We start from the raw sequence: 57,671 nt of genomic DNA on the forward strand, positions 1-57,671 counted from the left end.
GCGCCGGCCCGGCCCATGCCGAGTCCAACGGCGGGGTGAAGGTCATGCCGCTGGGCGACTCGATCACCGACGGGTTCAACGTCCCGGGGGGCTACCGCGTCGGCCTGTGGCAGAAACTCACGGCGGGCCGTTACAAAGTCGACTTCGTCGGCTCGCTCTTCAACGGCCCGTCCGGCCTCGGCGATCACGACCACGAGGGCCACTCCGGCTGGACGATCCAGCAGATCGACGACAACGTCGTGAACTGGCTGCGCACCCAGAACCCGCACACGATCCTGCTGCACATCGGGACCAACGACATCTACGGCAGCAACCCCGCCGGGGCGCCGGCCAGGCTCTCCACCCTGATCGACCACATCACCGCCCAGGCGCCGAACGCGGAGCTCTTCGTCGCCACCATCACCCCGCTGGGCTTCATGGACTCGACGGTACGGGCGTACAACGCGGCGATCCCCGGCATCGTGCAGAGCAAGGTCAACGCGGGCAAGCGCGTCCATCTGGTTGACATGTACAGCGCATTGACGCCCGCGGACCTGGCCGACGGGGTGCACCCCAACGCCGGTGGCTACGACAAGATGGCCGACGTCTGGTGGCGGGCGCTGCGGTCGGTGCCGGGCAGCATCGGCAACCCCACGTTCGCCACCACCGGGTCCGGGGCGCACGGTAACGGGTCGGCCGCACGGGCGGCATGACCGCCCCTTCACCGTCACAGCCCAGGAAGGACCGTCATATGAACCACACCCCCGCCTCCGCGGAAACCACCCACACGCCCAGGCGCCGCCCAAGGACACCGAGGTCGATGGCCGCGGCGTTACTCGGCGGCGTACTGCCGCTGCTCGCCACACTGTTCCTGCTGGCACCGCCACCCGCGGCGGCCGCCTCGCTCACCGAGGTCACGGGCTTCGGCAACAACCCGAGCAACCTCCGCATGTACGAGTACGTGCCGAACAACGTCGCGGCACGGCCCGCCGTCCTCGTGGCGGTGCACTACTGCACGGGCTCGGGGCCCGCGTTCTACTCCGGCACCGAGTTCGCCTCCCTGGCCGACCGGTACGGCTTCATCGTCATCTATCCCTCCGCCACCAGAAGCGGCGCCTGCTTCGACGTTTCCTCCCCGCAGGCGCTGCGGCACGACGGCGGCAGCGACCCGGTGGGCATCGTCTCGATGGTCCGCTACGCCCAGCAGCGCCACAACGCCGACCCCAACCGGGTGTACGTCACCGGCGCCTCGTCGGGCGCCATGATGACCAACGTCCTGCTGGGCGACTACCCGGATGTGTTCAAGGCGGGCGCGGCCTTCGCGGGCGTGCCCTTCGGCTGCTTCGCCACCACCGACGGATCCGGCTGGAACACCGCCTGCGCCAACGGCACCATCACCAAGACACCGCAGGCGTGGGGCGATCTCGCGCGCGGGGCCTACCCCGGATACCAGGGCGCCAGGCCGAGGATGCAGCTGTGGCACGGCACCGCGGACAACACCCTGCGCTATCCGAACTTCGGCGAGGAGATCAAGCAGTGGACCAATGTGCTCGGGGTGAGCCAGACCCCCGCCTTCACGGACCATCCGCAGTCCTCCTGGACCCGTACCCGCTACGGCGCCACGGGCAACCAGGCCCCCGTTGAGGCGATCAGCGTGCAGGGCACCGGACACTCCCTCCCGGCCGCCGGGATGGCCGCACGGGCCATCACCTTCTTCGGCCTGGACGCCGGATGACCCGCTGACGGGCCGGAAACACGAAGGACGAGCCGACGAAGGACGAGCCGACACGAGGAACCGGTCGGCACCTTGCTGAGAAAGGCGCCTCGGGGCCGCCGAAACCGGCCCCTTGGCGGCCTTCCGCGGGCATGTGGGCGGCCGGTGCCCACGGCCGTGGACAACTCCTCCGCCGCCTCGTCCCCGGCCCCGCCGACGCCCCTCCGTGCCCTTGCCGCATCCCCTCTGAGCTGGTCTTTCGCCGGACCCGTGGCTATGTTTCACCCCTCGGGAAAGGGGAGCGCGTGGACCGGAACATACGCACGGTGGACGACGTGTTGAGGCTCCTGGACGGCCTCTTCGCACCGGAGGCCGACCGCTGGACGGCCGGCGGCGCCTCGTGGTGGGACGGTTTCTACGCGGACCGCGCCAAGTCCGTGCCGTTCTTCGTGGCGAAGCCCGATGAGCATCTGGTGTCATACCTCGACCGTGGCCTGATCGCCCCGGGCCGGGCCCTCGATCTGGGGTGCGGCCCCGGCCGTAACGCCCTCCGCCTCGCCTCCCGGGGGTTCACGGTGGACGCCGTCGACCTCTCGCCCACGGCCATCTCCTGGGCCGAGGAACGCGCCCATGAGGCCGGGGCCGAGGTCCGGTTCCACCGCGGCGACGCCTTCGCCCTCACCGCCGGCGAGTTGGCCGGGCCGTACGACCTGATCTGCGACTCCGGCTGCTTCCACCATCTGCCACCGCACCGCCGGATCAGCTACCTCGCGCTCCTCGAACGCGCCCTGGCCCCCGGCGGCCATCTCGCCCTCACCTGCTTCGCGGCGGGCGCGATGGGTTCCGAACTGCCCGACGCGGCCTTCTACCGTCAATCCGGGCTTCACGGTGGCCTCGCCTACACACCGGATTCCCTGCGCTGGATCTTCGCCGAGCTGACCGAGATCGAGCTGCGCCGGATGCGGGACGAGCCGTCCGGCTCCCCGCTCTTCGGGGAGCCGTTCCTGTGGACGGCCCTCTTCCGCCGCCCGAGGGAGGCGGGGAGCACCGCGCCCTGAGGTGCCGCTGAGGATCAGTGTGCCGGAGCGGGGTCCGACACCGACACATCGGCCGAGGCATCCCCGAGACCGGCGTTCCACCGCTGATCGTTCCGGTCATCGGCCGAGCGCAGCCCGACCTCGCTGTCGGGGTCGTCGCCGTCCGGGGTGACCGCGAAGTCGGGCGCGATATGAGGGCGGATCACCCCGTCGCGGTCGACCGCGAACCGCAGGTTCTCGCCGTTGTCGCCGTCGGCGGACGAGCACGGCCAGATGCCCACACCCCGGTCGGTGTCCCCGCGCGAGTCCAGACAGAAGTCGGGATCGGCCTCGGTGTGCAGCAGCCCCTCCGAGTCCAGCCGCCACCGCTGGGTGTCGCTCCCGCTGCACTGGGCCAGGACGGCGTCCGTGCGCTTCTCCACCTGCTGGTCGCGGATGTCCAGACAGAGCCCGGAGGCGGCGTTGACCACCACGGTGAAGCTGTCGTCCGGAATCGGGGCGGAGGGCGCGGGGGCGGTGCTCGGGGGAGTGGTGGCCGGGGCGGTCGTGGGCGGTTGGGTCATGCCACCGGGGTTCGGCGGGCGCTGTGGCCTCTTCGTCGGAGCCGGGGAATCCGTCGTAGGGTCCGACGAAGGAGCCGCCGGGGTGGCCGTGGGCGCGGGGGTGTTCGCGCGGCCGGCCGGGGCCATGTCGTCCCCGTCGGACACCAGGAGGGCGACGGTGAGGGCCACCGCCGCCACGGCTGCCACCGCGACCAGCGCGGCCGTCGCGGGCGGCCGGGAGCCGATCCTGGTCCGCAGGCGCCGTCCCGTGGATCCACCCTCCATCGGCACATGCGCCGCGACTCCGGCGGGCCCCAACGGTGGATACGGCGGCGGGGGAGCGGGGACCAGGGGAGGCTCCAGCCGTGGCGGCTCCGCGGGCGACACCGCCGCCGACCCCACCGAGGGCACACCGGCGACCGGTTCCGCCGTGACGTAGGACGCCCCGCCCCACCCCAGGAGCCCATCGGCGATCACGGGCCGGGGATCCTCGTCCATCCGCAGCAGTTCGCCGTACACCCCGGCACACGAAAGGCAGCCGGACAGATGGCGGTCCAGGTCATCACAGCGCCGGGGGTTCTCCGGCCGTACCGCCGCCTCGATGAGGCCGCGGAACCTCTGACACGTCTGCTCGCCGCCACGCTCCAGATGGGTCCGCAGCCATGCCTCGCGCAGCGCGCCCCGTGCCGTCTCCCGGAGCGTGGGGACGGTGTGCGGCGCCACGCCCGCGAAGGTGGCCACCACCGTGTCGGGCTCCTCCTCCACCACGCTGTACCACAGGACATCGCGGGTGCGCGCCGAGAGGGTGAGGAAGCCGCCGAGCATGGCCGAACGCCCCCTCGGCCCCGGGAGTCCGGCCGCACCGCCCGTGGCGGTACCGGAGTGCCCGAGCCACTCGGCGAACGCGGGATCCAGCCGCTCCTCCCGGCTGCCCTCCGCCCAGGTGGCGGCCACCCGCTGGACGAGCAGCAGCAGATGGTGGCGCCACGGCCCCCAGGGATCGATACCCCGGCAGGTCTCCTGTGCGGCGAGGCCGAAGGAGAGGTCGGCGAGCTGGTCGGCGTCGGCCTGGGTCCTGCCGCAGAGCCGGGCGTAGGACAGCACGGCCGGAAGGTGGCGCTCCCTCAGTTCCTGGGTGGCGGGGAGGGCGGTGGGCGCACCGGAGCGGATCCGTTCGGTGAGCTCCGTGTCGGACAGCTGGGCATACGACCGTTGCCCGGTGGTGGCATCGGGTTCGGTTCCGTGCGGGTCGGTCACCCTCACCACTCCTCGCGTCACCGACAGTGAGACGAGTGCCCATAGTGGTGGAGGGCGCGGGTGCGGGTAAAGGTATCCGCCAGGAACTCCCCTGAGGCGACAATTCTTTACCGGTCGGTTGGCTATCGGACGGTTGGCTCCGGGCCGGTTGGCTACCGACCGGTGGTGAAGCGACCGACGAGTTCGCGTTTGAGCACCTTGCCGCTGGGGCCCAGGGGGAAGGCGTCGATGAACTCCACCCGGCGGGGGTACTTGTGCCCGGCGAGCCGTTCCCTCGCCCACGCCACGATCCCGGAGCCGAGCGCCGCGTCCGGAGCCGTCCCGGGGCGTGGCCGCACCACGGCGCACACCTCCTCGCCGTACACCTCGTCGGGCAGTCCGATGACCGCCACCTGGGCGATGGCCGGGTGGCGCATCAGCACGTCCTCCACCTCGCGCGGGTAGACGTTGTAACCGCCGCGCACCACCAGGTCCTTCTTGCGGTCCACGAGGGTGAGATAGCCCTCCGCGTCCTTGGTGCCGAGGTCACCCGAGCGGAACCACCCGTCGACCAGCACCTCGGCCGTGGCCTCCGGGCGGTTGAGGTAACCGGCCATCACATTGTGGCCACGGATGACGATCTCACCGACCGCGCCCGTGGGCAGCAGCTCGACGCGGTCCTCCACATCGGCCGCGGCGATCTCCGCCTCGACGCCCCAGATCGGGCGCCCCACCGTCCCGGGTTTACGCGGCCACGCCCTCTGGTTGTAGGCGACCACCGGTGATGCCTCGGTCAGCCCGTACCCCTCGTAGATCGGGCAGCCGAAGACCTCCTGGAAGTCCTCGAGCACCTTCACCGGAAGCGCCGATCCCCCGGAGAAGGCGCGGTCGAGGGCTGGGCGGCGGGGGTCCTCGGCGGCGGCGTCGAGCAGGGCCAGATACATGGTGGGCACGCCCATGAAGACGGTGCACCTCTCGGTGACCATCAGGTCCAGCGCCCGGGGGCCGTCGAACCGGTTCATCAGCACCATCGTGCCGCCCGCCAGGAAGGTGGTGCTCATCCCGCAGGTCTGCCCGAAGGTGTGGAACAGGGGCAGACAGCCCAGCAGCACATCGTCGGGGCCGAGGTCGAACGGCGAGCGCATCGTGGTGCTCACGTTCATCACCAGATTGAAGTGGGTGATCATCGCGCCCTTGGGGTGGCCGGTGGTGCCCGAGGTGTACAGGACCACGGCGAGGTCGCCGGGCTCGCGCGGAACACACCGCTCGATGGGCTCGGCGCCTTCGGCGAGGGCGTCCAGCCGCGGACGGCCGCCGCCGTGCTCCTCCAGCACGGTGACCACCGGAACCCCGGCCACCTCCGCTCCCTTGGCGCCCTCGGTGAGCATCGGCGCCCCGCACACCAGCACCTTCGACTCCGAGTCGCGGAGCACATGGACGATCTCGTCGGCGCGCAGCAGACCGTGCACCGGGACGGCCACGGCGCCGAGCGCCAGCACCCCGTAGTACACCATCGGGAAGTGCGGGGTGTTCGGCAGCAGCAGGGCCACCCGATCGCCGGGGCCGATGCCCTGGTCGCGCAGTACGGCGGCGTACCGCCGGGTGGCGTCCCACAGCTCGCGGTAGGTGATGCGCCGCGAGCCGAAGACGAGCGCGGGGTGGTCCGGGCGCCGCAGCGCGGACTCGGCGAGCACCGCCGCCGCGGTGAGCGTCATACCCCGGCCCGCTGGGCGGCCAGCCGCTGCTTGTCCGGCTTGCCCGCGCCGGTCAGCGGAAGGTCGTCATGGAAGGTGATGGCGGCCGGCACGTGCTTGGGCGAGAGCTCACCGGACACATGGTCGAGCAGCGAGGTGAAGTCCGCGACGCCACCGGTCCTGAGCACCACGGCGGCGTGGATGTGCTCCACCCGGTCCCCGTCGGCCACGCCGTACACCGCGGCCTGGGCCACATCGGGGTGGGTCAGCAGCGCGTTCTCGACGGCGGTGGGATGAACCTTGATCCCGTTGGTCTTCATCACCTCGCCCACCCGGCCGTGCAGCCGCACATAGCCGCGCTCGTCGAGGGCGCCGAGGTCACCGGTGTACACCCAGCCGTCGCGTACGGTCTCCGCGGTCAGCTCCGGCTCGCGCCAGTAGCCGAGCATGTTGAACGGCGACCGTACGCAGATCTCGCCGATCTCACCCGCCGGCAGATCGCGCTGGTCGTCCACGTCACGGACGCGCACCTCGGCGGTCAGCCGGCCGGCGGTGAACCGCAGTTCGGGGTCGAAGTGGTCCGGCGGGGCGAGCACGCTGATCCCGCTGGTCTCGGTGGTGCCGTAGAACTGGAGCAGCACCGGGCCGAACACCTCGACCGCCTCGGCCAGCCGGGCCGGGGCGGCGGGGCAGCCGCCGTAGGAGATGATCTGGATGCTCGACAGATCGGTGTCCTTGATGGCCGGGTGGTCCACCAGCATGTACAGCTGCGGAGGGGTGAGGGTGAGCGCGGACACCCGGTGGCGCTCCACCGCGTCGAGCACCGCGCTCGCGTCGAAGCCCTCGTGCAGCACCACCGTGCCACCGGAGGCGAGGGCGAGGTCGGCGCCGGAGCCGTTGGAGTGGCTCACCGGCAGCGTGGACAGATAGGTGATCGGGCCGGGCGCGTCAAGTCCCGCCCGCAGATAGAGAGTTCGGACGCGGAAGGGGAGTGTCACACCCTTCGGGCTGCCGCTGGTGCCACTGGTGAACAGGACCACGGCCGGGCGCTCGGGGTCGGTCTCCACGACCGTCAGATCGAAGGCGTCCGCGTCGCCCGTGGTCAGGTCCAGCACATCGGGGCCGAGCGAGCCCAGTGCGGCGAGCCGGGGCGGCTCCGGCAGACGCTCGCACAGCTCCCGGGCCAGGCCCAGGTTCTCCTCGTCCACGGCGAGGAACGTGGCGCCGGTCTTCTTCAGGATCTCGTGCCGCTCGCGGGTGGCCAGCTGATCGGTGGGGTCCACCGCGTTGGTGGAGTGCAGATGGACCACCGTGGCACCGATGAGGTTCGCCGCATAGCGCAGCATGATGGTGGCCGGGGTGTTGGCGACCGTCAGTACGGCCACGACCGGAATTTCTTCCTCCGCTGTCTGGCGGCGCAGCAATTCCGCCGCCGCGACCACGGTGCGGGTGAACTCACCGGCGGTGAACCGCTCATCGTCGCGGAGCAGGGCAACCCGCTCCGAATCGGCCGACAGAGCCTCGAGGACCCGTCGGACGTAATTGTCGGTCGGAGACATCGAAACTCCAGTTCGCCGTGTGCCGATGAGTTCAAGGTGCCGTTTCCCGCTGAAGGATGACACCCTGCCTCCGGCGTGGCAACCTTCTTCCATCCACCCGTCAGTTTCCTGCCGTGAAACCGGGTCGGGTGTGCGGAGGTTGCCTTTCGGCATACCGATTGACGGCCGACCGCATGTAGATTGGCGTCGGCGGGGGGTCGCTACGGCTCATCCCGCTTTCTGCGCGATCCCCAAGTAGCCTAAAAGCGAAGTGAGTGGACGTGACGACCCAATATCTGGACCTGTTTTCGCGCCTCACCGAAGGTTCTGACGGTGGAAAGCGGGAGTTCCTGGAGATCGGACGGCTCGCCGGTCAGTTCCCCGCCGCCAGCGTCAGCGGCCTCGAGGACACCTCCCGGATCAGCGTCTGGTGCAGCAACGACTACCTCGGCATGGGCCAGCACCCCGCCGTCCTGGAGGCCATGAAGGAAGCCGTCGACGAGTACGGGGCGGGCGCCGGCGGCTCACGCAACATCGGCGGCACCAACCACTGCCACGTATTGCTGGAGAAGGAGCTCAGCGCGCTCCACGGCAAGGACGACGCGCTGCTGTTCACCTCCGGCTACACCGCCAACGACGGCGCGCTGTCCGTCATCGCGGGCCGCATGGAGGGCTGCGTCGTCTTCTCCGACGCGCTGAACCACGCCTCCATCATCGACGGCCTGCGCCACAGCGGCGCCCAGAAGCGGATCTTCCGGCACAACGACACCGCGCACCTCGAGGAGCTGCTCGCGGCCGCCGACCCCGATGCGCCCAAGCTCATCGTCACCGAGTCGGTCTACTCGATGAACGGCGACATCGCGCCACTCGCGGAGATCGCCGACATCGCCGAGCGCCATGGTGCCATGACCTTCCTCGACGAGGTGCACGCGGTGGGCATGTACGGCCCGCAGGGCGCGGGCATCGCGGCACGCGAGGGGCTGGCAGACCGGTTCACCGTCATCATGGGCACGCTGGCCAAGGGCTTTGGCACCAACGGCGGATACATCGTGGGCCCGGCGGAGGTGATCGAGGCGGTGCGGATGTTCTCCCGCTCCTTCATCTTCACCACCGCGATGCCGCCCGCCGTGGCCGCCGCCGCCCTCGCCGCCGTCCGCCATCTGCGCTCCTCGGAGGCCGAAAGGGAACGGCTGTGGGCAAACGCACAGTTGATGCACCGGCTGCTGAAGGAGCGCCGGATCCCCTTCATCTCCGACCTCACCCACATCGTGTCCGTGCTGGTGCGGAACGAGGCCCTGTGCAAGCGCATGTCCACGGCCCTGCTGGAGCGGCACGGCATCTATGTGCAGGCGATCAACGCGCCCAGCGTACGGGCCGGTGAGGAGATCCTGCGGGTAGCCCCCGGAGCCGTCCATTCCACCTCCGAGGTGGAGATGTTCGTCAAGGCCCTTGACCAGGTCTGGGAGGAGCTCGGCGGCCCCCGTGAGGATGTCGAAATACGGTTGCGCAATGGGACCGGCCGGGGTTAGGCAAAGGTGGCGCAAGGCGTGTGGATCTTGCTTGACACGCCTTGGCAGCGAGAGGTTTGATGAGCGAACGCGAACAGCTGGGTGATTCTTGAGACCCGCTAGCGGAACGGGGATCTCGGGGGAGCAGTTCATGGGGTGCCGCGGTGATGCGGCATGCTTTGGCCCGGCGCGAACGGGTGGAAACGGGGGTTTCGGGGTGACGCTTGCGTATGTCCTCGACGGTGGTATGAACGATCAGCCGGGAGCCGGCGCGGAGCTGTATGAACTCTTTCCGAGTGTGCAGCACACCTATCAACGCATCGCCGAGTGGACGGGTATCGACGTCCAGCGGATATTCGAAGAGGAACGGCAACCCGGACAGGAGCACCGACAAGGCATCGGTGCCATTCGTCAGGCCGCGGCCGTATTAGGAATTGCGGATGTTCTCGCCGAGGAATACGGCATAACGCCGGCCGCCGTATGCGGGCTGAGTTTCGGCGCACTGGTCGGCGCGACTCTCGCCGGAGCCGTCGAGCGTCAGGATCTCTTCACCCTTCTGATGCGATTGCGGGAAGTGCCACCACCGGCCGCGGACAACGGCCCGCAGGCCGTCGCCATGCTGCGGATCCCCTACGACACCGCCACCGACGACCTGCTCGCCGACGTCCCCGGTGTGTATCTCTCCGCCGACCTCGGGAAGGTCGGCACGGGCCAGGAGCGCATGGTGCTGCTGGGCGGCTACCGCTCGGCGCTCCAGGAGTTCGGGGCGGGGTTCCCGGCCGGCGCGCTGCATGTGTCCGACGACCACGGCGCGGCGTTCCACTCGCCGCTCCAGCAGCACATCAGCGACTTCCTCGAGCCCACGCTGGAGGCCATGACCTTCCATGACCCACGGGTGCCCGTGCACTCGTGCATGGAGCGCAAGGCCCTCACCACCGCCGAGGAGATCCGCGATCTCTTCCGCCGCAACCCCACCGCCCCCGTGAGTGTCCCGCACATGATCGGCGGACTGGAGGACGGCGGCACCGAACTGGGTCTGGTGCTCGGCCCCGCCGCCTTCGGCACCTTCCAGAGCGCGGCGTTCCCCGTGGTCCACGTGGAATCCCCGGACCATGTCTTCGAGGCGATGACGGCGGTCTACGACTTCGGTATCGAACTCCCTTCCACGGAAGCCGGGGTGGCCCAGTGAAGGACGTGACCGAGCAGATCGACCAGTGGCTGTCGCAGGACATCGACGCCTGGACCCGCCGGGTCGTCCGCCGCCACTTCGACCCCGACACCGGCACCCCGTACTGGCTCAAGCGCGCCGCCGAACTCGCCATCGACCCACGGGACATCACCCGCCACGACGAGCTGTCCGCGTTCGGCCCGATGCCGCTGGGCGACCTGCGCACCCTGGACCCCGCCGAGCTCGTGCCCCAGGCCGTGCCCCGGCCCCTGACCGGCCGGGTCTGGGACTCCGGAGGCACCACCGGCAACCCCTGCCGGGTGTTCTACACCGAGCCGATGCTCGAGCACCGCGCCGCCTGGCGGCGCTGGGTGATCGAGCGCGAGGGATTCGAACCGGGCCGCACCTGGCTCCAGGCCACCCCCACCGGACCGCATCTCATCGGACACGGCGCGGTGGACCTGGCCGACCTGTACGACGGCCGGGTGTACGGCATCGACTTCGACCCCCGCTGGGTCAAGCGGCTGCTCCGCGACGGCAGACTGAAGGACGCGCAGGAGTACACGGCCCACATCACCGAGCAGATCGCCGCGGTCCTGGAGCACCAGCCGGTCGACTACCTCGTCACCACCCCGGCCCTGCTACAGGCCCTGATCAAGGCGAGGCCCGAGCTGGTGGCGCGGCTGAAGGGCGTACGGCTCAGCGGGACACACGCGACCCCCGCCATGCGCAGATCCTTCCACAAGGCCCTGGACGGCGGACTGGTCGTCGTCACGTACGCCAACACCTTCGGCAACACCGTGGGCCTGCCCGCGGAGGACGACGGCGCCGTCATGCCGTACCTGCCGAACTACCCGCAGGTGACCATGGCGGTCGTCGACAAGGACGACTGGTCCAAGGTGGTCGGATACGGCGAACAGGGCCAGGTCCGGCTGACCGTCCTGCACGACGACCTCTTCCTGCCCAATGTGCTCGAGCGCGACCTCGCGGTGCGGTACGACACGGGCCCGGAGTGGCCGTGTGACGGCGTCGCCAACGTCAAGCCACTTCAGGTCGTGCGATCGGCGCCGGAAGGCATCTACTAGGCCCCGCCCAGACCCACAAGACATCCACGAAGCCCGGGGAACACGGTCCACGCATCACGGACCACGGGCCACCGGCCGCAGCGCATGAGCGCCCGCGTGGCATCCGCCACGCGGGAGGGGTCCGCCCGCCCATGTCCCGTCCGTTCCCCGCCCGCTTCGCCATCTCGTTCTCCTGTCCCGCTGTCCTGTCCGGACGCGGCGCAGACCTTCGCGTTGCGCTGGTGTGCGCCCGGCGTCCTACGTTCCTGGATCCAGGGAGTCACGCTCATGAAGAGTTCCGACGGCACCTCGCCGAGCACGACGGACGCGCCGATCGCGGTCGTCGGACTGTCCTGCCGCCTCCCCGGAGCACCCGACCCCGCCACCTTCCGGCAACTGCTCCGCGACGGCGCCGACGCCATCACGGAGGCCCCGGAAGGACGGTGGGACGCGGACACTGGCGCCCCTCGGCGGGCCGGGGTCACTGATACCCCTCGGCGGGGCGGATTCCTGGACCGGGCCCGGATCGACCACTTCGACGCCGCCTTCTTCGGCATCTCGCCACGCGAGGCCGCGGCCATGGACCCCCAGCAGCGACTGACCCTGGAACTGACGTGGGAGGCCCTCGAAGACGCCGGAATCGTTCCGGACCGGCTCCGCGACAGCCGTACCGGCGTGTACATCGGTGTGATCGCGGACGACTACGCCACGCTGATCCGGCGGGGCGGCCCGGAGGCCATCGACCGGCACAGCTTCACCGGACTCCACCGCGGCATCATCGCCAACCGCGTCTCCTACCACCTCGGCCTGCGTGGCCCCAGCCTCACCCTCGACGCCGGACAGGCGTCCTCGCTGGCCGCCATCCACCTGGCCTGCGAAAGCATCCGCCGCGGCGAGACGTCCATCGCCATCGCCGGCGGCGTCCACCTCAACCTCGCCCCCGAGAGCGGCATCAGCGCCGCCCGGTTCGGCGGGCTGTCACCGGACGGTGTCACCTACGCCTTCGACGCCCGCGCCAACGGCTTCGTACGCGGCGAGGGCGGCGGCGCCGTCGTCCTCAAGCCCCTCGCGGACGCCCTCGCCGACGGTGACCCCGTGTACTGCGTCATCCGGGGCAGCGCACTCAACAACGACGGTGGCGGCGACCACCTCACCACCCCCCACCAGGAGGCCCAGGAGGACCTCCTGCGCCGTGCCTACCGGCAGGCCGGAGTGGACCCCGCCCGTGTCCAGTACGTGGAACTCCACGGCACCGGTACGAAGGTCGGCGACCCGATCGAGGCCGCGGCACTGGGCGCGGTCCTGGGCGCGCCACGGCGACCCAACGACGCCCCGCTGCTGGTGGGGTCGGCCAAGACCAACGTGGGCCACTTGGAGGGCGCGGCGGGTGTCGTCGGCTTCATCAAGACGGCCCTGGGGCTCAAGTATGGCGAACTCTTCCCCAGCCTCAACTTCCGGACACCCAACCCTGACATTCCCCTGGACCGGCTGAAGCTGCGGGTGCAGACGACCTCCGAGGCGTGGCTCGCGGACGCGGCGGGGACGCGGGAGGCGTTGACCGCCGGGGTGAGCTCGTTCGGAGTGGGCGGGACGAACTGCCATGTGGTGCTGTCCGGGGCACCGGAGCTCGCGGTGGCTCGGGACGTGGCGGGAGCTGAGCGGAAGGACGCTCCTGCCCGGATCCCGTGGGTGGTGTCGGGGCGCTCCGAGGCGGCGTTGCGGGCGCAGGCGGGTCGGTTGGCGTCGTACGTGGGGGAGCGGGCGGAGCTGTCGGCCGGGGATGTCGGGTTCTCTCTGGCGACGACGCGTAGTGCGTTTGAGCATCGTGCGGTGGTGTTGGGGTCGGACCGTGGGGCTTTGACTGAGGGTTTGGGTGCGGTGGCGGAAGGTCGGGATGCCGCGGGTGTGGTGCGGGGTGTGGTGGTGGGTGGTGATGGTCGTGCGGTGTTGGTCTTCCCTGGTCAGGGGTCGCAGTGGGTGGGTATGGCTGCGGGGTTGTTGGAGTCGTCGCCGGTGTTTGCGGAGCGGTTGGGTGAGTGTGCGGCGGCGTTGGGGCCGTTTGTGGAGTGGTCGTTGGTGGATGTGCTCAGCGACCCTGCGGCCCTGGAGCGGGTTGATGTGGTGCAGCCGGTGTTGTGGGCGGTGATGGTGTCGTTGGCGGAGCTGTGGCGTTCGTATGGTGTGGAGCCCGCGGCGGTCATTGGTCATTCCCAGGGTGAGATTGCGGCGGCGTGTGTGGCGGGTGCGTTGTCGTTGGAGGATGCGGCACGCGTGGTGGCGCTGCGAAGCAAGGCGCTGCGGGCGCTTTCGGGGCTCGGCGGGATGGCCTCGGTGTCGTTGCCGGTGGACTCGGTGCGGGAGCGGTTGGGTCGGTGGGGTGAGCGGTTGTCGGTGGCGGCGGTGAACGGGCCTTCGGCAGTCGTCGTCTCCGGCGATGGCGATGCGTTGGACGAGCTGCTGGCCGTGTGTGAGGCGGAGGGGGTCCGGGCGCGGCGTGTTCCGGTGGATTACGCCTCGCATTGCGCTCATGTGGAGGCCATTGAGGGCGAGCTTCGGCAGGCCCTCGCGGGGATCAGCCCTCGGTCGTCGTCGGTGCCGTTCTATTCGACGGTGACCGGTGGAGTGCTCGATACGGCCGCTCTGGACGCCGGGTACTGGTACCGCAATCTGCGCCAGACCGTGCGCTTTGAGGAGGCCGTGCGCGCGTTGCTGGCCGACGGTTTCCAGGTGTTCATCGAGGCCAGTGCCCACCCCGTACTCACGGTGGGGGTGGAGCAGACCGCAGAGCAGCATGGCTCCGACGTGGCGGCCATCGGTTCGCTGCGTCGTGACGAAGGCGGTCTGGATCGCTTCCTGACTTCCGTGGCCGAGGCGTATGTGGGCGGTGCCTCCGTCGACTGGACGGGGATGTTCGCGGGGACGGGTGCGCGTCGCGTTGAGCTGCCCACGTACGCGTTCCAGCGCAAGCGGTACTGGCTGGACGTCCAGGCGCTGCCACAGCCGAGCGCGCTCACCGAGGCCGCTGCGACCGACCTGGATGACGGCGCGGGCCACACATCGGCGACCGACGCGGCGTCGCTGCTGCGCGCGCGTCTCGCCCCGCTGGATGACGCCCAGCGAGGCGAACTGCTGGCGGACCTGGTACGTGATCAGGTCGCCACCGCGCTGGGGTACGAAGGGCCGGAGGCCGTCGATCTGGGCCGGACCTTCAAAGAACTGGGCTTCGATTCGCTCGGCGCCGTCGACTTCCGCAACCGACTGAACACCACGACCGGACTGCGACTGTCGACCGCGCTGCTGTTCGACCACCCCACGCCCCGGGCCCTCGTACGCCATCTGCGGGACAGGCTTCTGGGCGACGACGGGCGAGAGGAGACCGCGTCGGCACCGGCCGGCGTGGCCCCGGACGAGCCGATCGCGATCGTGGGCATGAGCTGCCGCTACCCCGGTGGTGTGCGGTCGCCCGAGGAGCTGTGGCAGCTGATCGCCTCCGGCGGGGACGCCATCGGGGGGTTCCCGGCGGACCGGGGCTGGGATCTGTCCGGGCTGTATGACACCGACCCCGGACGAGCCGGGACCACGTACACCCGCGAAGGCGGATTCCTCTACGACGCCGGGGACTTCGATGCCTCCTTCTTCGGCATCTCGCCGCGCGAGGCGCTGGCGATGGACCCGCAGCAGCGGCTCTTGCTGGAGACCTCCTGGGAGGTCTTCGAACGCGCGGGGATCGACCCGGCCGGGCGGGACAGGAGCCGGACCGGTGTCTTCGTGGGAGCGATGTCCCAGGACTACGGCCCGCGGATGCACGACGCCTCGGATGAGCTCCAGGGATACCTGCTGACCGGCAACACCGTCAGCGCCGCTTCCGGCCGCATCTCCTACACCATGGGCTTCGAGGGCCCGGCGATGACGGTGGACACCGCCTGTTCGTCCTCCTTGGTGGCCCTGCATCTGGCGGTCCAGTCGCTGCGCCAGGGCGAGTGCGCGCTCGCACTCGCCGGTGGTGTGACGGTGATGCCGACGCCGGGGCTGTTCGTGGAGTTCAGCAGGCAGCAGGGGCTGGCCCCGGACGGCCGGTGCAAGCCGTTCGCGTCGGCGGCGGACGGCACGGGCTGGGCCGAGGGCGCCGGGATGCTGCTGCTGGAGCGGCTGTCGGATGCGCGGCGGAACGGCCACCAGGTGCTCGCGGTGGTGCGGGGCAGCGCCATCAACCAGGACGGTGCGTCAAACGGCCTGACCGCGCCGAACGGACCCTCCCAACAGCGCGTGATCCGGGCGGCGTTGGCGAACGCCGGACTTTCCCCCGCCGACGTGGACGCGGTCGAAGCGCATGGCACGGGCACGGCCCTGGGCGATCCGATCGAGGCCGAGGCGCTGCTCGCGACCTATGGGCGGGAGCGGAGCGCCGAGGACCGGCCGCTGTGGCTGGGCTCGGTGAAGTCCAACATCGGTCATACGCAGGCCGCCGCGGGTGTGGCGGGTGTGATGAAGATGGTGCTCGCGATGCGGCACGGGGTGCTGCCCAAGTCGCTGCACGTCGATGAGCCGTCGCCGCATGTGGATTGGTCCGCGGGTGCGGTGGAGCTGCTGACGGATGCCGTGGAGTGGCCGCAGACGGGCCGGTCGTGGCGCGCGGGGGTGTCGTCGTTCGGCATCAGCGGGACGAACGCCCACGTCATCGTGGAGCAGGCTCCCGCAGAGGCGGGCGTTGCCCAGCCGGTGGACGAGGGGCGGGAGGCCCCGGCGTCGGTGCCGTGGGTGGTGTCGGCGAAGTCCGAGGGTGCGTTGCGGGCGCAGGCGGAGCGGTTGCTGTCGGCGGTGCGTGGGGAACTGGGCGCTGAGGCGTCGGTCGTGGATGTGGCCTCGGCATTGGTGACCACGCGGTCGATGTTCGAGCACCGGGCAGTGGTGCTGGCCGGTGACCGTGAGGGGTTTGCCGCTGGGCTGGAAGCGCTGGTGGATGGTGTACCGGCGGCGGGTGTGGTGCGGGGTTCTGTGGTGCCGGGGAAGCTGGCGGTGTTGTTCTCGGGGCAGGGCAGTCAGCGGGTCGGGATGGGCCAGGGGCTGTATGAGGCGTTTCCGGTGTTCGCCGATGCCTTCGATGAGGTGTGTGGGCAGTTTGACGGGGTGTTGGAGCGTCCGCTGCGGGAGGTGGTCGGCGGGGGCGCGAATGGCCTGGATGAGACCGCGTATACCCAGTGTGGGTTGTTTGCGGTGGAGGTGGCGCTGTTCCGGTTGGTGGAGTCGTGGGGTGTGCGGCCCGACTTCGTGGCCGGGCATTCGATTGGTGAGTTGGTGGCGGCGCATGTGGCGGGTGTGTTGTCGCTTGCGGATGCGTGTGTGTTGGTGGCGGCTCGTGGGCGGTTGATGCAGGGGTTGCCGTCGGGTGGGGTGATGGTGTCGGTACAGGCCGCCGAGGCCGATGTGCTGCCGTTGCTGGCCGGTCGCGAAGCCGAGGTGAGCGTGGCGGCGGTCAATGGTCCGCGTTCGACGGTGATTTCCGGTGTTGAGGCGGCGGTGGCGGAGGTCGCCGGGCTGCTGGAGGCCGGGGGTGTCAAGACGAAGCGGCTGCGCGTCTCGCATGCGTTCCATTCGCCGTTGATGGAGCCGATGCTGGCGGAGTTCCGGCGGGTGGCCGAGGGGTTGTCGTACGCGCCTCCGCGCATTCCCGTCGTGTCGAACGTGACGGGCCTGGTGGCGGATGCCGAGGCGCTGTGCTCCGCCGAGTACTGGGTGCGGCATGTGCGTGAGGCCGTCCGGTTCGCGGACGGGGTACGGAGTCTGGCGGGCGCGGGAGTCACCACCTGCCTGGAGCTGGGGCCGGACGGCGTGCTGTCCGGGATGGGGCAGGAGTGCGCGCCGGACGCCGCCTTCGCATCGGTGCTGCGCGCCGGTCGGGATGAGATCCCTTCCCTGCAAGAAGCACTCGCCGAGATCTATGTACGGGGGCGGCAGGTCGACTGGTCAGCCCTGTTGGCGCCGGCCCGCCCCCGTCGTGTGGAGCTGCCGACGTATGCGTTCCAGCGGGAGCGCTTCTGGTTGGAGCCGGTCCGCAGCGGCACGGCCCCGGCACTGTCGCAGGTGGCTGGTGGCTGGCGGTATCAGGTGTCGTGGGTGCCCGTTGCGGACGTGGTGGGCGCTGCTCTGACGGGCACGTGGCTGGTGGCGGTCCCGGCGGGGCTGGCCGGGGACGAGTGGGTTGCGGAGTGTGTGGCCGCGTTGGCTGGGCGCGGTGCCCTGCCTGTCGTGGTCGAGCTTGGTCAGGACGACGCCGACCGTGCGGTGATGGCGGACCGGCTGCGCCGGGCCATGGAAGGGGCCGAAGTCTCCGACGCCTCGGGTGTGGTGTCGCTGCTGGCACTGGCGGAGGGGCGGCACGGTGAGTACGGGTCGGTGCCGTTGGGGCTGGCCCTGACCTTGTCCCTGCTCCAGGGGGTCGGGGATGCGGGCGTGGGTGGCCGTGTGTGGTGTGTGACGCGGGGTGCGGTGGCGGTGGGCGGTTCGGAGAGCCCATCGGGTGTGGAGCAGGCGGCGGTGTGGGGGCTGGGCCGGGTGGCCGGGCTGGAGGCGCCGGAGCGCTGGGGTGGCCTGCTCGACCTGCCCGAGGTGTGGGATACGCGGGTGGCGGACCGGCTGGTGGGCGTGGTGAGTGGCCGTGCCGACGAGACCGAGGTGGCGGTGTGGTCGTCGGGCGTGTTCGGTCGCCGTGTGGTGCGTGCGGTCGAGGGTGCACATGGCGTCGGGGGCTGGGTGCCGTCGGGCACGGTGTTGGTGACGGGTGGGACGGGTGCGTTGGGTGCCCATGTGGCGCGGTGGCTGGCGCGGGCGGGTGCGGAGCATCTGTTGCTGGTGTCGCGGCGTGGCCCTGAGGCTGAGGGTGCGGATGAGCTGTGTGCCGAGCTGCGTGAGACGGGCGTTCGGGTGACGGTTGTGGCGTGTGATGCGGGCGACCGGGATGCGCTGGCCGGGGTGTTGGCCGGGGTGCCGGAGGAGTTTCCGCTGACGGCTGTCGTACACACGGCGGGTGTGCTGGATGACGGGGTGCTGGACGGGCTGTCGGTGGAGCGGTTCGAGGGTGTGTTGCGGGCGAAGTCCGAGGCGGCGTGGCATCTGCACGAGCTGACGCGGGAGCTGGACCTTGCGGCGTTTGTGCTGTTCTCGTCGTTCTCGGGGACGGTGGGTGCCGCGGGTCAGGCCAACTACGCTGCGGCGAACGCGATGTTGGACGCTTTGGCGGAGTGGCGGCGCGGTGCGGGGCTCCCTGCCACCTCCGTGGCCTGGGGTCCCTGGGCCGCTCACGGCATGGCAGAGGCCGTCGCGGACCGGTGGCGGCGCCATGGCCTTCCCGCGATGGACCCCGAGTCGGCCGTCGCCACCCTGGAGCAAAGTGTCAACCACCCGGCGGCAGCGGCTCTGATCGTCGCCGACGTTGAGTGGGACACCCTGGCCGGGACGATGGCGGACACCCGTTCGCGCCGACTCCTCCACGACCTCATGGCCTATGGCTCACCCGACACCCCCAACGAGGTCACGACCACCGAGGGGTCGCTTCGGCGCCGACTCGCCGGGCTGGGGACGGCGGAACAAGACCGCATCCTCCTGGAGTTCGTGCGGTCCCATGTGGCGGCCGTCCTGGGACACCGCCGTCCCGGGGCCATCGACGCCGACCGTGCCTTCAAGGAACTGGGTTTCGACTCCCTTGCCGCGGTGACCCTGCGCAACCGGCTGAACGCGGCCACCGGGCTGAGCCTGCCGAGCACTCTGCTCTTCGACCACCCCACCGTGACGGCGCTGGTCAAACTGTTGCGCACCGAGGCGTTGGGGCTGCGGAACGGCGCGGACGCCGCGTTGCCCGTCGCCGTGGCCGCCGCCGACGAGCCCATCGCCATCGTGGCCATGAGCTGCCGTTTCCCCGGCGAGGTGCGAACGCCGGAAGACCTGTGGCAGCTGCTGATCGCCGGGCGCGAGGTGCTGACCGAGTTCCCCGCCGACCGCGGCTGGGACCTGGACACGCTCTACGGGCCGGACCCGGACGAACGCGGCAAGAGCTATGTCCGCGAGGGCGGTTTCCTCGAGGGAGCGGGCGACTTCGACCCGAAGTTCTTCGGGATCTCGCCGCGTGAGGCGGTGGCGATGGACCCCCAGCAGCGGCTCCTGCTGGAGACATCGTGGGAGGCGTTCGAGCGGGCCGGGATCGATCCCACGCTGCTCCGGGGCAGTCGGACCGGTGTCTTCGTGGGCAGCAACGGCCAGGACTACGCAACCAGCCTGCGGCAGGCGGCGGCGGAGCACATCGAGGGCCACCTGGTCACCAGCAGCGCCGCCAGCGTCGTCTCCGGCCGTATCTCCTACACCTTCGGCTTCGAGGGCCCGGCGGTCACGGTGGACACCGCCTGTTCGTCGTCGCTGGTCGCGCTGCATCTGGCGGCGCAGTCCCTGCGTCAAGGCGAGTGCTCGCTGGCGCTCGCCGGCGGTGTCACCGTGATGTCCACGCCCGAGCTTTTCGTGGAGTTCAGCCGTCAGCGCGGTCTGGCGGCCGACGGTCGGTGCAAGGCGTTCGCGGCGGCCGCGGACGGCACCGGCTGGGGCGAGGGGGTGGGCTTGCTGCTGCTGGAGCGCGTCTCGGATGCGCGGCGCAACGGCCACCAGGTGCTGGCGGTGGTACGCGGCTCCGCCGTCAACCAGGACGGTGCGAGCAACGGCCTCACCGCACCGAGCGGCCCTTCACAGCAGCGGGTGATCCGCGCCGCCCTGGCGAACGCCCGGCTGTCGGCCACCGACGTCGATACGGTCGAGGCGCACGGCACGGGTACGACGCTGGGCGATCCGATCGAGGCGCAGGCCCTGCTGGCCACGTACGGGCAGGAGCGGCCCGGCGAGCGGCCGCTGTGGCTCGGCTCCATCAAGTCCAACATCGGCCATACCCAGGCAGCGGCCGGTGTGGCCGGGGTCATCAAGTCGGTGCTGGCCATGCGCCACGGCCTGCTTCCGCAGACCCTGCACATCGATGAACCGTCACCGCACGTGGACTGGTCGACGGGTGCGGTGGAGCTTCTGACCGCCCCGACGCCATGGCCCGAAACCGGTCGGCCCCGTCGGGCGGGCGTCTCCTCCTTCGGCGTGAGCGGCACCAACGCCCATGTGATCCTGGAGCAGGGGCCGATGGTGTCCGATGCCGCTACGGACGCCACCTCGGAACCGAGCAGCGTGGTGCCGTGGGTGGTATCGGCACGGTCCGATGCGGGGCTCCGGGACCAGGCCGCGCGCTTGCTGTCGACGGTGGGCGACGAGGCCGGTCCGGCGTCCGCGGATGTCGGTCTGTCGCTGGTCACCACGCGCGCGGCCCTCGAGCGGCGGGCGGTGGTGCTGGGCGGTGACCGTACCGCGCTCGTCAGTGGTCTGACCGCGCTGGCCGAGGGGCGCGAGGCCGCGGGTGTGGTGCGCGGGGCGGCCACTGGCTCCTCGGACCGCGTCGCCTTTGTCTTCCCTGGTCAGGGATGGCAGTGGGTGGGGATGGCGGCGGGGTTGTTGGAGTCGTCGCCGGTGTTCGCGGAGCGGTTGGGTGAGTGTGCGGCGGCGTTGGCGCCGCTCGTGGACTGGTCGCTGGTGGACGTACTCAGCGACCCCGCGGCCCTGGAGCGGGTGGATGTGGTGCAGCCCGTGTTGTGGGCGGTGATGGTGTCGTTGGCGGAGCTGTGGCGTTCGTACGGTGTCGAGCCCGCGGCCGTCATTGGTCACTCCCAGGGTGAGATCGCTGCGGGCTGTGTGGCGGGTGCGCTGTCGCTGGAGGACGGGGCGAAGGTGGTGGCCCTGCGGAGCAAGGCGTTGCGCGCGCTGTCGGGGCTCGGCGGGATGGTGTCGGTATCGCTGCCCGTGCGTGAAGTGCGGGAGCGGCTGGGCCGTTGGAGTGAGCGGTTGTCGGTGGCGGCGGTGAACGGGCCGTCGGCGGTCGTGGTCTCCGGCGACGCCGACGCGCTGGACGAGCTGCTGGCGGCGTGCGAGGCGGACGAGGTCCGGGCGCGTCGCATCCCCGTCGATTACGCTTCCCACTGCGCTCATGTCGAGGCCATCGAGGACGAGCTTCAGCAGACCCTCGCGGAGATCACTCCACGCCCGTCGTCGGTGCCGTTCTACTCCACGGTCACGGCAGATGTGCTGGACACCCAGGAACTCGACGCCGGGTACTGGTACCGCAATCTGCGTCAGACGGTGCGCTTCGACGAGGCCGTCCGCGCCCTGCTCGCCGACGGCTTCGATACCTTCATCGAGGCCAGCGCCCACCCCGTCCTGACGATGGGCGTGGAGCAGACGGCCCAGGACCACGGCACGCACATCACCGCCGTCGGATCACTGCGCCGCGACGAAGGCGGGCTCGACAGGTTCGCCACTTCCCTCGCCGAGGCATACGTGGGTGGCGCCGCTGTCGACTGGGCGGCCATGTTCGCGGGCACGGGCGCCCGATGCGTCGACTTGCCGACGTACGCCTTCCAGCACCAGCGCTACTGGGTCGAGCCCTCAGCCGTGGCGGGCGATGTGTCCTCGGTCGGACTGACCTCCGCCGACCACCCCCTCCTCGGCGCGGCGACCGCCCTGCCCGACTCGGACGGGTGGTTGCTGACGGGCCGCCTTTCGCTCCGTACGCATCCCTGGCTCGCCGAACACACCGTACTCGGCCGGGCCCTGCTGCCCGCGTCCGCATTCGCCGAGTTGGCGCTGCGAGCCGGTGACGCGGCCGGATGCGACCGCGTGGCGGAGCTGACGCTGGAGGCGCCTCTGGTGCTTCCCGAACGGGGGGCCGTACAGCTCCAGTTGACCGTAGGCGGGCCCGAGGAGGACGGCGGACGTCCCGTACGGGTGTACGCGCGGCCGGAAGACACTACGGACCGGCCGTGGACCCGGTACGCCTCGGGAACGCTGGTCCACAGCGAAGCCCACGGCGAGGCCCAGAGCCACGCCACTGACCTCAGCATATGGCCGCCGACCGGTGCGGAGGCCGTCGACATCGCCGACTTCTACGAGCGGTTGGCCCATACCGGCGTGGCGTACGGGCCCGTCTTCCGTGGCGTTCGCGCGGTATGGCGCCGCGGTGACGAGCTCTTCGCCGAGGTGGTGCTGCCCGAGGAAGCCCATGGCGAGGTGCCCCGGTTCGGCATCCACCCGGCTCTGCTGGACACCGCCTTGCAGCCGGGCCTGGCACCCCTCTCGGGCGATGCGGACGGCATCCGCCTGCCGTTTCTCTGGAGCGGTGTGTCGTTGCACGCGACCGGGGCGTCGACGCTCCGCGTACGGCTGACCCACAAGGGCACCGACACCCTGTCCGCAGTGGTCGCCGACCCGGCCGGAACGCCGGTGGCCACGGTGGACGCGCTGGTGGCACGGCCGGTGACGGAGGAGCAGCTCGCGGCCGCGACAGCGGAGCCCGGCGACGGCCGACCGGAACGGGCCACCGTGGTCCGCCGCGCACTGGCCCGGACGGCGCCCGCAGCGGAGGAGGCGTCACTACGGCGGCGCCTGCGCAGAGTGGGCGACGCGGAGCGCGAGCGGATGGTGCTGCGCACGGTCCAGGACCAGGCCGCCACCGTCCTCGGCCACAGCACACCGGACGCGGTCGAGCCGGAGATCTCCTTCAAGGAACACGGTTTCGACTCCCTCACGGCGGTGGAGCTGCGGAACCGGCTGAACGCGGCCACCGGCGAGCGGCTGCCCGCCACGGTCGTCTTCGACTACCCGACCCCCCGCGCGCTCGCGGAATACCTCCGCACGGAACTGCTCGGCTCGCGGGAGAGCGACGCCCCCTCGGCACCCGCGCCCGCCACCCGGGCCGAGCCGGACGACGATCCGATCGCCATCGTCGCCATGGGGTGCCGTCTGCCCGGTGGCGTCCGATCCCCGGAAGAGCTGTGGGACCTGCTGACCGAGGACCGTGACGCGATATCCGGCTTCCCCGAAGACCGTGGCTGGGAGCTCGACGGACTCTACGACGCCGACCCCGACGTCCCCGGGAAGACCTACACGCGCCACGGTGGCTTCGTCGACGGCGCGGGCGAATTCGACGCGGCGTTCTTCGGCATCTCACCGCGTGAGGCGGTGGCGATGGACCCGCAGCACCGGCTGCTGCTGGAGACGTCCTGGGAGACCTTCGAGCGCGCGGGCATCGACCCGGCCTCCCTGCGCGGCAGCCAGACCGGTGTCTTCGTGGGCGCCGGATCACATGGCTACGGCGCGGGCCCGATCCGGCCGTCGAGCGGTGTCGAGGGCTATCTGCTCACCGGTAACGCCCTCAGTGTCACCTCCGGTCGGCTCGCCTATGCGTTCGGCTTCGAAGGGCCGGCCGTCGCCGTCGACACGGCGTGCTCGTCGTCGCTGGTGGCGCTGCACCTGGCCGCGCAGTCGCTGCGGCAGGGCGAGTGCTCCCTGGCCCTGGCCGGTGGCACCGCCATCATGTCCACCCCCTGGACCTTCGTCGGCTTCAGCCGCCAGCGGGGGCTGGCCCCGGACGGGCGCTGCAAGCCCTTCTCCGCCGCCGCCGATGGCTTCGGCCCGGCGGAGGGCGTCGGTGTGCTGCTGCTGGAGCGCCTGTCGGACGCCCGCCGGAACGGACACCGTGTGCTCGCCCTCGTACGGGGCACCGCCATCAACCAGGACGGTGCGAGCAACGGCCTCACCGCGCCCAACGGCCCCTCGCAACAGCGGGTGATCCGCGCCGCGTTGGAGAACGCGCGGCTGTCGGCGGCCGAGGTGGACGCGGTCGAGGCCCATGGCACCGGCACCAAGCTGGGCGACCCCATCGAGGCACAGGCCCTGCTCGCCACGTACGGCAGGGGCCGCCCCGAAGAACGGCCGCTGCTGCTGGGCTCGTTGAAGTCGAACATCGGGCACACGCAGGCGGCGGCGGGTGTGGCCGGTGTGATCAAGATGGTGCTCGGCATGCGGCACGGCGTGCTGCCGCGCACCCTGCACCTGGATGAGCCATCGCCGCATGTGGACTGGTCCGCGGGTGGGTTGCGCCTGCTGACGGACGAAATGCCCTGGCCGGAGACGGGACGGCCGCGCCGCGCGGCGGTCTCCTCCTTCGGGATGAGCGGAACCAACGCCCACGCCGTGCTGGAAGCGGCCCCGCTCGACGAGGTCCCCGGCCATGGTGTCGATGACGACGCCCCGGCCGAGGGACTGCCGGAGATCACGCCATGGGTGATCTCCGGACGGTCGGACACCGCGGTCGAGGCGCAGGCGGGACGGCTGCTGACGCATGTGCGCGGGCACGGAGAGGTTTCGCCCGCCGATGTCGGGCTGTCGTTGGCGACCACACGCAGTGTCTTCGAACACCGCGCGGTGGTGCTGGCGGGGGACGGGGACGGTCTCGTCAACGGCCTGAGCGCGTTGGCCGAGGGGAACACAGCCCCCGGTGTGGTGCGCGGGATGGCGACCGCCCGGGACCACGCGGTGTTGGTCTTCCCTGGTCAGGGGTCGCAGTGGGTGGGTATGGCTGCGGGGTTGTTGGAGTCGTCTCCGGTGTTTGCGGAGCGGTTGGGTGAGTGTGCGGCGGCGTTGGGGCCGTTTGTGGAGTGGTCGTTGGTGGATGTGCTCAGCGACCCTGCGGCCCTGGAGCGGGTTGATGTGGTGCAGCCGGTGTTGTGGGCGGTGATGGTGTCGTTGGCGGAGCTGTGGCGTTCGTATGGTGTGGAGCCCGCGGCGGTCATTGGTCACTCGCAGGGTGAGATTGCGGCGGCGTGTGTGGCGGGTGCGTTGTCGTTGGAGGACGCCGCGCGGGTGGTGGCGTTGCGGAGTAAGGCGTTGCGGGCGCTTTCGGGGCTCGGCGGGATGGTGTCGGTGTCGCTGCCGGTGGACTCGGTGCGGGAGCGGTTGGGTCGGTGGGGTGAGCGGTTGTCGGTGGCGGCGGTGAACGGGCCCTCGGCGGTCGTGGTCTCCGGCGATGCGGATGCGTTGGAGGAGTTGCTGGCCGGGTGCGAGGGCGAGGGGGTCCGGGCGCGTCGTATCCCCGTGGACTACGCCTCACACTGCGCTCATGTTGAGGCGATCGAGGACGAGCTTCGGCAGGCCCTCGCGGGGATCGACCCTCGGCCTTCGTCGGTGCCGTTCTATTCGACGGTGACCGGCGGTGCGTTGGACACCGGGGAACTGGACGCCGGGTATTGGTACCGCAATCTGCGCCAGACCGTGCGCTTCGACGAGACCGTGCGTGCCCTGCTGGCCGACGGCTTCCAGGTGTTCATCGAGGCCAGTGCCCACCCCGTCCTGACGATAGGTGTGGAGCAGACCGCCGAGGACCACGGCACCCGTGCCACCGCGGTCGGTTCGCTGCGTCGCGACGAAGGTGGTCTGGAGCGCTTCACGACCTCCCTGGCCGAGGCGTACGTGGGCGGCGCGTCCGTCGACTGGGCACGGCTCTTCGCGGGAACGGGCGCGAAGCGCGTCGATCTGCCGACGTATGCCTTCCAGCGCACCCACTTCTGGCTGGAGTCCGAGGCCATCGATGCCGCAGGCGATGTGGCGTCGGTGGGGCTGGAGTCGGCAGAGCACCCGTTGCTGGGGGCCGCCGTGCCGCTGCCCGGCTCGGACGGATTCCTGCTCACCGGTCGGCTCTCGCTCCGTACCCACCCCTGGCTCGCCGACCACGCGGTGCTGGGCCGGGCCATCCTGCCCGGTACGGCGTTTGTCGAGCTGGCGTCGAGGGCCGGTGACGCGGTCGGTTGTGACCGGCTCGAGGAGCTGACGCTGGAGGCGCCCCTGGTGCTGCCCGACGAGGGGGCGGTCCAGGTGCAGCTGGTCGTGGGCGGCCCCCGGCAGGACGGGCAGCGCGAGTTCAGCGTGCATGCCCGCCGTGACGACGCCCCGAACGCCCCGTGGACGTGCCACGCGAAGGGCGTGCTGGCCCTGAACTCCTCGGCCGTCGACGGGACGACGGGTCCGGCGGATCTGAAGGCATGGCCACCGGCGGGCGCGGAAGCGGTCGAGACCGCGGGCTTCTACGAGGACGTGGCGGCCACCGGACTGGCGTACGGACCGGTGTTCCGAGGGCTGCGCGCCGTCTGGCGCAAGGGCGACGAGGTCTTCGCCGAGGTGGCACTCGCCGAGGAATCGCGCGCCGACGCGGCCCGGTTCGGGCTGCATCCCGCGCTGCTCGACACGGCGCTGCACGCGTGGCTGGTGTGCGCCGCCTCGCGTCCGGAGAAGGACGGGATCCGGCTGCCGTTCGTGTGGCGTGGTGTGTCGTTGCACGCCACCGGCGCGAGCTCCCTGCGGGTACGGCTGGCCCCTGCGGGCACCGATGGGATGTCCGTCCTGGTGGCCGACGCCGCCGGTACGCCGGTGGCGACGGCGGAGGCGCTGGTCACCCGGCCGGTCTCGGAGGCACAGCTCGTGTCGTCCACCGACGGTGGCGAGTCGCTGTACCGAGTGGAGTGGATCGCGGGGCCCACAACCGCCTCGGTTCCCGCCACCGACCGGTGCGCCGTGGCCGGACCGGACCCCTTCGGCCTGTCCAGGGCGTTGAAGGTGGCCGATGGGTCGGTGGAGGAACACGCCGACCTGGCCGCTCTCGCGGCACATGTACGATCGGGCGCTCCCATGCCGGACCTGGTGTTCGTGACCGTGCCCTCCACCTCCGGCGAGGACGTCGTCCCGGCGGCACACGCCGTGGCCCGCCGGACCCTGGACATGGTGCGGTCGTGGCTGGCGGAGGACGGGTTCGCCGCGGCCCGGCTGGTGTTCATCACCCGGGGCGCGCTGGCCACCGAGGACGGTGAGGACCCGCGCGACCTGGCCGCGGCCCCGGTCTGGGGGCTGGTGCGATCTGCGCAGGCCGAGCATCCCGACCGTTTCGTCCTGCTGGACGTGGACGGTGCCGAGTCATCGTTCACCGTGGTGCACCAGGCGGTGTCCACCGGGGAGCCGCAGCTCGCGGTGCGCGGTGCCGAGGTGCTGGTGCCACGTCTGGCCCCCGGCGTCGCGAAGGGTGTGCTGACGCCACCGGATGGCACGGCGGCGTGGCGGTTGGAGCCGTCCGGGGCGGGCACGCTGGAGGGACTGACGCCGGCCACGGCCACGGACGCCACCCGCGAACTCGGTGCGCACGAGGTGCGGGTCGCCGTGCGCGCCACGGGCCTGAACTTCCGCGATGTCCTCATCTCCCTGGACATGTATCCGGACGAGGCCGTGATGGGCGGCGAGGGCGCCGGTGTGGTCGTGGCCACCGGCCCCGGTGTGACGTCCCTCGCCGTCGGCGACCGGGTGATGGGGCTGTGGTCCGGTGGTTTCGGACCGCTGGCCGTCGTGGACCACCGCACCCTGGTGCGGATCCCGGACGGCTGGTCCTTCACCGAGGCCGCGTCCGTTCCCGTGGTGTTCGTGACGGCCTTGTACGCGCTGCGGGAGTTGGCGGGCCTGCGGCGCGGTGAGTCGCTCCTGGTCCATTCCGCCGCCGGTGGTGTGGGAATGGCGGCGGTGCGGCTGGCGCGGGCCTGGGGCGTCGAGGTGTTCGCGACCGCGAGCGAGACCAAGTGGGACGTCCTGCGCGGCCTCGGGCTGGACGAGGCGCGTATCGCGTCGTCGCGCACGCTGGAGTTCGAGGAGCGGTTCAGGGACTCCTCGTCCGGTCGCGGTGTGGACGTGGTCCTGGACTCCCTGTCCGGTGAGTTCGTGGACGCGTCGCTGCGGCTGCTCGGCGAGGGCGGGCGGTTCATCGAGATGGGCAAGACGGATGTGCGGTCCGCCGACGCGGTGGCCGCGGCCCATCCGGGCGTGCTGTACCGGGCGTTCGACCTGGGGGAGGCGGGCCCCGAGCGCATCGGGGAGATGCTCGCCGAGATCGTGGATCTCTTCGAGCGTGGTGTGCTGGAGCCGCTGCCCGCACGGGTGTGGGATGTGCGCAGGGCTCCCGAGGCGTTCCGGTTCATGAGCCAGGCGCGCCATGTGGGCAAGCTGGTGCTGAGCGTTCCGGCCGCACCGGACCCGGAGGGGACCGTACTGATCACCGGCGCCGGTGGCGTCCTGGGCGGACTGATCGCCCGGCATCTGGTGGCGGAGCGCGGCATGCGCCGGCTGCTGCTGGTCAGCCGCCGTGGCCGCGCGGCCGAGAGTATGGCGACGCTCGAGGCGGAGCTGACGGCCCTGGGAGCCTCGGTCACCGTCGCCGCCTGCGATGTCGCCGACCGTGACGCGCTGGCCGACCTGCTGGCGGACCTCCCCGACGGACACGGCCTGACCGGTGTGGTCCACGCCGCGGGCATCCTGGACGACGGAACGGTGGCCTCGCTGACACCGGAGCGGCTCGACGCGGTGTTGCGCGCCAAGGTGGACGGGGCATGGCATCTGCACGAGCTGACGCGCCGTTTCGATATGGCCATGTTCACCCTGTTCTCGTCGACCGCCGGGGTCCTGGGGTCCGCGGGCCAGGCCAACTACGCCGCCGCCAACACGTTCCTTGACGGACTGGCCCAGCGGCGCCGGGCGATGGGCCTGCCCGGAGTGTCGCTCGCCTGGGGCCTGTGGGCCGAGCGCACCGGAATGACCGGACACCTCGGCCAGGCGGACCTCTCGCGGATGACACGGGCCGGGCTGGTGCCGTTCCCCTCCGAGGAGGGGCTGCGGCTGTTCGACGCGGCCGGCCGGCTGGCCGAGGGCCTGGTGGTGCCCGCCCGGCTCGACCTCGGCCACCTGGCGGCCGCCGCCGACACCACGCCCGTACCCCCGTTGCTCAACGGACTCGTACGACGGCCCATCACACCCCGGCGCGCCTCGGCCCAGGAAGACCCCGGAACCCAGGAGGCCCCGCTGGCGCGGCGGCTGGCCGGGCTCGGTCAGGGGGAGCGGCAGCGGACGCTGCTGCGTCTGGTCCAGGAACACGCCGCCACGGTCCTCGGCCATGGGACGGCAGCCGCGGTGGTCACCGATCGCGGCTTCCTGGAGCTCGGCTTCGACTCGCTCACCGCGGTCGAGCTGCGCAACCGGCTGAACGCGGCCACCGGGCTGCGGCTGCCCGCCACCCTCATCTTCGACTACTCGACCCCCGCCGCGCTGGCCGGACACCTGGGGGAGGAGATCGCCCCCGCGGCGGCGGACGACCCGTCGGACGTGGCCGCCGAACTCGACCGGCTGGAAGCCGCGTTGCTCGGCACCGACACGGCAACCGACGACGCGACTCGCGCGATGGTGGCCGACCGGCTGAAGCGCCTGCTGCCCCAATGGGACGGGGACCGTGGCGGCCCGCCGCCGGACGGCCCGGCCGGTGGCCCCGCCGCGGCCCGCGAGCCGATCGCGATCGTCGGGATGAGCTGCCGCTTCCCCGGCGGGGTGCGCTCGCCCGAGGAGTTCTGGCGGCTGCTGAACGGGGCCGAGGACGCCATCACACCGTTCCCCGACGACCGCGGCTGGGACCTCGGCTCGCTCTACGACGCGGACCCCGACCGGCCCGGCACCTCCTACGCGCGCGAGGGCGGATTCCTGCACGACGTCGGCGACTTCGATGCCGACTTCTTCGGGATCTCACCACGTGAGGCGCTGGCGATGGACCCGCAGCAGCGGCTGCTGCTGGAGACCTCGTGGGAGGCCGTCGAACGGGCGGGCCTCGACCCGGCCTCGCTCAGGGGCAGCCGGTCCGGAGTGTTCGTCGGCGCGGTGGCCCCCGACTACGGGCCGCGGGTGCACGAGGCCACCGACGGTGTCGAGGGCCATCTGGTGACCGGCAGCGCCATCAGCGTCGTGTCCGGGCGGGTGGCCTACACCCTGGGCCTGGAGGGCCCGGCCGTGACGGTGGACACCGCGTGTTCCTCGTCGCTGGTCGCCCTGCACCTGGCCGTACAGGCGCTGCGCCAGGGGGAGTGCTCCTTCGCGCTGGCCGGTGGCGTCACCGTCATGGCCACGCCCGGCACGTTCATCGGCTTCAGCCGGCAGCGCGGACTGGCGGCGGACGGGCGGTGCAAGCCGTTCTCGGCGGCGGCTGACGGGTTCGGGCCCGCCGAGGGCGTGGGCATGCTGTTCCTGGAGCGGCTCTCCGACGCGCAGCGCAACGGCCACCCCGTGCTGGCGGTTGTCCGGGGTACGGCGACCAACCAGGACGGTGCGAGCAGTGCGTTGTCCGCTCCCAACGGCCCGTCGCAGCAGCGGGTGATCCGCCAGGCGCTGGCCAATGCCGGGCTCACGGCCGGGCAGGTCGACGCCGTCGAGGCACACGGCACGGGAACGAAGCTGGGCGATCCGATCGAGGCACAGGCGCTGCTGGCCACCTACGGCCGTGAGCGCGCCACGGACCACCCGCTGCTGCTGGGATCGGTCAAGTCGAACATCGGACATACGCAGGCGGCCGCCGGTGTGGCCGGTGTGATGAAGATGGTGCTGGCGATGCGCCACGGCGTGCTGCCCCGCACCTTGCACATCGACGAGCCGTCCCCACACGTGGACTGGTCGGCGGCTACGGTCGAACTCCTCACCGAGGCCACCGCATGGCCCGAGGGTGAGGAGCCGCGCCGGGCCGGCGTGTCCTCGTTCGGCATCAGCGGCACCAACGCCCACGCCATCATCGAGCAGGCGCCACCACTGGCCGCTACCGACACCGCTTCTGGGGCCGCTTCCGACACCGCTTCTGAGGCCGCTTCCGAGGCCGCTTCCGGCGCGGACGTGGCGGGGGAGACAGAGGAGGCGGAGGCGCCCCGGACGGCGCTGCCGCTCATCCCCTGGCCGCTGTCCAGCAAGTCCGAGGCGGCGCTGCGCGCCCAGGCCACGCGGCTGCTGGACCATGTGGAGCGGCACCCGGAAGCCGCGGCCGAGGGCATCGGACTGTCCCTCGCCACCACGCGGACCGCCTTCGACCACCGCGCCGTCGTGCTGGCCCCGGACCGCGCGGACGCGGTACGGATCCTGGCCGATCACCTCGCCGGCCGAGGCACCTCCGGGCTGGTCGAAGGCGTCGCCAAGCGCAGCGCCGGGGTCGCCTTCGTCTTCCCCGGCCAGGGGTCGCAGTGGGTGGGCATGGCGGCCGGGCTGCTGGATTCCTCGCCGGTGTTCGCCCGGCGGATCGACGAGTGCGCGACGGCCCTGGCACCGTATGTGGACTGGTCGCTGGTGGATGTGCTCAGCGACCCCGCGGCGCTGGAGCGGGTGGATGTCGTACAGCCCGTCCTGTTCGCGGTGATGGTGTCGCTGGCGGAGCTGTGGCGCTCGTACGGCGTGGAGCCGTCGGCTGTCATCGGCCACTCCCAGGGTGAGATCGCGGCGGCGTGTGTGGCGGGTGCGCTGTCGCTGGAGGACGCCGCGAAGGTGGTGGCCCTGCGCAGCCAAGCACTGCGGGCGCTGTCCGGGCGTGGTGGCATGGCGTCGGTGTCGCTGCCCGTGGAGGCGTTGCGGGAGCGGCTCGCGGCGTGGGGTGAGCGGCTGTCGGTGGCGGCGGTGAACGGCCCCTCGGCGGTCGTGGTCTCCGGCGACGCCGACGCGCTGGAGGAGCTGCTGGCGGCGTGCGAGGCGGAGGAGATCCGGGCGCGCCGCGTCCCCGTGGACTACGCCTCGCACTCCGCCCACGTCGAGAGCCTCGAGGACGAGATCCGGCGCACCCTCGCCGGGATCGCTCCGCGCTCCTCCTCGGTGCCGTTCCACTCCACGGTCACCGGCGGCGTACTGGACACCACCGAGCTGGACGCCGGCTACTGGTACCGCAATCTGCGCGCGACCGTGCGTTTCGACGAGGCCGTACGGGTGCTCCTCGACGAGGGCTTCCAGACGTTCGTGGAGGCCAGCGCCCATCCGGTGCTCACCATGGGCATCGAGCAGACGGCCGACGACCACGGCACCCCCGTGGCGGCGATCGGCTCGCTGCGCCGTGACGAAGGCGGCCTGGGCCGGTTCCTGACCTCCCTGGCCGAGGCCCACGTCGGCGGCATCGCCATCGACTGGCGGACGGTGTTCGCCGGAACCGGTGCGCACCCCGTCGACCTGCCCACCTACGCCTTCCAGCACCAGCGCTACTGGCTCACCTCGGCCACCACCGCGCGCTCCACCGACGCCACGTCGGGCGAAGACAGCGCGGACACGCACTTCTGGCAGGCCGTGGAGCGCGGGGACGCCGAGGCGCTGGCCGCCACGCTCCAGGTCCAATCCACCGAGCAGCACGCCTCGTTGGGCACCGTCCTGCCCGCCCTCGCGCAGTGGCGTCGGCAGCGGCGCTCCGAATCGACCGTGGACGAGTGGCGCTACCGCGTGATCTGGCGCCCCAAGAGCGGCATCCCGGCGGCCTCGCTTCCGGGGCCATGGCTGCTGCTGGCTCCCAGCTCCCGCCCCGACGACCCGCTGGTCACGGCCTCCCGCGAGGCACTCGCGGCACACGGCGCCGAGGTCGTCCTCGTCGAACTGGGCGCGGATGCCGCACACCGCGCCACCATGGCCGAGCGGCTGCGCGCCGCCACCGCCGACCACCCGCTGGACACGCTGTCCGGCGTGCTGTCACTGCTGCCGCTCGACGAACACCCGTACCCCGACCACCCCGTGGCCACCACCGGCCTGACCCTGACCCTCGCCCTGATCCAGGCCCTGGACGACCTCGGCATCCGCGCCCCGCTGTGGTGCGCCACCCAGGGCGCGGTGTCCATCGGCAGCTCCGATCCGCTCACCAGCCCCGACCAGGCGGCGGTGTGGGGCCTGGGCCGGGTGGCCGGAGTGGAGTACCCGGACAGCTGGGGCGGGCTGATCGACCTTCCGCGCACCATGGACGCCCGGGCCGGGGCCCGGCTCGCCGGGGTGTTCGCGGACGGCGGCCCCGAGGACCAGGTCGCGATCCGCGCCTCGGGCGTGATGCTGCGGCGGCTCGAGCCCGCACCCCTCGGGAACACCCCTGCGCGGCGCATCTGGAAGCCCCGTGGCACGGTCCTCATCACCGGTGGCACCGGCGCCCTCGGCACTCATCTGGCCCGGTGGCTGGCGGACAACGGCGCCGAACACCTGGTGCTGACCAGCCGCCGTGGGCTCGCGGCCCCCGGCGCCGAAGACCTGGTCGCCGAACTGGCCGAACAGGGCACCCGGGTCACCGTCGCCGCCTGTGACGTGGCGGATCGCGCCGCGCTCCAGCGCGTCCTGGACTCCGTACCCGACGACCGGCCGCTCACCGCCGTCATCCACGCCGCGGCATATATCGACCTGGCCGGGCTGGGCGCCACGACCTCGGCGGAGTTCGCCGAGGTCATGGACGCAAAAGTGGCGGGCGCGGCCCATCTGGACGAGTTGCTGGGCGACACCCCGCTGGACGCGTTCGTGTTGTTCTCCTCGGTGTCCGGGCTGTGGGGCGTGGGCGACCACGGCGCGTACGCCGCCGCCAACGCCTACCTGGACGCGCTCGCCGAGCGGCGGCGGGCGAACGGCCTGACGGCCACCTCGGTGGCCTGGGGGGTGTGGGACGCCACCGGCGACAACATGCCCGAGGCCCTGGACCTGGACCAGTTGCGGCGGCGTGGACTGCGGTTCATGGACCCGGCGCTCGGCATCGCCGCGCTGCGGCAGACCCTCGACCACGACCAGACCCACCTGGCCATCGCCGATATCGACTGGGAGAACTTCATCCCGGTCTTCACCTCCGCCCGCCCCAGCCCACTGCTGGACGAACTGCCCGCGATGCGACGCATCCAGGAGGGGGTCGACACCGTCGGGTCGGTCGCGAACGCGTCGGCCGACACCTCCTCGGATCTGCGGCAGCGGCTGACCGGACTGACTCCCACCGAGCGTGAGCACACCGTCCTGGAGCTGGTGCGCGCGCAGGTGGTGGCCGTTCTCGGACACACCACATCGGACGCGGTGGATTCCGAACGCGCGTTCAAGGACCTCGGCTTCGACTCGCTGACGGCCGTCGAACTGCGCAACCGGCTCAACGCGGCCACCGGACTGCGCCTGCCCGCCACACTGGCCTTCGACTACCCCAGCACCGCCGTCCTGAGCGAGCACATCCTCACCGAGTTGACGGGAGCGACGGCCGACGAGGCGGACGTTCCCGCCCTCCCGCGGACGGTGTCAGGGGCGGAGATGGCCCGGGCCGTGCCCGTGGACTCCGACGACGACCCCATCGCCATCGTGGCGATGAGCTGCCGCTATCCGGGTGGGGTGTCCTCCCCCGAGGAGCTGTGGCAGCTCATCATGTCCGGCGGTGACGCGATCGGCGGGCTGCCCACCGACCGTGGCTGGGACATCGAGGGCATCTACGACCCGGACCCGGACGCGCCCGGCAAGACGTATGTGCGGGAGGGCGGTTTCCTCTACGACGCGGGCCATTTCGACCCGGCGTTCTTCGGGATCTCGCCACGCGAGGCGCTGGCGATGGACCCCCAGCAGCGACTGCTGCTGGAGACCTCATGGGAAGCCTTCGAGCGCGCCGGTGTGCCCGCGCTCGCGCTGCGCGGCAGCCGCACGGGCGTCTTCATCGGCTCCAACTACCAGGAGTACGGGCCGCGGGTGCATGAGGCACCCGAGGGCTCCGAAGGCCACCTGATGACGGGGAGCGCGGCCAGCGTCGTGTCCGGACGCGTCGCGTACGCCTTCGGCTTCGAGGGCCCCGCGGTGACCGTGGACACCGCGTGCTCCTCGTCCCTGGTGGCCATGCACCTGGCGGCGCAGGCGCTGCGGAACGGGGAATGCTCGCTGGCACTCGCCGGTGGCGTCGCCGTCATGCCGAACCCCGGTGCCCTCATCGGCTTCAGCCGCCAGCGCGGCCTGGCGCTCGACGGCCGCTGCAAGGCGTTCGCGGGGGCAGCGGACGGCATGGGCCTCGCCGAGGGCGTCGGTGTGCTGCTGCTGGAGCGGCTGTCCGACGCCCGGCGGAACGGGCATCGGGTGCTGGCCGTGGTGCGGGGCAGCGCGGTCAACCAGGACGGTGCGTCGAACGGTTTGACGGCGCCGAACGGTCCGTCCCAGCAGCGGGTGATCCGGGCGGCGCTGGAGAGTGCTCGGCTGTCGGCCGCCGAGGTGGACGCGGTGGAGGCGCACGGTACGGGAACGAAGCTGGGCGATCCGATCGAGGCGCAGGCGCTGCTCGCGACCTATGGGCGGGAGCGCAGCGCCGAGGACCGGCCGCTGTGGCTGGGCTCGGTGAAGTCCAACATCGGTCATACGCAGGCCGCCGCGGGTGTGGCGGGTGTGATGAAGATGGTGCTGGCGATGCGGCACGGTGTGCTGCCGAGGACACTGCATGTTGATGAGCCGTCGCCGCATGTGGATTGGTCGGCGGGTGCGGTGGAGTTGTTGACGGATGCGGTGGCGTGGCCGGAGACCGATCGTCCGCGGCGTGCGGGTGTGTCGTCGTTCGGGATCAGTGGCACCAATGCACACGTCATCCTGGAACACGCCCCCGAGGAGCTGCCCGTCGCCGGGCAGGTGACCGACGCGCCTGATGAGTCCGATGAGTCGATGCTGGTGCCGTGGGTGGTGTCGGCGAAGTCCGAGGGCGCGCTGCGGGCCCAGGCGGAGCAGCTGCTGCCCTATGCCCGGGGTGAGGCCGGGGCGGAGGCATCGCTGGCCGATACGGCGTTGTCGCTGGTCACGACTCGGTCGGCCCTCGATGAGCGGGCGGTGGTGCTGGCGGGCGATGGCGAGGGGTTTGCCGCTGGGTTGCGGGCGCTGGTGGATGGTGTACCGGCGGCGGGTGTGGTGCGGGGTTCTGTGGTGCCGGGGAAGCTGGCGGTGTTGTTCTCGGGTCAGGGCAGTCAGCGGGTCGGGATGGGCCGGGAGCTGTATGAGGCGTTCCCGGTGTTCGCGGACGCGTTTGACCAGGTGTGTGCCCTGTTCGACGTGGAGTTGGAGCGTCCGCTGCGGGATGTGGTGTTCGTGGATGCGGAGGGGCTGGATGAGACCGTCTTCACGCAGTGTGGGTTGTTTGCGGTGGAGGTGGCGCTGTTCCGGTTGGTGGAGTCGTGGGGTGTGCGGCCGGACTTTGTGGCGGGGCATTCGATCGGTGAGTTGGTGGCGGCGCATGTGGCGGGTGTGTTGTCGCTTGCGGATGCGTGTGTGTTGGTGGCGGCTCGTGGGCGGTTGATGCAGGCGCTGCCGTCGGGCGGGGTGATGGTGTCGGTGCAGGCCGCCGAGGCCGACGTACTGCCGCTGTTGGCCGGTCGCGAAGCCGAGGTGAGTGTGGCGGCGGTCAACGGTCCGCGTTCGACGGTGATTTCCGGTGTTGAGGCGGCGGTGGCGGAGGTCGCCGGGCTGCTGGAGGCCGGGGGTGTCAAGACGAAGCGGCTGCGCGTCTCGCATGCGTTCCATTCGCCCCTGATGGAGCCGATGCTGGCGGAGTTCCGGCGGGTGGCCGAGGGGTTGTCGTACGCGCCTCCGCGCATCCCCGTCGTGTCGAACGTGACGGGCCTGGTCGCGGATGCCGAGGCGCTGTGCTCCGCCGAGTACTGGGTGCGGCACGTCCGCGAGACCGTGCGGTTCGCGGATGGTGTGGCGTGTCTGGCCGGGCAAGGCGTGGTCAGCTACTTGGAGTTGGGCCCCGACGGAGTCCTCTCCGGGATGGGGCAGGAGTGCGCGCCGGACGCCGCCTTCGCCCCTGTTCTTCGCAGCGGCTGGGAAGAGACGGCCTCGGTCATGGAGGGGCTGGCGCAGATCCATGTGCGGGGTCGCTCGGTGGACTGGGCCGCCCTGCTCGCACCGGCGCGCCCCCGGCCCGTCGAGCTGCCCACGTACCCCTTCCAGCGAGAGCACTTCTGGCTGGAGTCGTCCGTCGCCACGGCTGAAACGGGCCCCACGGGTGCGGCGGACGCCGACTTCTGGGACGCGGTGGAGCGTGAGGACCTGCCCGCGCTCACGGACACCCTGGCGGTCGCGGACGAGAACGGCGCCGGCGAATCGCTGGCGGCGGTGCTACCGGTGCTGTCGTCGTGGCGTCGCCGCGGACGTGAGCGCGCCACGGTGGACGGGTGGCGCTACCGCGTGTCGTGGTCGCCGGTGCCCGACGGAGCCGGGACGGTGTCGGGGCCGTGGCTGGTGGCGGTCCCCGCGGGAATGGCCACCGACCCCTGGGTGTCGGCGTGCGCGGACGCTCTCGCCGGGCGGGGCGCACGGCCGGTGATGGTCGAGCTGGGGCCCGATGACGCCGACCGTGAGGCGGTGGCGGCACGGCTCCGAGAGGCTCTGGCCGGGCTCGAAGCGGCCGATGCCACAGGTGTGTTGTCCCTGCTGGCGTTGGCGGAGGGGCGACACGGTCGGTATCGGTCGGTGCCGCTGGGCGTGGCATTGACGTTGCCGCTGGTGCAGGCGGTGGGCGATGCGGGCGTTGCCGCTCCGGTGTGGTGTGCGACGCGTGGCGCGGTCGCGGTCGCTGGTTCCGAGGGCGTGCGCGCGGTGGAGCAGGCGGCGGTGTGGGGCCTGGGCCGCGTGGCCGGTCTGGAGGTGCCCGAGCGGTGGGGCGGTCTGCTGGATCTTCCCGAGGTGTGGGATGCGCGGGCGGCGGATCGGCTGGTGGATGTGGTGAGCGGCCGTACGGGCGAGAACGAGGTCGCCGTGCGCGGCTCGGGGGTCTTCGCACGCCGTATCGTCCGGGCGTCGGCCGGCGGGCATGGCGTCGGGGGCTGGGTGCCGTCGGGCACGGTGTTGGTGACGGGTGGTACGGGTGCGTTGGGTGCCCATGTGGCGCGGTGGCTGGCGCGGGCGGGTGCGGAGCATCTGTTGCTGGTGTCGCGGCGTGGCCCTGAGGCTGAGGGTGCGGATGAGCTGTGTGCCGAGCTGCGTGAGACGGGCGTTCGGGTGACGGTTGTGGCGTGTGATGCGGGCGACCGGGATGCGCTGGCCGGGGTGTTGGCCGGGGTGCCGGAGGAGTTTCCGCTGACGGCTGTCGTACACACGGCGGGTGTGCTGGATGACGGGGTGCTGGACGGGCTGGCGGTGGAGCGGTTCGAGGGTGTGTTGCGGGCGAAGTCCGAGGCGGCGTGGCATCTGCATGAGCTGACGCGGGAGCTGGATCTTGCGGCGTTTGTGCTGTTCTCGTCGTTCTCGGGGACGGTGGGTGCCGCGGGTCAGGCAAACTACGCTGCGGCGAACGCGATGTTGGACGCTTTGGCGGAGTGGCGGCGCGGTGCGGGGCTCCCTGCCACCTCCGTGGCCTGGGGTCCCTGGGCCGACGACGGCATGGCCGTCAGCAGCGCCGAGGTCAGCCGCACCATCAGGCGCAATGGCATGACCGCGATGGATCCACGGCTGGCCCTGGCGGCGCTGGAGCGCGCCGTCACCCACCCGGACGCCGCTCTCGCCGTCGTCGACGCCGACTGGGGGCGTTTCGCCGACACCTTCGAGGCCCGGCGGCTGTCCCGGCTGCTCAGCGGAGTCCCGGAAGTCCGGGAGCTGACCGCGACCGCCCGGCCGGGCGACACCGACCCCGCGCACACCGAGGAGTCCTCGGCGCTCGTCCGTCGTCTGGAGATCCTGTCCGAGGCCGAACGGCAGCGCACTCTGCTGGAGCTCGTGCGTGCCCATGTGGCCGCCGTACTCGGCCACAGCGGGGTGGACGCCATCGGCCCCGGCCGCGCCTTCATGGAGATCGGCTTCGACTCCCTGACCGCGGTGGGCCTGCGCAACCGGCTCAGCGAGGCCATGGGCGTCCAACTCCCGGCCACCCTGGTCTTCGACTACCCCACACCGGCCGCGCTGGCCGGATATCTGCTCACCGAACTGCTCGGCAGCCACGAACAGACGGACGGCGCGACCGCGGACGTGGCCACGACCGCGTCCGCCGCGGCGGACGAGCCGATCGCGATCGTCTCGATGAGCTGCCGCTTCCCCGGTGACGTACGCTCCGCCGACGACCTGTGGCGGCTGCTGGCCGCCGGAGAGGACGCCGTCTCGGCCTTCCCCACGGACCGTGGCTGGGACCTCGAGGGGCTGTACGACACTGACCCCGACGCGATCGGAAAGAGCTACGTACGCGAGGGTGCGTTCCTCTCCGATGTGAGCGGCTTCGACGCGTCCTTCTTCGGCGTCTCCCCGCGTGAGGCGCTGGCGATGGATCCGCAGCAGCGGCTGCTGCTGGAAACGTCATGGGAGCTGTGGGAACGGGCCGGAATCGACCCGGAGGCGGTGCGCGGCAGCCGTACCGGTGTGTTCATGGGCACCAATGGGCAGGAGTACGTGTCCCTGGTCGACCGGGCCCCGGAGACCACCGAAGGCTATGTGGCCACCGGCAACGCGGCCAGCGTCGTCTCCGGCCGCATCTCGTACACCTTCGGCTTCGAGGGGCCCGCGGTGACGGTGGACACCGCCTGTTCGTCGTCCCTGGTGGCGCTGCACCTCGCGGCACAGGCGCTACGGCAGGGCGAGTGCTCCCTGGCGCTCGCCGGTGGCGTCTCGGTGATGGTGTCACCGCGTGGCTTCGTGGAGTTCAGCCGTCAGCGCGGACTGGCGCCGGACGGCCGGTGCAAGCCGTTCGCGGCGGCCGCCGACGGCACCGCCTGGGGCGAGGGTGTGGGCATGCTGCTGCTGGAGCGGCTGTCGGACGCGCGGCGCAACGGCCATCAGGTGCTGGCGGTGGTACGTGGCTCCGCCGTCAACCAGGACGGTGCCAGCAACGGCCTCACCGCGCCCAACGGCCCGTCCCAGCAGCGGGTGATCCGCCAGGCGCTGGCCAACGCCGGGCTCCCGGCCGGGCAGGTCGATGTCGTGGAAGCCCACGGTACGGGTACGACGCTGGGCGATCCGATCGAAGCCCAGGCGCTGCTGGCCACCTACGGCCGGGAGCACACCGATGAACAGCCCCTGTGGCTCGGCTCGATCAAGTCCAACATCGGGCATACGCAGGCGGCCGCCGGTGTGGCGGGCCTGATCAAGATGGTGCTGGCCATGCGGCACGGTCTGCTGCCCGGGATGCCGAACGTGGAGGAGCCCTCCCGGTACGTGGACTGGTCGCCCGGCACCGTTCAGCTGCTGACCGACGCCACCCCGTGGCCCGAGACCGGTCGGCCCCGTCGGGCGGGCGTGTCCTCCTTCGGCGTCAGCGGCACCAACGCGCACGTCATCCTCGAACAGCCTTCGCCGCAGCCGGTGGCCGAGCGGCCCGCCGTGGACGAGCCCGCAGGCGGCGTGGGGCGGCTGCCCGTCACTCCCTGGCTCGTCTCGGGCAAGTCCGAGGCCGCGCTGCGCACACAGGCGGACCGGCTGCTGGCCCATGTGCGCGAGCGGGCGGAGCTGTCGGCCGAGGACATCGGCCTGTCGTTGGCGACCACGCGGAGTGCGTTCGAGCACCGTGCGGTGGTGCTGGCCGGGGACCGGGACGGTCTGGCCGATGGCGTGGCGGCGCTCGCGGAGGGCCGGGACGCCTCGGGGCTGATCCGGGGGGTGGCCGCTGCTGACGGTCGTGCGGTGTTGGTCTTCCCTGGTCAGGGGGCGCAGTGGGTGGGGATGGCTGCGGCGTTGTTGGAGTATTCGCCGGTGTTCGCGGAGCGGTTCGGGGAGTGTGCGGCGGCGTTGGCGCCGTTCGTGGACTGGTCGCTTGCCGATGTTCTCAGCGACTCCGTGGCGTTGGAGCGGGTGGATGTGGTGCAGCCTGCTCTGTTCGCGGTGATGGTGTCGCTGGCGGAGCTGTGGCGTTCGTACGGTGTCGAGCCCGCGGCCGTCATTGGCCATTCCCAGGGTGAGATTGCGGCGGCGTGTGTGGCGGGTGCGTTGTCGTTGGAGGACGCGGCTCGCGTGGTGGCGTTGCGGAGCAAGGCGTTGCGCGCGTTGTCGGGGCTGGGCGGCATGGTGTCGGTGTCGCTGCCCGTGGACTCGGTGCGAGAGCGGCTGGGCCGGTGGGGTGAGCGGTTGTCGGTGGCGGCGGTGAACGGGCCCTCGGCGGTCGTGGTCTCCGGCGACGCCGACGCGCTGGACGAGCTGCTGGCGGCGTGCGAGGCGGACGAGGTCCGGGCACGGCGTATCCCCGTGGACTACGCCTCCCACTGCGCCCATGTCGAGGCCATCGAGGGCGAGTTGCTACGGGAACTCGCGGGGATCAGTCCTCGGTCGGCGTCGATTCCCTTCTATTCGACGGTAACTGGCGGAGTGCTCGATACGGCCGATTTGGACGCCGCGTACTGGTACCGCAATCTGCGCCAGACCGTGCGTTTCGACGAGACCGTACGCGCCCTGCTGGCCGACGGCTTCGATACGTTCATCGAGGCCAGTGCCCATCCGGTGCTGACGATGGGTGTGGAGCAGACCGCCGAGGACCACGGCACCCGCGTCACCGCCGTCGGGTCCCTGCGCCGCGATGAAGGCGGTCTCGACCGGTTCGCCATCTCCCTGGCCGAGGCGTACGTGGGCGGCGCGTCCGTCGACTGGGCGGGGATGTTCGCGGGCGCGGGCGCGCGGCGGGTCGATCTGCCGACGTACGCCTTCCAGCACCAGCGCTTCTGGGTCGAGCCCGCAGCCGTGGCGGGCGATGTGTCGTCGGCCGGGCTGGTCTCCGCCGACCATCCCCTGCTCGGCGCGGCGGTCGCGCTGCCCGAGTCCGGTGGGCGGCTGTTCACCGGTCGGCTCTCGCTCCGTACGCACCCGTGGCTGGCCGACCACACCATTCACGGCACCGCGCTGCTCCCCGGGTCCGCCTTGGTCGAGATGGCGCTGCGAGCCGGTGACGCGGTCGGCTGCGGCCACCTGGAGGAGCTGACGCAGGAAACGCCCCTCGCCCTTCCCGAGAGTGGCGCCGTCCAGCTGCAACTGACGGTGGGTGGCCCGGACGACTCCGGACGACGCACCGTGAACCTCTACTCGCGCTTCGAGGACGGGCCCGCCGACCTCCCGTGGACCCACCATGTCACCGGTGTGCTGACCACGGAGGGGCCCACGGCGCCGGCGGAGACCGGGCTCGGCCAGTGGCCACCGGCGGATGCCTCGCCGATCGACCTCGCCGACCGGTATGCGAGCGCGGCCGCGCACAGCGGTATCGAGTACGGTTCGGCGTTCCAGGCCCTGCGCCATGCGTGGCGTCGCGGTGCGGAGATCTTCGCCGAGGTGGCGCTGGTGGAGGACATGCGCCCGGAGGCCGGCCGCTTCGGCCTGCATCCCGTGCTGCTTGACGCGGCCCTGCACGCTGTGGCCGATCTGACGGCCGACGACGACGGCCGCGTCCGGCTCCCGTACCGGTGGACCGGGATGTCCCTGTACGCCACCGGCGCGACGACCCTGCGCGTACGGCTCTCCACGGAGCGGCCGGACGGCATGGCGATCCTGCTGACCGACGAATCAGGCCACGCGGTGGCCGAAGTGGACGCGGTGGCGACCCGCACCTTCACATCGGAGCAACTCACCGGGGGCCGGAGGCCCCATGAGTCGCTGTTCCGGGTGGAGTGGATGAGCATCCCGGCAGGCTCTGCCGGTGTCGGGCCGGACCACGCCCACTGGACGATCGTCGGCCCTGGCGGCGCCGAACTGCGCACCGCGCTCGAAACGAGCGGTGGCCGGATCGACGACTACGACGGCATGGGCGCGCTGCTCCGGCCCGACGCATCGGCCGCAGACGTACCCGACCTCGTACTCCTGCCGTTCCTCACCGAGTCGGCAACCGACTCCGTCGCGGCGGCAGACGACTTGGTGTCCGCGACCCGCCAGGCGACACATCGCGCCCTGGACGCGCTCCAGGTGTGGCTGGCCGAGGAGCGGTGCGCCGACTCGCGACTGGTGGTGGTGACGCGGGGCGCGGTGGCGGCCGTGGCGGGTGAGGACGTGCCGGACGCGGCAGCCGCCGCGGTCTGGGGTCTGGTGCGCTCGGCACAGGCCGAGCATCCGGACCGATTCGTCCTGGTGGATCTGGAGAACCTGGAGTGGGCCGCCGAGGCGATCGGCGCGGCGGTGGCCACCGGAGAACCTCAGCTCGCCGTGCGGGGCGGCGGTGCGTACGCCCCCAGGCTGACCCGGGCCCTGGTACCCGTGGCGCCCCCACGAGACGTGGTGTGGGAGCCCGACGGTTCGGTGCTGATCACCGGCGCCAGTGGTGTGCTGGGCGGCTTGGTGGCGCGTCATGTGGTCGCCCGCCACGGGGTGCGCAGCGTGGTGCTGGTGTCGCGTCGCGGCCGCGACGCGGCGGGTGCGGCGGAGCTGGAAGCCGAACTCGCCGACATCGGCGCACGCGTGGTGTTCGAGGTGTGCGATGTCGCCGACCGTGAGGCACTGGCTGGGGTGTTGGCGCGTATTCCGGCGGATCGTCCGTTGTGTGGTGTGGTGCATGCGGCCGGTGTGCTGGACGACGGGCTGGTGGAGGCGTTGACGCCGGAGCGTGTTGATGCGGTGTTGCGGCCGAAGGTGGATGGGGCGGTGTATCTGGATGAGTTGACGCGGGATCTGGATCTGTCGGCGTTTGTGATGTTCTCGTCGGCGGCCGCCACTTTTGGTGCGGCGGGTCAGGGGAACTATGCGGCGGCGAATATGTTCCTGGACGCTCTGGCGGCGCGGCGTCGGGCGCGTGGGCTCGCCGGGGTGTCGTTGGCCTGGGGTTTCTGGGCCGAACGCAGCGATATGACCGGCCACCTGGGCGAGGTCGACATGGCCCGGATGGCCCGGTTCGGGATGACCCCGCTGACCGCCGACGAGGGGCTCGCGCTCTTCGACGCGGCACACACGACCGATGACGCCCTGCTCGTGCCGACGCGTATGGACGTCGCGGTGCTCCGCGCACACGCTCGGCCCGGAACCACCCCCGCTCTGCTGCGCCACCTCATCGGCGCCCCGGCCCGACGGGTGATCGACGCCGCTGCCGACGACCAGGGCGGCGCCACCGCCCTCGTACGCCGTCTCATGGATCTGTCCCGGTCCGAGCGGGAGGACGTCCTGCTGGCGTTGGTGACCGATCATGCGGGAGCCGTGCTCGGCCATACGGAGTCGGACGCGATCGCTCCCGACCGTGCGTTCAGCGACATCGGCTTCGACTCGCTCACCGCGGTCGAGCTGCGCAACCGCCTCAACGCCGCCACCGGTCTTCGGCTTCCGGCCACGCTGGTCTTCGACTATCCGACACCGACCGCGGTCGCCCGCCACATCCTCGGCGAGGTGATGGGCTCCGTACAGGCCGCAGCCGAAACCCCCGCTCTCGACCGGACCCGGGCCACTCCGCCGGTGCGCAAGGCCACGACCGACGACGAGCCGATCGCCATCGTCGGAATGGGCTGCCGCTTCCCGGGTGGTGTGCGTACCCCCGAAGAGCTGTGGCAACTGCTCATCAGCGGTGGAGACGCGATCTCGGGGCTGCCCGACGATCGTGGCTGGGATCTGGAGGGGCTGTATCACCCGGATCCGGATCACCGGGGCACGGCGTATGCGCGTGAGGGTGGTTTCCTGTATGACGCGGGTGATTTTGATCCGGAGTTCTTCGGGATTTCGCCGCGTGAGGCGTTGGCGATGGATCCGCAGCAGCGGTTGTTGCTGGAGACGTCGTGGGAGGCGCTGGAGCGGGCCGGTATCGACCCGGCGTCGGTGCGCGGCAGCCAGACCGGTGTGTTCTGCGGGCTGACCTACCACGATTACACCGATGCGGTGCAGCAGGCCGGCGAGGCCACCGAGGGCTACCTCATGACGGGCAACGCCGGAAGCGTCGCCTCGGGACGCATCTCCTACACCTTCGGCTTCGAGGGACCCGCGGTGACCGTGGACACCGCCTGTTCATCGTCACTGGTGGCATTGCACTGGGCGGCACAGGCGCTGCGGCAGGGCGAGTGCTCACTGGCTCTCGCGGGCGGCGCCACGGTCATGGCCAGCCCGCTCGCGTTCGTCGAGTTCAGCCGCCAGCGCGGACTGGCCCCGGACGGGCGCTGCAAGCCCTTCGCGGGCGCCGCGGACGGCACCGGCTGGGCCGAGGGCGTCGGGATGCTGCTGCTGGAGCGGCTCTCGGACGCGCGACGGAACGGTCACCAGGTGCTCGCGGTGGTGCGGGGCAGCGCCATCAACCAGGACGGTGCGTCGAACGGATTGACGGCGCCGAATGGTCCGTCGCAGCAGCGGGTGATCCGGGCGGCGTTGGAGAGTGCTCGGTTGTCGGCCGCCGAGGTGGACGCGGTGGAGGCGCACGGTACGGGTACCAGGCTTGGTGACCCGATTGAGGCGCAGGCGTTGCTGGCGACGTACGGGCAGGAGCGTGGCGCGGAGGAGCGGCCGCTGTGGCTGGGCGCGATCAAGTCGAACATCGGTCATGCGCAGGCGGCTGCCGGTGTCGCGGGTGTGATGAAGATGGTGCTGGCGATGCGGCACGGCGTACTGCCGAAGACGCTGCATGTCGATGAGCCGTCGCCGCATGTGGATTGGTCGACGGGTGCGGTGGAGTTGTTGACGGATGCGGTGGAGTGGCCGGAGACGGGCCGAGCGCGGCGTGCGGGTGTGTCGTCGTTCGGCATCAGTGGCACCAACGCACACGTCATCCTGGAACACGCCCCCGAGGAGCAGCCCGTCGCCGGGCCGGTGACCGACGAGCCCGATGAGTCCGATGAGTCGGCGCTGGTGCCGTGGGTGGTGTCGGCGAAGTCCGAGGATGCGTTGCGGGCCCAGGCGGAGCGGCTGCTGTCGTACGCACGCAGTCGGGCCGGGGCGGAGACGCCGGTGGCCGATGTGGCGTCGTCGCTGGTCACGACGCGTAGTGCGTTTGAGCATCGAGCTGTGGTGCTGGCCGCTGATCGCGCTGGTCTTGTCGATGGCTTGGAGGCGCTGTCGATTGGTGACCCGGCGCCGGGTGTGGTCCAGGGCTTGGTGGTGCCGGGCAAGTTGGCGGTGTTGTTCTCGGGTCAGGGTAGTCAGCGGGTCGGGATGGGCCAGGAGTTGTATGAGGCGTTTCCGGTGTTTGCCGATGCCTTCGATGAGGTGTGTGGGCAGTTCGACGGGGTGTTGGAGCGTCCGCTGCGGGAGGTGATCCGTGGGGATGTGGCGGGGTTGGATGAGACCGCGTATACCCAGTGTGGGTTGTTTGCGGTGGAGGTGGCGCTGTTCCGGCTGGTGGAGTCGTGGGGTGTACGGCCGGACTTCGTGGCCGGGCATTCGATTGGTGAGTTGGTGGCGGCGCATGTGGCGGGTGTGTTGTCGCTCGAGGACGTGTGTGTGTTGGTGGCGGCTCGTGGGCGGTTGATGCAGGCGCTGCCGTCGGGCGGGGTGATGGTGTCGGTGCAGGCTGCCGAGGCTGACGTACTGCCGCTGCTGGCCGGTCGTGAGGCTGAGGTGAGTGTGGCGGCGGTCAACGGTCCGCGTTCGACGGTGATTTCCGGGGCGGAGGAGGCGGTGACGGAGGTCGCCGGGCGGTTCGACGCTCAGGGGGTCAAGACCAAGCGGCTGCGCGTCTCGCATGCGTTCCATTCGCCCCTGATGGAGCCGATGCTGGCCGAGTTCCGCCTGGTGGCCGAGGGGCTGTCGTACGCGCCTCCGCGCATCCCCGTCGTGTCGAACGTGACGGGCCTGATCGCGGACGCCGAGGCGCTGTGCTCCGCCGAGTACTGGGTGCGGCACGTCCGCGAGGCCGTGCGGTTCGCGGACGGTGTAGGGAGCCTGGCCGACGCGGGAGTCACCACCTACCTGGAGCTCGGCCCGGACGAGGTCCTGTCCACAATGGGCGAGCAGTGCCTGCCGGAGGAGACGACAGACGTCGCCGTCTTCCTACCCGCCGCGCGATCCGGTCGCGACGAGGTCGAGACCGCTCTGACGCTCGCGGCCGGGGCCCATGTCCGAGGTGTGCCGGTGGAGTGGACGGCCGTGCTCGCCGCCATCGACGGACGACCGGCGCGGCACGTGGAGCTGCCGACGTACGCCTTCCAACGCACGCGTTACTGGGTTGCGACAGGGACGGCGCCGGGAGCCCAGCACGGCACGGCGGACGCTCAACGCGAGTCCGCCGACGCCGACTTCTGGGACGCGGTGGAACGCGAGGACCTGCCGGCGCTCGCGGACACGCTGGCCGTCGAGAGCGAGGCCGTTACGGGCGAGTCGCTCGCGGCAGTGCTGCCGGTCCTGTCGTCGTGGCGGCGTCGTAGCCGTGAGCGATCGCAGGTCGACGCGTGGCGCTATCGGATCGCCTGGTCGCCGGTCTCGGAGGTGACGGCTGCGGCGCTGACGGGATCGTGGCTGGTGGCGGTCCCCGCCGGGCTGGCCGACGACGCATGGGTCGCGGACTGCGTGGCCGCCTTGGCCACGCGCGGTGCGCAGCCCGTGGTCGTCGGGCTCGAGGATGCCGACGCCGACCGTGAGGCGGTGGCCGGGCGGCTGCGCGACGCCCTGGGCGGCACGCACCGGGCCGCCGATGTCACGGGGGTGCTGTCGCTGCTGGCGCTGGCGGAAGGGCGGCACGGCCGGTATGCGGCGGTGCCATCGGGCCTTGCGCTGACCCTGTCCCTGCTCCAGGGGATCGGGGACGCGGGTGTGGGTGGCCGTGTGTGGTGTGTGACGCGCGGTGCGGTGGCGACGGGCGGTTCGGAGCGTCCGTCGAGCCTGGAGCAGGCGGCGGTGTGGGGACTGGGCCGGGTCGCCGGACTGGAGGCCCCGGAGCGCTGGGGCGGCCTGGTCGACCTGCCGCAGACCCCGGACGGCCGGGCCCTGGAGCGGCTGACCGCCGTTGTCAGCGGTGCCACCGGTGAGGACGAGGTGGCGGTGCGGGCGTCGGGTGTGTTCGCCCGCCGTGTGGTCCGTGCGGCGGTGGGCGCCGAGAGCGGGGAGGCGTGGCAGCCGTCGGGGACGGTGCTGGTGACGGGTGGTACGGGTGCGTTGGGTGCCCATGTGGCGCGGTGGCTGGCGCGGGCCGGTGCGGGGCATCTGCTGCTGGTCTCGCGGCGCGGTCCGGCGGCCGAGGGCGTGGACAAGTTGCGGGCACAGCTTGCCGAGTTGGGTGCTCGGGTGACGGTCGCGGCATGCGATGTGGGCGACCGCGAGGCACTGGCCGGGCTGTTGGCCCGGGTGCCGGCGGAGTTCCCGCTGACGGCTGTCGTACACACGGCGGGTGTGCTGGATGACGGGGTGCTGGACGGGCTGTCGGTGGACCGGTTCGAGGGCGTGCTGCGGGCGAAGTCCGAGGCGGCGTGGCATCTGCACGAGCTGACGCGCGAGCTGGACCTTTCGGCGTTCGTGCTGTTCTCCTCGTTCTCCGCGACGGTGGGCGGGGCCGGACAGGGCAACTACGCGGCGGCGAACGCCTTCCTGGACGCGCTCGCCGAACACCGCCGTGCCGAGGGTCTGCCCGCCACCTCCGTGGCCTGGGGGCCGTGGGCCGACGGTGGCATGGCCACCCAGGACGCGGCCGTCAGCGGCCGCATGGAGCGGTTCGGCCTGCCCGCGATGGAGCCCGAGCTGGCCGTCACCGCGATGGCGCGGGCCGTCAACCAGTCCGACACCTGCCCGGTCATCACCGACATCGACTGGCCGCGCTTCACCGCCGGTGTCGACGGCACCCGGCTCGGCCTCCTCTTCGGCGACATCGCCGAGGTCAGGACGGCACGGCAGGCCGCCGACGCCACGCTGGACGGGCAGCCCGCCGGCACTCATCGGCCGACGCTCGCGACGACACTCGCGGAGCTCCCGGCGGCGGAACGCGAGCCGGCCCTGCTCGACCTGGTGCGTACGCATACGGCGGCCGTCCTCGGATACGTCACGCACGAGGGCATCGACGCCGAGCGTGGCTTCTTCGACATGGGGCTTGATTCACTGACCGCCGTGGAACTGCGCAACCGGCTCAACGCGGCCACCGGGCTGCGGCTGCGGCCGACCGCACTGTTCGACTACGGATCGCCGTCCGCGCTGGCCCGCCACCTCAAGGGGGAGCTGGTCGAGGACGAGGCCGCCCCGGAGAAGTCCCTGCCCGCCGAGATCGACCGACTCGAAACCGTCCTCACGGCCATGCCGCAGGACGACATCACCCGGACGAAGGCCATCGTCCGGCTCCAGTCGGTGCTGGCCAAGCTGAGTGAACCCGTCAGCGGGGGCGGGGGCGCCGTAGGGGACGACAACGCCGACGACGACCTGGAAAGCGCATCGGTGGACGAGCTCTTCGACGTCATCGACCGAGAACTCGGAGACGCCTGACATGAACGAGAACCACCTGGTTTCTTCGAGGGGGCAGGGCCAAGTGTCAAACGAAGAGAAGCTCGTCGAGTACCTCAAGCGCGTCATGGCCGATCTGCGCCAGACGCAGCGGCGTCTCCGCGATGTCGAGGACAAGTCCCGGGAGCCGATCGCGATCGTGGCGATGAGCTGCCGCTTCCCCGGCGGTGTGCGGTCTCCGGAGGAGCTGTGGGGGCTGCTCGCCCGTGGCGGGGACGCCGTGAGCGAGTTCCCGGAGGACCGCGGCTGGGACCTGGCGGAGCTGTACGACCCGGACCCCGATCGCTCCGGCACCTCGTACGTCAAGGAGGGCGCGTTCCTCTCCGACGCGGGCGCCTTCGATCCCACCTTCTTCGGGATCTCGCCGCGTGAGGCGCTGGCGATGGATCCGCAGCAGCGGCTGCTGCTGGAGACGTCGTGGGAGGCCATGGAGCGGGCCGGGGTCACCCCGGCGTCGTTGCGCGGCAGCAAGGCCGGTGTGTTCGTGGGCACCAACGGTCAGGACTACACCGTCGCGCTGCGGCAGGCCCCGAAGGGCGTCGAGGGCTTCCTGGCCACCAGCGGTGCGGCCAGTGTGATGTCGGGTCGGCTCTCGTACACCTTCGGCTTCGAAGGGCCCGCGGTGACCGTGGACACCGCCTGCTCATCGTCGCTGGTGGCACTGCATCTCGCGGTGCAGTCCCTGCGGCAGGGGGAGTGCCCGCTCGCCCTCGCCGGAGGCGTGACCGTGATGTCCACGCCCGGCCTCTTCGTGGAGTTCAGCCGTCAGCGGGGGCTCGCCCCGGACGGCCGGTGCAAGGCGTTCGCGGCGGCCGCCGATGGCACGGGCTGGGGCGAGGGCGTGGGCATGCTGCTGCTGGAGCGGCTGTCGGACGCGCGGCGCAACGGTCACCCGGTGCTGGCGGTGATACGTGGCTCCGCCGTCAACCAGGACGGCAGCAGCAGCGGACTGACCGTGCCCAATGGCATTTCCCAGCAACGTGTCATCCTTCAGGCCCTGGCCAACGCGCGGCTGTCGGCCGCCGAGGTGGACGCGGTTGAGGCGCATGGCACGGGTACGACGCTGGGTGACCCGATCGAGGCGCAGGCGTTGCTGGCCACCTACGGGCAGGACCGCGCGGACGGTCGGCCGCTGCTGCTGGGGTCGGTGAAGTCCAACATCGGCCATACGCAGGCGGCGGCGGGCGTGGCCGGTGTGATGAAGATGGTCCTGGCCATGCAACACGGTGCGCTGCCGAAGACACTGCACGTCGATGAGCCGACGCCGCACGTGGACTGGTCGGCCGGCGCGGTCGAGCTGCTGGCCGAGCAGGTCGCATGGCCGGAGAGCGGCGAGCCGCGCCGGGCCGGTGTGTCGGCCTTCGGCGTCAGCGGCACCAACGCCCATGTGGTGCTGGAGCAGGCGCCGGTCGGCGATGAGGACGTCGCGGCGGACGCGGGGGTGAGCGGGGACGACTCGGCGGTGGTGGTGCCGTGGGTGCTTACGGCCCGCTCTGAGGCGGCTTTGCGGGCGCAGGCGGGTCGGTTGGCGTCGTACGTGGGGGAGCGGGCGGAGCTGTCGGCCGGGGATGTCGGGTGGTCGCTGGCGACGACGCGTACGGTCTTCGAGCATCGTGCGGTGGTGCTGGCCGGGGACCGGGGCGGCATGGCCGGTGGGGTGGCGGCGCTGGCGGAAGGTCGGGATGCCGCGGGTGTGGTGCGGGGTGTGGTGGTGGGTGGTGATGGTCGTGCGGTGTTGGTCTTCCCTGGTCAGGGGTCGCAGTGGGAGGGGATGGCGGTGGGGTTGTTGGGGTCGTCTCCGGTGTTTGCGGAGCGGTTGGGTGAGTGTGCGGCGGCGTTGGGGCCGTTTGTGGAGTGGTCGTTGGTGGATGTGCTGGGTGATGCGGTGGCGTTGGGGCGGGTTGATGTGGTGCAGCCGGTGTTGTGGGCGGTGATGGTGTCGTTGGCTGAGTTGTGGCGTTCGTATGGTGTGGAGCCGGCGGCGGTTATTGGTCATTCCCAGGGTGAGATTGCGGCGGCGTGTGTGGCGGGTGCGTTGTCGTTGGAGGATGCGGCGCGCGTGGTGGCGCTGCGGAGTAAGGCGTTGCGGGCGTTGTCGGGGCTGGGCGGGATGGTGTCGGTGTCGTTGCCGGTGGACTCGGTGCGGGAGCGGTTGGGTCGGTGGGGTGAGCGGTTGTCGGTGGCGGCGGTGAACGGGCCTTCGACAGTCGTGGTCTCCGGGGACGCCGACGCGCTGGACGAGCTGCTGGCGGCGTGCGAGGGCGAGGGGGTCCGGGCGCGGCGCGTTCCGGTGGACTACGCGTCGCATTGCGCTCATGTTGAGGCGATCGAGGACGAGCTTCGGCAGGCTCTGGCGGGGATCAGTCCTGGGTCGTCGTCGGTGCCGTTCTATTCGACGGTGACCGGCGGAGTGTTGGACACCACGGGGCTGGACGCCGGGTACTGGTACCGCAATCTGCGCCAGACCGTGCGCTTTGAGGAGGCCGTGCGCGCGTTGCTGGCCGACGGTTTCCAGGTGTTCGTCGAGGCCAGTGCCCATCCGGTGCTGACGATGGGTGTGGAGCAGACGGCCGAGGACCACGGCACCCGTGTCACCGCCGCCGGGTCGTTGCGCCGCGACGAGGGCGGCCTGGAGCGGTTTGTGACATCGCTGGCCGAGGCGTATGTCGGCGGTGCGTCCGTCGACTGGTCCACGGTGTTCCGGGGGACGGGCGCTCGGCAGGTGGAACTGCCGACCTATGCCTTCCAGCAACAGCACTACTGGATCGCGACTCCTTCGTCGGCCGTCGGCGATGTGACATCCGCCGGTTTGGGTTCGGCTGATCATCCGTTGTTGGGTGCGGTGGTGGGGTTGGCGGGTGTGGATGGGGTGTTGTTGACGGGGCGGTTGTCGTTGGTTTCGCATGGTTGGTTGGCTGATCATGTGGTGTGGGGTGTGGTGGTGGTGCCGGGGGCGGCGTTGGTGGAGTTGGTGTTGCGTGCGGGTGATGGGGTGGGTTGTGGGTGGTTGGAGGAGTTGACGTTGGAGGCGCCGTTGGTGGTGCCTGAGTGTGGTGGGGTGCGGGTGCAGTTGTCGGTGGGTGCGCCGGATGGGGTGGGTCGGCGTGTGGTGGGTGTGTTTTCGCAGGTGGAGGGTGAGGGTGAGGGTGAGGGGGTGTGGACGCGGCATGCGTCGGGGGTGTTGTCGGCTGATGTTCCGGTGGTGGGGGAGGGGTTGGGTGTGTGGCCGCCTGTTGGTGCGGTGGCGGTGGAGGTGGGTGGTGTGTATGAGCGGTTGGCTGGTGTGGGTTTGGAGTATGGGCCGGTGTTTCAGGGGGTGCGGGCTGCGTGGCGTCGTGGTGATGAGGTGTTCGCGGAGGTGGCGCTCGGGGAGGAGCAGCGGGCGGAAGCGGGCCGTTTCGGTCTGCATCCGGCGCTCTTCGACGCCGCACTGCATATGGCCGGGGTGGGTCCGGAGGACGAGGAGCCGGGCCCCGCGCGTCTGCCGTTCGCCTGGACAGGTGTCTCCCTGTACGCCACGGGTGCGACGGAGCTGCGGGTGCGCCTCTCGCCGTCGGGTGCCGAGGGGATCTCGGTGCTGTTGGCGGACACCGACGGGGTGCCGGTGGCTTCGGTCGATGCGCTGGTGGGACGACCGGTGGCGGCCGAGCAGCTCACCGCGTCCTCGCAGCTGACCAAGGACTCGCTGTTCACCGTGGAATGGGATCGCGTGCCCACGGAGGGCATGCAGGGGGCGGCGTCTCAGGTTCAGTGGGCGATGGTCGGATCGGACGATCTCGGCCTCACCGCCACCTTGGAGGCGGCAGGGCAGGACGTAGTGAGCGGCCCGGAGCTGGCCACCCTGGCCGGTTCCCCTGATGTCGTCCTCGTGACATGTGCTTCCGAGTCGGACTCGGGTGCGCAGGATCTTCCGTCCGCCACGCGCCACCTCGCGCATCGTGCCCTGCGCGTGGTGCGGGAGTGGTTGGGGGAGGAGCGGTTTGCCGGTTCGCGGTTGGTGGTGGTGACGCGGGGTGCGGTGGCGGCCGTGTCGGGTGAGGATGTGCCGGATGTGGCGGCGGCTTCGGTGTGGGGTTTGGTGCGGTCGGCGCAGGCTGAGCATCCGGATCGGTTCGTTCTGGTGGATGTGGATGACGTATCGGTGTCGTCCGGTGTGCTTCAGGCGGTGCTGTCGTGTGCGGAGCCTCAGGTGGCCGTCCGTTCCGGGAAGGTCCTGGTGCCTCGGCTGGCGCGTGCCGTTGCTCCTGCGGCTTCCGCTTCCGCTGAGGAAGTGGGATCGGGCTTTGTGTGGGATCCCGAGGGCACGGTGTTGGTGACCGGTGCCACTGGCACGCTGGGTGGTTTGGTGGCGCGGCATTTGGTGGCCGAGCGTGGGGTGCGGCATTTGGTGTTGCTCTCTCGGCGGGGTCGGGAGGCCGCTGGTGCGGTGGAGTTGGAGGCCGAGCTGGTGGGGCTGGGCGCGTCGGTGGCCGTGGTGGCTTGCGATGTCGCCGATCGTGAGGCGCTGGCTGGGGTGCTGGCGCGTATTCCGGCGGATCGTCCGTTGCGTGGTGTGGTGCATGCGGCCGGTGTGCTGGACGACGGTGTGGTCCAGTCGTTGACGCCGGAGCGTATGGATACGGTGTTGCGGCCGAAGGTCGATGCGGCGGTGTATTTGGATGAGTTGACGCGGGATCTGGATCTGTCGGCGTTTGTGATGTTCTCGTCGGCGGCCGCCACTTTTGGTGCGGCGGGTCAGGGGAACTATGCGGCGGCGAATATGTTCCTGGACGCTCTGGCGGCGCGGCGTCGGGCGCGTGGGCTCGCCGGGGTGTCGTTGGCCTGGGGTTTCTGGGCCGAACGCAGCGACATGACCGGCCACCTCGCCGACGCCGACGTCTCCCGGATGGAGCGCGGCGGCGTCATTCCGCTGTCGTCGGACGAGGGGCTCGCGCTCCTCGACGCGGCGAGCGCCATGGACCAGTCGCTGCTGGTTCCCGTGCGGATCGCCCCGGCAGCGCTCCGTGGTGGGGCCGGGACCGTACCGCCGCTGCTTCGACGGCTGGTACGTACTCCCTCGCGGAGGGCCCTTGCGGACGCCGCGCCGGGCATGGACACAGCCCTGCACGGTGACCTCGTCCGCCTCGCGGGGCTTTCCGAGGCCGAGCAGGAGCAGACGCTGCTGGATCTCGTGCGTGGCGGGGTCGGCGCGGTGCTCGGCTACTCCGATGTGGAGCAGGTCGAGCCGGAGCGTGCGTTCAAGGAGCTCGGGTTCGACTCGCTGACCGCCGTCGAGCTGCGCAACCGGCTGAACACGGCCACCGGGCTGCGCCTGCCCGCCACCCTGGTCTTCGACTACCCCTCGCCCCTGGCACTGGCCCGCCACCTCCGTGACGAACTGCTCGGCAGGAGCGGCGAGGTGGTTGCCGACCCAGGACGTCGGGTGTCGGTGGCCGCCTCCCCGGACGAGCCGATCGCCATCGTGGGCATGAGCTGCCGCTTCCCGGGCGGGGTGAAGTCCCCCGAGGATCTGTGGCGGCTTCTGGCCCGTGGCGGAGACGCCATCGCCGCCTTTCCCGACGATCGTGGCTGGGATCTGGAGGGTCTGTATCACCCGGATCCGGATCACCGGGGCACGGCGTATGCGCGTGAGGGTGGTTTCCTGTATGACGCGGGTGATTTTGATCCGGAGTTCTTCGGGATTTCGCCGCGTGAGGCGTTGGCGATGGATCCGCAGCAGCGGTTGTTGCTGGAGACGTCGTGGGAGGCGCTGGAGCGGGCCGGTATCGACCCGGCGTCGGTGCGCGGCAGCCAGACCGGTGTCTTCGCCGGAATCATGCACCACGACTACGGCTCGGCCACGGTGCCGGAGGGAGTCGAGGGCTACATCGGCAACGGCACCGCCGGCAGCATCGCCTCGGGCCGCGTCTCCTACACCTTCGGGTTCGAAGGGCCCGCCGTCACGGTGGACACCGCCTGCTCGTCGTCGCTGGTGGCGCTGCATCTCGCGGCCCAGTCGCTGCGCCAGGGGGAGTGCTCGCTCGCGCTCGCCGGTGGCGTGACGGTGATGTCGACCCCGGCCCTGTTCGTGGAGTTCAGCCGTCAGCGGGGGCTCTCGGCGGACGGTCGCTGCAAGGCGTTCGCGGGAGCGGCGGACGGTACGGGGTTCTCCGAGGGCGTCGGCGTGCTGCTCCTGGAACGGCTCTCGGACGCGCGGCGCAATGGCCATCGGGTGCTTGCCGTCGTCCGTGGGTCCGCCGTCAACCAGGACGGCGCGTCCAACGGCCTTACGGCCCCCAACGGCCCGTCGCAGCAGCGGGTCATCCGGGCCGCGCTGGCGAGTGCCGGATTGTCGGCCGCCGAGGTGGACGCGGTGGAGGCACACGGTACGGGCACGACACTCGGCGATCCCATCGAGGCACAGGCACTGCTGTCGACCTACGGGCGCGAGCGGGACGCCGAGGAGCGGCCGCTGTGGCTCGGGTCGATCAAGTCGAACATCGGCCATACGCAGGCGGCCGCCGGTGTGGCGGGTGTGATGAAGATGGTCCTGGCGATGCGGCACGGCGTACTGCCGAAGACGTTGCACGTGGATGAGCCGTCGCCGCATGTGGACTGGTCCGAGGGCGCGGTGCGGTTGCTCACGGATGCCACGGAATGGCCGGGCACGGGTCGTCCGAGGCGTGCGGGTGTCTCCTCCTTCGGCGCCAGCGGGACCAATGCGCATGTGATCGTGGAGCAGGCCCCCGAGGAGCGGAGTGTCGCCGAGCCGGTGATGGACGGATCCGCAGGGTCGGCGCTGGTGCCGTTGGTGGTGTCGGCGAAGTCCGAGGATGCGTTGCGGGCGCAGGTGGAGCGGTTGCTGTCGGCGGTGCGTGGAGAGCTGGACGCCGAGGCATCGGTCGCGGATGTGGCCTCGTCGCTGGTGACCAGGCGCTCGGTGTTCGAGCACCGTGCGGTGGTGCTGGCCGATGACCGTCAGGGCTTCGTGGCCGGGCTGGAAGCGCTGGTGGATGACGTACCGGCGCCCGGTGTGGTGCGGGGTTCGGCGGGGCCGGGGAAGCTGGCGGTGCTGTTCTCGGGTCAGGGCAGTCAGCGGGTAGGGATGGGGCTGGAGCTGTGCGAGGCGTTTCCGGTGTTCGCCGATGCCTTCGATGAGGTGTGTGGGCAGTTCGACGGAGTGTTGGAGCGTCCGCTGCGGGAGGTGATCCGTGGGGATGTGGCGGGGTTGGATGAGACCGCGTATACCCAGTGTGGGTTGTTTGCGGTGGAGGTGGCGCTGTTCCGGCTGGTGGAGTCGTGGGGCGTGCGGCCGGACTTCGTGGCCGGGCATTCGATTGGTGAGTTGGTGGCGGCGCATGTGGCGGGTGTGTTGTCGCTTGCGGACGTGTGTGTGTTGGTGGCGGCTCGTGGGCGGTTGATGCAGGCGCTGCCGCCGGGTGGCGTCATGGTGTCGGTGCAGGCTGCCGAGGCCGACGTACTGCCGCTGTTGGCCGGTCGCGAAGCCGAGGTGAGCGTAGCCGCGGTCAACGGTCCGTACTCGACCGTGATTTCCGGGGCGGAGGAGGCGGTGACGGAGGTCGCCGGGCGGTTCGACGCTCAGGGGGTCAAGACCAAGCGGCTTCGCGTCTCGCATGGGTTCCATTCGCCCCTGATGGAGCCGATGCTGGCCGAGTTCCGCCTGGTGGCCGAGGGGCTGTCGTACGCGCCTCCGCGCATCCCCGTCGTGTCGAACGTGACGGGCCTGATCGCGGACGCCGAGGCGCTGTGCTCCGCCGAGTACTGGGTGCGGCACGTCCGCGAGACCGTGCGCTTCGCCGACGGCATGGCGGCCCTCGCGGAGGCGGGTGTGACGACTTCCCTGGAGCTGGGGCCGGACGGGGTGCTGTCCGGGATGGGACAGGAGTGCGCGCCGGACGTCGAGTTTGCCTCCGCCCTGCGCAGCGGCCGAGGCGAGAGCGCCACGCTCCAGGAGGCATTGGCTCGGATCTTCGTCCGTGGTGTCCCGGTGGACTGGACGGCGTTGCTCGCACCGATGCCCGTACGCCACGTGGAGCTGCCGACCTACGCCTTCCAGCGGAAACGGTACTGGCTCGAGGCCGATGGAGCGGCGGGCAACGTGGCCTCGGCAGGGCTCCGGTCCGAGGAACACCCCCTGCTCGGTGCCGCCGTGAGGCTGCCCGACTCCGACGGGTGCCTGTTCACCGGCCGGCT

The 57,671-nt window shown here is 71.2% G+C and carries 10 protein-coding genes and 1 pseudogene (2 of these 11 only partly in view); 8 read left to right on the plus strand and 3 right to left on the minus strand.

Annotation, left to right across the window (positions count from 1 at the left end; translation table 11 throughout):
• From KHP12_RS46475 to KHP12_RS46485, 3 genes and pseudogenes are all read left to right on the plus strand, one after another.
• Positions 1-692 carry the 3' portion of an SGNH/GDSL hydrolase family protein gene (locus KHP12_RS46475; protein WP_086881522.1) on the plus strand. It extends 73 nt beyond the left edge of the window, so only the last 692 of its 765 coding nucleotides appear in the window; the start codon falls outside the window, past its left edge; its stop codon occupies positions 690-692.
• A gap of 107 nt (positions 693-799) precedes the next feature.
• Positions 800-1,711: pseudogene (locus tag KHP12_RS46480) on the plus strand (extracellular catalytic domain type 1 short-chain-length polyhydroxyalkanoate depolymerase); the annotation flags it as partial.
• Between the two features lie 287 nt (positions 1,712-1,998).
• Positions 1,999-2,751, plus strand: a complete 753-nt coding sequence (locus KHP12_RS46485) for a class I SAM-dependent methyltransferase (RefSeq protein WP_086881521.1) — start codon at positions 1,999-2,001, stop codon at positions 2,749-2,751.
• Positions 2,752-2,765: 14 nt separating this feature from the next.
• Here the strand turns inward: KHP12_RS46485 and KHP12_RS53090 are convergent, their stop codons facing one another.
• From KHP12_RS53090 to KHP12_RS46500, 3 genes are all read right to left on the minus strand, one after another.
• Complete coding sequence (locus KHP12_RS53090) at positions 2,766-4,529, minus strand: RICIN domain-containing protein (protein ID WP_211834624.1); 1,764 nt, start codon at positions 4,527-4,529, stop codon at positions 2,766-2,768.
• Between the two features lie 152 nt (positions 4,530-4,681).
• Positions 4,682-6,223, minus strand: coding sequence for a long-chain-fatty-acid--CoA ligase (locus KHP12_RS46495; RefSeq protein ID WP_211834625.1), 1,542 nt, complete (start codon positions 6,221-6,223; stop codon positions 4,682-4,684).
• Positions 6,220-7,761: a class I adenylate-forming enzyme family protein gene (locus KHP12_RS46500; RefSeq protein ID WP_211834626.1), complete on the minus strand. Its 1,542-nt coding sequence runs from the start codon at positions 7,759-7,761 to the stop codon at positions 6,220-6,222. The genes KHP12_RS46495 and KHP12_RS46500 overlap by 4 nt, the downstream gene beginning before the upstream one ends.
• Before the next feature lie 260 nt (positions 7,762-8,021).
• On the opposite strand from KHP12_RS46500, the gene hemA reads away from it, so the two are divergent.
• From hemA to KHP12_RS46525, 5 genes are all read left to right on the plus strand, one after another.
• On the plus strand, positions 8,022-9,269 hold the full coding sequence (hemA, locus tag KHP12_RS46505; protein WP_086879916.1) for a 5-aminolevulinate synthase: 1,248 nt from the start codon (positions 8,022-8,024) through the stop codon (positions 9,267-9,269).
• Between the two features lie 226 nt (positions 9,270-9,495).
• Entirely contained in the window at positions 9,496-10,437 is a 942-nt protein-coding gene (locus KHP12_RS46510) for an ACP S-malonyltransferase (RefSeq protein WP_211834627.1), read from the plus strand.
• Positions 10,434-11,501, plus strand: a complete 1,068-nt coding sequence (locus tag KHP12_RS46515; RefSeq protein ID WP_037960172.1) for an arylcarboxylate reductase — start codon at positions 10,434-10,436, stop codon at positions 11,499-11,501. The genes KHP12_RS46510 and KHP12_RS46515 overlap by 4 nt, the downstream gene beginning before the upstream one ends.
• Positions 11,502-11,768: 267 nt before the next feature.
• On the plus strand, positions 11,769-49,460 hold the full coding sequence (locus KHP12_RS46520) for a type I polyketide synthase (RefSeq protein ID WP_211834628.1): 37,692 nt from the start codon (positions 11,769-11,771) through the stop codon (positions 49,458-49,460).
• 43 nt (positions 49,461-49,503) lie between these two features.
• On the plus strand, positions 49,504-57,671 hold the 5' portion of the coding sequence (locus KHP12_RS46525) for a type I polyketide synthase (protein ID WP_308036208.1). 2,773 nt of this gene lie beyond the right edge of the window; 8,168 of the gene's 10,941 nt are visible here — the first part of the coding sequence; it begins with the start codon at positions 49,504-49,506; the stop codon falls past the right edge of the window.

It is taken from the genome of Streptomyces asiaticus, from assembly GCF_018138715.1.
GTDB classification, from domain to species: domain Bacteria; phylum Actinomycetota; class Actinomycetes; order Streptomycetales; family Streptomycetaceae; genus Streptomyces; species Streptomyces asiaticus.

Excerpts from the sequence above, each read along its gene's own strand:
- KHP12_RS46495 (WP_211834625.1), bottom strand. The coding sequence starts at position 6,223 with ATGACGCTCACCGCGGCGGCGGTGCTCGCCGAGTCCGCGCTGCGGCGC.
- KHP12_RS46500 (WP_211834626.1), bottom strand. The coding sequence starts at position 7,761 with ATGTCTCCGACCGACAATTACGTCCGACGGGTCCTCGAGGCTCTGTCG.
- KHP12_RS46510 (WP_211834627.1), top strand. The coding sequence starts at position 9,496 with ATGAACGATCAGCCGGGAGCCGGCGCGGAGCTGTATGAACTCTTTCCG.
- KHP12_RS46520 (WP_211834628.1), top strand. The coding sequence starts at position 11,769 with ATGAAGAGTTCCGACGGCACCTCGCCGAGCACGACGGACGCGCCGATC.